Origin of the sequence: Fannyhessea vaginae DSM 15829, from assembly GCF_000159235.2 — a bacterium.
GTDB classification, from domain to species: domain Bacteria; phylum Actinomycetota; class Coriobacteriia; order Coriobacteriales; family Atopobiaceae; genus Fannyhessea; species Fannyhessea vaginae.
The window spans coordinates 1-57,671 of sequence record NZ_ACGK02000005.1 but is presented as its reverse complement, the minus strand read 5'-3'; the positions used below and the strand labels follow the sequence as shown (position 1 = coordinate 57,671).

Below are 57,671 nucleotides of genomic sequence, written 5' to 3'. Positions count from 1 at the left end.
AAGAAAGATAATAGTGATACAAGGTTTTCAAAATCTATATCACAACTATATCAGCTTAGTAAGCGTGAACGAATTAAGATGTTTTATCAAGAACGATTTAATTCGTCTAAAGATAATGTCATTAGTGCCTTCACAAAATTAGCTGATCGTATAGATTTTGCCCCGTTAGAAAATGTAAAGGAAGGCCTTTTGAAACAAGCTGCTAAAACTGATGTTTTGCCTACGAGGGCGGAAGCCAAGATATTAGGTCAAATGTATGCGGAGTTTATGGCAAGCTAATTATCATATTTCTATAGTCAGAAGGAGTTCATAGCATTTTAATGCTGTGAACTCCTTCTTATTTCGAGTTACTTATTGCGGAGTATTAAAATCAACAACTAAAATTAGGAAGGAAAAGAAAGCAAATAATAAGGAGAAGGCAATTATTAGCAGTGTGAAAATGACTGCTACTACTTTTAATGAGATAAGTATGACCTTTATATATATTGGCTTGTTAGTTTGAGGCAGTTTCTTTGTTGATGTAGCGGTAACGATTTTAAGAACTAGTGATATGCCTAAAAGAAGATAGCCTATACAGCAAATGGATAACGTTAGCGTATTGGATAGGTTAATTTGCTCTGTAGTTGTAGGCTTATGGACTAAGTATATGGGAAGAAAATGCGTAATGTTACTTTCTTCTAAAATCACTAAAAGTAATGAGAAAACACCTAATGCCCAAAGGATATTTGCTACGGTTTTACATTTTTTCATTACATCTACTCCATGAACTGTTTTGTCCTACTAATTATATAATACGCGCAAGCTTGCTGAAAGGAGGATGAGTCTTGCCAAGAAAACCTAAAAGACCGTGTTCTTATCAAGGCTGTCCGAACCTAACTGACGGCAGGTTTTGCGAGGAACATTTAAAACAAGAGAACAGACGATACGAAAAATACGAGCGTCCTTATGATGCTCACAAGCGTTACGGCAGAGCATGGCAGAAAGTCAGAGATTCTTATGTGAGAGAGCATCCTTTCTGTGAGCTTTGCTTTAAGAACCATATGCTTGTTCCTGTTGAGCAGGTTCATCATATTAAACCGATTGCTGAAGGCGGAACGCACGCTAGAGAGAATCTTATTTCTCTATGCAAATCCTGTCACTCTAAAATTCACGCTAAGCGTGGAGATCGCTGGCATAACAAAAATGACCACCTCAAGTTAGATGGTCATTTACAGGTTGAACAGGTCTGCGTTGCTTCTTGTGCGGGAAGCAATAAGAATAAGCTCATCTTCGCTGACAGTGTAGATTAAAAGCCAGTCTGGCTGAATGTGACATTCTCTAAATCCTTAGTAGAATCCACTAAGAGCGTGGTCTTTGTATGTGAGCTCTAACGCAGAGTTCATATCTGACACATGTGTCAGAAGAATTCATTGACTTCTCTCGGATGCCGTAATAAAGTAAGGAGTCATACATGCTATGAAATAAATGGTACAAAGCGTCAAAATAATTCAATAGGATACTAAATATGGACATTAAAAGAGAACACTACTTACAGCAGCTCATCAATAAAAAAGATGATGGAATGATTAAAGTGATAACCGGTATCCGCAGATGCGGAAAATCATATCTCTTGGATCCTTTATACCGCAACCATCTATTGGCTGAAGGCGTACCTGCAAATCACATAATCAAAATAGAATTAGACCGCGCTATCAACAGAAAATATCATAATAATCCAGAACAATTGGAACAAGATATTTTGACTATGATTAAAGATAGTGACCCTTATTATCTTATTTTGGATGAAATCCAGTTAGTAGAAGGATTTGAGTTAGTTGTAAACGGGCTCTTACATGAGCAAAATCTTGATATTTATATTACGGGAAGCAACTCAAAATTCCTTTCATCAGATATTATTACTGAGTTCAGAGGGCGCGGAGAACAAATACATGTTCACCCTCTTTCGTTTTCTGAATTTTATGCAGCTTCGAATTTTGATAAAACTGAAGCGTGGAATGAATATATTACTTACGGTGGCATGCCACTTAATATGTTTAAAAAGAGTGATAAAGAGAAGGCTACATACTTAAAAAATTTGTTCGAGCAGACTTACGTTCGCGATATTACAGAGCGCCACGGCATCAAACGCGTGGACGTTATGGATACCCTTATCAATATTCTTGCATCTTCTATCGGTTCATTAACAAACCCTAAAAGAATATTTGAAACTTTTAAAAGTAAAGGCGAAAAGGAGCTGTCATTAAACACCATTATTTCCTATCTTTCTTATGCAGAAGATGCTTTCATTGTCAAAAAAGCATCGCGGTATGACATCAAAGGAAGAAAATATATCGGTGCTCTTCAGAAATATTATTTTTCTGATTTAGGGCTTAGAAATGCACGCCTAAATTTTAGACAGCAAGAAGAATCGCACCTCATGGAAAACGCTATTTATAATGAGCTCATTATGAGAGGCTATAACGTTGATGTTGGCATCGTTGAAATTCGCAACGGAAATAAAAAAATCCAAACAGAAGTAGATTTTGTATGCAACTTTGCCGACAATAAATGCTACATCCAATCTTCTCTTAACTTGGCCACCCACGAGAAAACGCTGCAGGAAACGCGTCCTTTTATGCATATAGCAGACAATTTTAAGAAGATTATTATTGTAAAAGATCGTACTAAACCTTGGGTGACGGAAGATGGAATTCAGGTTATAGATATTATTGATTTCCTTCTTGATGAAAAATTTCTGGAACGATAATAGCTAAACATTTGAATGATAGCTTTTCCTATCTTTAAAAGGTGCGCTCAAAATCCATGCTGTGCACTCAAAAATGTAGAAACACTACTCGTGTTATCAACCTACGTCGAAACTATAGTATTGATGCCAAAGACTGATTAGGTGGGTGCATTTAAGCTTTGTGCTTTTGATTTCTTCTTCGTAAAAACTCTTTAACAATGATTGGAATTATAGTTGGAATACATTCAAGAGTAACAAAAAATGTAATGTATGTGCAAGTCCAGCTATTACCCAATTGCCGAGGAGACTCTTGTAATATCAATAAATCAATAGCAGGTGCGATGAGCGCGATAACGATGGTTTTACAAACTCCTAAGTTTTCGAGTGTTTTTTGATTGACAACGATTGAGTAAAGAACAAGTCTTGTTAAACCAAATACGTGAGCTATGAAAACTAATAAAACAGGTGAGTCATAAGCAATTTCTGGGTTAAACAATCTAAGTGAGTTAAGGATTAGTCCTAAAAGAGGTAATAATAATGAAAAAAGGAATAATCGTATAGCTTGATACATAGATTTCTTCATTACAACCTCCTTAAATTTATATAGCAAAGCAGATGACTACTGTCGTAGACGGACCATTTTTCACTCATTTTACGTTAATTTATCTTACTTGGAAAGGGAGGATAAGTCTTGCCAAGAAAACCTAAAAGACCGTGTTCTTATCAAGGCTGTCCGAGATGTATCTACAGGAAATGATACGAAGTTTGGCGGTTGTTGCTTAGAAGAACACTGTAAATAAGGGTTTATTGTAGGCTGACGAAACAGAAAAACGTGAATGAAAATCCAGCGTGAACTGACGCTGGATTTTTTCTTTTATAGGGGTGTCTTTTTGCTTTTAGGGGTGTGTGCTATTTAGACAAGGGTGTGTGTTTTTGATTTAGGGGGTGTGTGCTTTTAAGAATTGACATGTAAAGACTATTTCTTTTGTTAGTTCATTGATGATATTACCTTTGTGATAAGGAAGTCCTCCGATAAAGTAAATTCAGGAATATGATTCTACCATATCGGGACATTTCATTTGTGTTATACCAAGACATTATCATTTGTGGCTTATAACTGTTTCCCACAAGTCTGGCAAACACCTTGACAGTTAGAATAAGTTAACTTATAATCCTCTTATAGACGCAACGGTCGGTAGTGAGGGTTTATGGGCAGGAATAAGAGATTATCAGCCGAAGAAAGAAAAAAATCTATCAAAGAAGCAGCCGCGCGAGTTTTTGTGGCCAAAGGCTTCGCGCATACAACTATGGAAGATTTGATCCGCGAAAGCGGCTTATCTAAGGGCGGTTTTTACCATTATTACAAAAGTACGACTGATGTTATCTACGACATGATGCTCGACGGTATCGCTTATCGTAACACTGTGATAAAAAGCTCGTTACCTCTGGGCAAGACAGCGGAAACTGATTTTATTGCCGAAGAACTTACTAAGAAAGTAAGCGACACCACTATCTTGTCAAGTGTTTACGTCGAATTCCTGTTGGCCAAAAAAAGGAATGCCAAACTGGAGGAAATTTATGGGCAATTGGAGCGTATAACCATAGATTCATTTGAGGCAATGGATGTTAATCTGCCTGAACTCAAAGTACCAGCGGAACGGACGGAATTCCTCGGCTTTTTTATTAATTCCATGATTCTGGGAGTGAACATCTTGAGCGGGTCTAAAACGGTACATGAACATCATGACTTGATTAGAACTATGTTTCGAATGATTCTGCTGCAGTAGGATAACTGTCTGGACTTACAACGGTCGATACTCAGAATTGCCGAGATTTAGAACGGCCGAGGTCAGAGGTCGAAGAAAAAGCATTGAACATAAAAGAGTAATAACGGGCAAGAACAGAGGAGGCAATATGAAAGTCTATAAAAAATTATTGGCTTATGTGCCGGCGATGATGCCGTTGGTATACATAGCTATTTTGGGATCGGTCTTATCCTGTTTACTGATTAATTACGGGTACTATTTAATTTACGGCTTCCTCAGGGAATTGGTACTCGAAGCGAATATGGCTGCGGCAGCAACGTTTGCCGTCAAGATTGCGGCATTTATTCTAGCTGGAAACATACTATACTCCTTTGCCATTTTGTTGGCCCACCGTGTCGGATTTCGCTTGGAAACCGTTCTCAAGAAACGTGGGGTAGAGGGTTTGAGTAAGGCTGGTTTCCGTTTTTTCGACACTCACCCGTCGGGTACGGTTCGCAAAGTTATTGATGACAACACCGCTTTGACACACAAAATTGTGGCCCATATGATACCGGACAATACCAAAGCTATGTTAACGCCTGTCATTATACTTGCTTTAGGTTTTAGCATCAACGTTCGTGTGGGAGTGTGTATCCTCGTTTTGACGCTGGTGGCGGTTGCAATTTTAATGTCGATGATGGGCGGCAGCGATTTCATGAAAGTTTATCAGGAAGCGTTGGATAAATTATCCGGGGAAACGGTAGAATACATCCGCGGCATTTCTGTTATTAAAATTTTCGGCGTTTCAGTCAGTTCAATGAAAAAACTTTTTAAGCTGGTACACGAATACTCGGACTACGCTTACAAATATTCGCAGAAATGCAAAAAGCCGTATGTGATTTATCAGTGCATATTTTTCGGGTTGTTGGCCATATTGACCATTCCGACGGTTTTTTGTCTATCGGCCTTGGGTGACCCACGGCTTCTTGCACTGGATTTGGTGATGACCTTGTTCTTGTCCGGCCTGATGTTCGCCGCCATGATGCAGGTTATGTACGTAAATATGGATATGTTTCAGGGGAATTATGCCGTCGACACCCTGGAAAAATTGTACGCGCAAATGGCCGAAGATGAAATTTCATTCGGGCACGTTACGACTTTTGCCGACCATTCCATTGAATTTAAAAATGTAACCTTTGCTTATGCCGACAAAAATGTTCTGGAAAATCTTTCGTTCAAACTGGATCAAGGCAAAATTTATGCCTTGGTTGGGGCTTCCGGTTCCGGTAAATCGACTATCGCTAAGCTTATTTGTGCCTACTACAACATTAAAGATGGCGAAATTTTGATTGGCGGCAAAAGAGTAGAAGAATACACACAGGAAGCTTTAATCAGGGAAATTTCCTTTGTTTTCCAAGACAGTAAGCTATTCAGCGACACTATTTATAATAATGTCGCCATGGCGCGGGAAAATGCTACACACGATGAAATCATGCGGGCCATGTCATTGGCTGGACTGGACAGCCTTTTGGCTAGTTTGGAACAGCATGAACAAACCCGCGTCGGCAGCGACGGGATTCGGCTTTCCGGCGGTGAGTCGCAACGGGTGGCGATTGCCAGAGCAATTTTGAAAGATTCACCGATTGTCATTATGGATGAGGCTTCGGCCTCGGTAGATCCGGATAATGAACATGAGTTGCAAAAGGCCTTTAAGCATTTGATGCACGGCAAAACGGTGGTTATGATTGCACATCGTCTGTCTGCCATCAAAGGCGTAGACGAGATTTTACTGGTCGAAGACGGCAAAATTGCCGGAAGAGGGTCACATGACGAATTAATGGCACGCGAAGGGAAATATAAGCAACTTTACAATATGTATACTGCGGCGAATGAATGGAGGGTCAGTGATGAAACAATTTCTCATGCGTAATTTTGCCCTTACAGATCAAGGCGCAAAAGGGGTTCTTAAAGCCGGGATAGCCAGCTTCTTTGTTTTTGTTATTAACCTTTTCCCGGCATTTATACTCATGCTTTGGCTGGATCAGCTGCTTTTGCATCATGTTAGATCAACTGGTTTCTATCTTTGTGCTGCAGCTCTGACCTTGGTCGTCATGTTCTTTCTTTTGAACCGGGAGTACGACTTGCAATATAACGAAACCTATAAAGAGTCAGCCAATTTACGGATAGGTATAGCGAAGAAATTATCCGAATTGGATATGTCTTACTTCTCCACCCATGATTTGTCCGATCTGTCGCAGAGTATCATGGCTGATGTGGCGGCTATCGAGCATGCTTGCAGCCATGCGGTGCCAGCTGCCATCGGCTTTGCCTTTTTTATGCCGTTGATGACGATTTTGATGCTGCTGGGAAGCTGGAAGATGACGTTGGCAGCCGTAGGTCCGACTTTGCTGTCATTTTTGCTGATTCTATTGGCCAAAAACACCTCAAAACGTTTGTTTGATAAGTTCTATGTCCGCCTGCGACGCAATTCCGAGGCCTTTCAGGAGCGTATCGAGCTAGCAAAAGAAATAACGGCTTTCAACATATCGGAAAAAATCAAGGCTAAGCTCTATACCCGTCTGGATGATTCAGAGAAGATTCGATGGCAAACGGAAAGTGGTAATGGACTGATAATGTTGTTTTCAAGCATATTTTCTTACTTTTCTTTGGCTCTGACTATTCTTGTCGGCGTGCTTCTTTTACAGCGCGGGGAAATTTCTTTGTTGTACCTGCTTGGCTACCTTTTAGCCACAATAAAAATAAAGGATGTTGTCGATGCGAATATGGACTTTTTCATGGAAATATATTATGTCGATTCAGCAGTCAAACGGATCAATGAAATTCGCCAAGCTAAGGTGATGCCCGGCCGGGATACACAATTTTCGCGGTTCGACATTGATGTGAAAAGTTTGGATTTTTCCTACGATGGACGGAAGAAAGTCTTGGACGGGGTAAGTTTCTCGGCACCGCAAGGCAAGGTGACGGCTCTGGTTGGTGAGTCCGGCTGCGGAAAAACGACGCTGCTGCGCCTTATTTCACGCTTGTATGATTTTGATAAGGGTGAGGTTTTGATCGGTGGGGAAAACATAAAGCAAGTATCGACCGAAAGTCTTTATCGCAATATATCAATCGTTTTTCAGGATGTAAAACTGTTCAATACCACGATTATGGAAAACATCCGCATCGGTCGCCAAACCGCCACGGATGAAGAGGTTAAGGAAGCGGCTCGCCTCGCCAACTGCGACTTTATCAATGAGCTGAAGGACGGATTTGCCACGACCATTGGCGAAAACGGTGAACAGCTTTCCGGCGGAGAAAGGCAAAGAATATCCATTGCTAGGGCCTTTTTAAAGGATGCGCCCATTCTGATCCTCGACGAAATCGCTTCAAGTTTGGATGTGGACAACGAAAGAAAGATTCAGTGCTCATTGAATAAATTGATTGCCGAAAAGACGGTAATCATTATTTCCCACCGCATGAAGTCCATTGAAAATGCGGATGAGATTGTGGTTTTGCATAACGGAAGGGTAGAGCAAATCGGTCGCCATCATGAACTTTTAAAAACGTCCCCAAGCTATGCCCGACTTATTGAAAAAACGAAGGCTGCGGAAGATTTTGTGTACTAAACGTTAGCACTCGAAAAAATATGTAATAGGAGGCATTATGAATAATCAAAAAATCAGCAATAAGCTGGAATTAAAAGATCTCGTCCTGATCGGGGTATATGCTGTCATATACCTTGTCATGATGTTTGCTGTCGGTATGATGGGGGTAGTACCGATACTCTTTCTCATCTACCCTGCCGTAGCTGCCATTATCTGCGGCCCCTTGGTGCTCCTTTTCATGGCCAAAGTGCCGAAACCAATGGCTTTGGCTATTTTTGGCCTCATTATGCCCGTAATTATGCTGCTTGGGGGGCACACGTATGTTGTTATTGTCGTAGCGGCGATAATACTTGTGATTGCGGAACTGATCCGCAAATTGGGAAACTACCGCAGCCTAAAATACAACATGTTATCTTACGCCGTTTTTTCCATGTGGATCGGCGGTAGCCTAAGTCAAATGGTCTTGGCGCGTGAAAAATATCTTCAAATGTGTAAAATGATGGGCGATAGTTATGGGCCAGCCTTGGCAGAATTGATAACCTATCCGAACTTGGCTCTCGTCTTTCTTGGCGCCTTTGTCGGTGGCCTGATAGGAGCTTTATTGGGCAAAAAAATTCTTAAAAAGCACTTTATTCGGGCAGGTCTTATCTAATGTTCGTTTATCGGGAATCAGCCCTTAACCCTAACCCTATCAGCAAATTTCTCGTGTTGATCCTCATGAGCTTCACTGTCTTTCATGTGGTTCATACCGAGATTTTGCTGGCGGCTTTTTTGAGCTTGCTTTTCTTTATCAACGGGTATCGCATGTACGCCATAAAGGTTTTTTTCATATATACGGTACTGACACTTGTGCCGAGCTTTCCCGACTTGGAAAAGCTGCCCGCCCTGCTAAAAATGAGCCTTGGTCTGGCCTTGCTCGTCCGCATTTTCTTTTTGCCTTATTTGGCTGGGAATCTTCTGATTAAAACATCAGATGTGAGCTCGATTATCAGCTCTTTGGGTTTGTTAAAAATTCCTCAGCAGGTGTCAATTCCACTAGCAGTCATGTTCCGCTTTTTTCCATCTTTCCAGGAAGAAAAGGCCAACATAAAAATGGCGATGAAAATAAGGGGCGTTTCTCGGAAAAATTTTCTGAAATATGCTGAATATGTTTTCGTTCCGTTGTTGATTTTGTCGACGAATATCGCCGATGATATTGCAAAAGCAGCAGAGTGCAAAGCCATCGAGGCTCCGGGCAAAAAAACTAGGTATTTTGCAATTAAGTTCCGGCTGATCGATTTTATCTATCCCGCCTTGGCCCTGCTTCTGCTTGCGGGAGGCGTGCTTCTATGATCAAAATTGAAGACTTAACCGTTTCCTACAGTGACACGCCGGTGCTGAAACACCTTAATTTACAAATTGAGGACGGGGAGTGCGTCGTGCTGACCGGTGAAAGTGGGAGCGGTAAATCGACACTTTTAAATGCCATTAACGGTTTGGGCGAGAAATACGCCAACACAAGGACAAAAGGTTGTGTGACCGTTGATGACGCTGATGTAGGAACCCTGGAGACGTATCAAATTTCTGAGCTGGTGGCCTGTGTTTTTCAAAATCCTAAGACCCATTTCTTTAATGTTAATACTACCCAGGAGCTGCTGTTCTTTTTGGAAAATATCGGCTTGGAGCGGGCAGAAATGGATCGCCGTCTTGACAAATTGCTCAAGCTTTTCCCGATTAAGGCTTTGCTCAACCGCAGCATTTTTGAACTATCCGGCGGGGAAAAACAGGTTCTGTGTCTGGCCAGCGCTTATATCTCTGGCTGTAAATTCATTTTGCTTGATGAGCCAACCTCCAACTTGGATCACCGATATATCGACGTGCTCCGGCAAATGCTCGAGACTCTTCGCGCGGAAAAAATCGCGTTAGTAATTGCCGAACATCGTCTTTATTATTTGAACGGACTTTTCGACCGTTTAGTCCTTCTTAAGGGGGGAGAGATTGCCAAAATCTACACTAAAGAGGAGTTTAGCCGCCTTGCTTCAAACGACTTGCATGCGGCTGGGCTACGCGACAAAAAACCGGAAAGTATTAAGCTGCAGCCTTGCCCCGCAACTGGCGAACTATATATTAAAGAAATGAATATTGCCTTCACTCCGACTTCAGGGCTGGAGCTTGAAGATCTGTATTTTAAAAATAATTGTATTTACGGCATTATCGGCCGTAATGGCTCTGGCAAAACAACGTTTTTGAAAGCTCTGATCGGGGTGCTTAAAAAATCGCGGGAATCTGTATATTACGCAGGGCAGATTTTGAACAAGCGGGCCAGACTGCGCCGCTCTTATCTGGTTATGCAGGATGTCAATGCGCAATTGTTTACCGAGGCAGTGGAAACAGAACTGCGGCTAAAAAATGCCCGCGTACCTGAGACAGAAATCGATTCTGCGCTGAGCAGTCTGAACTTGTTGCCATATAAGACGGTGCATCCGATGAGCTTATCCGGCGGTCAAAAGCAGCGGGTGGCGGTTGCAGTTGGCATTATCGATGAGGCTGATTTTATGTTTTTCGACGAGCCGACAAGCGGCATGGATTACAAAAATATGCTCGCCGTTTCTGGCTGCATCAGAGGGTTGAGAAATGAACAGCGAATAATTTTTATCGCTTCGCATGATTTTGAATTTTTAAATGTTACTTGTGATTATGTTCTGGATATGGAAAGGGCGAATGGGCTTTTGGGCAGGGAACAAGTGTTATAGTAAAGTGAGTACAAAAGTGATCTTTACGCTGAAAAGATGCATAATATAAAGGTATCTATGCGTGATTTCCGCATGTACTGGGGTGATCCACGAAAAAAGCGAGCCCGAGTGCTTGCGCGAAGGAAATTCCCGCATGCGCGGGGGTGATTCTCAAGTGTATTTCTATTGTGCGCACAAATGTGTATCATAGAGTTAGAAAAATTTCTCCTGCAGCGTATGGTGTTCTTTTTGCTTTGCACATGCATGCGCTCTTTTTTTTGACGCAGGCGTTTCTCTTAGTTTAGCGCAGCTATTTGCCTATATTTGTCTTAGTGGTATTGCAGCATTGGTGGTGTGTTTTGGCGGCGCGTTTGCGGCGCGTGTACCAGAATTGCGCATGTTTTTGAAGCGTGCCCACGTTTAGCTAAGGCAGTAGCATGATTCTACCATTTCGGGACATTATCATTTCTGACGTATAACTGTTTCCCACAAGCCTGGCAAACAATCCTGGCAAATAGCTTGACAGTTAGATGATCTAAACTTATTTTATTAATTCCATGATTCTGGGAGTGGACATCTTGAACGGGGCTAAGTACTAAACATATGATGGGGCTAGTACCGATACTTTTTCTCATCTACCCAGCCGTAGCTGCCATTTGTTGTTATTGTCGCAGCGGCGATACGTGGCACTGATCGGCACGACTTTGGTGCCGCTGCTTTCTGGACTTTTTGGTTAAACTGAAGCACTCTGAAACTGAAAGGAAACGGCATTCGGCACAATTCGAAAAAGTCAGTAGAAATCAATAGAAGCTGCGGTTTATAATCGCAAAACCTATTGATTTTTCATGCGCTTGCGGTATCATAACACCATGGAGGTGGTTCTTATGATAAACAGACCGCTCTACGTCAATAAGATTGTGGCATACACCGACGCACCTTTTGTAAAAGTGTTGACGGGTGTTCGCCGCTGTGGAAAATCCACAGTTCTTAAAATGATTATGGAGAAGCTGCAACAGGAGTATGGCATTCCGTCTGAGCGAATTGTCAGTATGCGTTTCGATTCCATGGATTATGAGGATATGACAGCGAAGGAGATGTTCAAGGCTGTCAAAGAAAAGCTAAATCCAACTGGGAGAACGTATCTCTTTTTGGATGAGATTCAGGAGATTGAAGGCTGGGAGAAAGCAGTAAACTCCCTGGCAACGGATTATGATGTTGACCTTTATGTGACAGGCTCCAATTCTAGAATGATGTCTTCAGAAATTGCGACTTACCTGACCGGACGATATGTTTCCTTCCGTATCTATACGCTTTCGTTTCAGGAATATCTGGAATTCAAAAAGCAGTATACACAGGTAAAGGATATCCATGCTGAACTGGCGGACTATATCCGCTTGGGTGGCTTCCCTGCAACACACCTGCAAGAGTATTCACAGGATGAGGTTTATACGATTGTCCGGGACATCTATAATTCCACGATTTTTTCGGATATCGTAAAGAGAAATCAGATTCGTAAGATCGACCAGCTGGAAAGGGTGGTTCGGTACACATTTGCGAATGTGGGAAATTCTTTCTCAGCAAAATCAATTTCGGATTATCTGAAATCGGAGCATCGTTCTATCGACAATGAAACGGTGTACAGTTATCTGGAAAAGTTGGAGAAAGCGTATCTTCTTCATCGTTGCTCTCGCTACGACCTGCGCGGAAAGGAGATTCTGAAAACGCAGGAGAAGTTTTATCTTGCTGATACCGCTTTGCGTTACAGCGTGCTGGGCTATACACCGGACAGCGTCGCATCCAGTCTGGAAAATGTGGTGTATCTGGAGCTTTGCAGACGAGGATATACCGTGACGATTGGGAAAACACCGGATGGTGAAGTCGATTTTGTGGCGAAGAAGCAGAATGACCGGTTGTATGTACAGGTAACACAGGAGATCAAATCCAAAAAAACAGAAAAGCGTGAATATGAACGACTGCTGGAAATCCGGGATAACTATCCGAAGTATGTTTTGAGAACCGATGAATTTGCCGGAGGCAATTACCAAGGCATCAAGAGTATGCACATTGCAGATTTTCTATTGAGCACAGAATATTAACGATGAGGGCGGCGGTGAGCCGCCCTTTTTAGAGCTATAGGACAAAAAGTGTGTAAATTTACAACATATCAGCAGGTAAAACCATCTAAATTAGAGAAAAAATTGCTAATTTTAGGTTGTGGAGTATGAGTGCAAATATTTGTTCTATTTGTAGGAGTAAAATGGTAAAAACGGTAAGGGAAATGCTTCGCAACCATAGAGGATTGAGTGAGCTAAGGCGTATTAAAGCTGTATTTTGGTGGTGCTATATGCATACAGAAGCCCCTCTAGAGCCTGCAGAGATGCTTAGAAGCATGCCTAGGAATAAAGACCTGCAAACACTAGTAAATGCATTCAGACCTCATAGAGGAGAAAGTATATATATCCCGATACATATGGAAACGCTGTGGTGTACTCAGAGCTACATCACAGCGATTCCTATCTCTATACAACAGAATAACTTATTTACGCACTTTTTGTAGCCCTGAATTGACGCTAGGCCTTAATTTACTTGATGACTTTTGCTGAAATATGTAATAGAATAAATAAAACATGTGTGGAAATTCTGATCATAAGTTTCTAAATTAGAGTCTACTTTTTGGACAGTTATTTTACTCATTGTAGAGATTGATAATTAGAGGTTGATCATGGAGAGTAGTAAGAAGAAACGTAATTCAGTTTTGCCGATTATTGTTAGCGTTGGGATTGCAACTTCAATGGGTGTTGTTGCAAGTAGTGCGCCTGAGGTAGCATACGCGAGTAGCAATGCTTCTTCTGCTTCTACTGCTACGTACACAGATCGAAGCAGTTCCGAGAATGTAGAGAATCAAGTTATTACATTCAAAGATTCAGTTTTAAAAAGCAAACTGCTTGCAGTTATGAAAGAACAAAATATTATTGCTAATGATGCGAAAGATATTACAATTGCTGATGCTGAGAAGTTGACTCGTGCAAACTTACGCAATTGGAGTGTTGATAGTCTGGACGATAGTAATACTATTCATAATTTGACAGGGCTTGAACACTTTAATAACCTAGTATACCTTAATTTCTCTAATAATAAGGTTTCTAATTTGACTCCGTTGGAGAATTTAACGAGCCTAGAAGAACTTTATTTCTCTGGTAATAATGTTTCTGATTTGACTCCGTTGGAGAATTTGTTCCTAATATCCCTTGATTTCTCTGGTAATCAGGTTTCTGATTTGACTCCGTTGGGGGTTTTGGATAGCCTAGAAGACCTTTTTTTCACTGATAATAAGGTTTCTAAGTTGGATACGCTGCAGTATTTGCATAGCCTAAAAACCCTTGATTTCTCTAAAAATAAGGTTTCTGATTTGACTCCGTTGGGGGGTTTGGATAGCCTCACAAAACTTGTTTTCGATGGTAATAAGGTTTCTGATTTGACTCCGTTGGAGAATTTGACGAGCCTAGAAAACCTTCTTTTCTCTGATAATAAGGTTTCTGATTTGACTCCGTTGGAGAATTTGACGAGCCTAAAAGAACTTATTTTCATTGGTAATCAGGTTTCTGATTTGAGTCCGTTGGAGAATTTAAAGAGCCTAAAAGAACTTAATTTCATTGGTAATCAGGTTTCTGATTTGACTCCGTTGGAGAATTTAACGAGCCTAGAAAGACTTGAAATAGGGAATCAAACTATTGCTATTGACTCTAATGATAAGGAAACTACGCTACCTGTTTCTGATGTTACTTTTACTATTCAAGGTGATGGTAACAGTATTGGCAGCATTACTAATGGTGTATTTACTCTTAGCAAGGATCTACCGTATTCCGGTACTATATCTATTGATTTTAAGCACGACAATATTAAAATCGGCAGCGTTACCGCTAGCTACACTGGAACTATAACATTAAACCTTAATGTTCCTAAGATTGATGGTGGTGTTACGACTTGGGCTATTAAAGCCAAGATGAAGTATGAGGCGGATTCAAGCCTTAATTATCAAGAAAAGAAGGTAGAAAAAGCAGCCATAGATGGTACGCGTACAACGTATGCAGATGGGCGCAATACAGTAGAAGTTCCTGCTCAAGACGGTTTAACTAAGGTCGGTAATGTTGAGGTTACTCATGACGGTAATAAGACTATTACTACAACGTATACTGTTGATCCTAATACTGGTGAGTTGAGTAATCCTCAGAAGCATACTTCTATGCCTATTGGTAATTTGACTGGTTCTACTAAGACTGAGATTCTTAAAGGCAAGATGAAGTATGAGGCGGATTCAAGCCTTAATTATCAAGAAAAGAAGGTAGAAAAAGCAGCCAAAGATGGTAAGAAGGTTACTACTAGTGTTATAAACGGTGAGCCGAAAGTTGAGATAACGCAACCACAAGACGGTTTAACCAAGGTTGGTAATGTTGAGGTTACTCATGATGGTAATAAGACTATTACTACAACGTATACTGTTGATCCTGATACTGGTAAGTTAAGCAATCCTCAGAAGCATACTTCTATGCCTATTGGTAACTTGACTGGTTCTACTAAGACTGAGATTCTTCATGGTGCGATGAAGTATGAGGCTGATTCAAAACTTCCTTATAATACGCAGAAGAAGATTAGTAATCCTGTTGATGGTAAGAAGGTTACTACTAGTGTTATAAACGGTGATTCGAAAGTTGAAATAACACCAGCCAAGAATGGTTTAACTAAAGTCGGTAATAAGCAGGTTACTCATGATGGTAATAAGACTATTACTACAACGTATACTGTTGATCCTGATACTGGTAAGTTGAGTAATCCTCAGAAGCATACTTCTATGCCTATTGGTAATTTGACTGGTTCTACTAAGACTGAGATTCTTAAAGGCAAGATGAAGTATGAGGCGGATTCAAGCCTTGATTATAATACGCAGAAGAAGATTAGTGATCCTGTTGATGGTAAGAAGGTTACTACTAGTGTTATAAACGGTGATTCGAAAGTTGAAATAACACCAGCCAAGAATGGTTTAACTAAAGTCGGTAATAAGCAGGTTACTCATGATGGTAATAAGACTATTACTACAACGTATACTGTTGATCCTGATACTGGTAAGTTGACTGATCCTAAGACTTCTACAACTACAGAAACTGTACCTCCAACTCCAGATCCTGTGGTACCGCCGACTCCTGTGGTACCGACTCCAACTCCAAATCCTGTAACACCGGGAACTGAAACTGTAACACCAGGAACTGAAACGCCAGGACATGGTGGAGCTGTTGAACCTGGGCAAGGCGGAAGTGAACAAGGAGGTACTGAAAATGGCGTAGGCTCCAAAAACTCTCCATCAGCTCAGCGCAAGAACGGTCAAACGCATAAAACGCACGCTAAGAATGGTGCTAATGCTAATGCTAATGCTAATGCTAAGGAAAACTCCAAGGCAAACTCCAAGGCAAACTCCAAGGCAAACTCCAAGGCAAACTCTAACTCCAAGTCTTCTGAATCTACTAATAATTCCAGCAAGACTACCGAGTCGAGCAAGTCGTCAGCTTCTAACAGATTTGTTGCTATTATGTCCGCGTTGGGTGTGTTTATAATTGCGGTGCTTGCTGCTTTCGGAGCATTCTTTGCAAAAAAACATCGTGATAATTCTCGACGTGACGGCGAGTAATTCAGGTGCTAATTAATGTTGATCAGGTTTAATAATTGAATAATTAAATGCTGGATAGTAAAAAGTCTCACTTCGTGATAGTTCCTCGCGGAGTGAGGCTTTCTGCTATTGTGATTGAAATATGTAAAGATTATTATGGTAATCAAAGCGATGGTAGATCTTATTTACTTAAATATTCTGTTTTATACGTATTTGATACAAAGTAGTGTTACAAAAAAGGAGGCTAGTAGTGTTATGAGGAGTAAAACTATTTTTTGTAAAAACATTTTTCAATGTTGTCTTGTTATGCTTTTGCTACTAGGTACTCTCTTTTCTCTTGCTGGATGCGCTGACGATAATGAGAAGGCGGAGCTTGCGTCGTACCATTGGGAAACAGTAGCGGTGTCTCAGGAAGAGTTTCGTATACCAGAAAACTATATGAATAAAGATGAGTTGTATCTCTTTGTATCACGAGATATTCTTGATTCCCATTATGATTTGTCTAAAGTCACTCTTGGAGATAAGCCCATTAAATTAGTTGACTCATCGTTCAATTTACCTGGTGCAGGACTTAAAGCTTTATTTTTGGTTGGGAAATTTGATTTAAAAGACAAGTCAAGTTCTGTTGTTCTTAAAGTACCAGGACTTAATAAAACAGGTAATGTTGCTATAGGCTATAAGGAAAACTAGTAATATTTTGCACTCAAGAATCAAGCTTTCAAGCCAATCTTAAACCTTTTAACGATAGCTTTTTCTATCATTAAAAGGTGCACCTCTTTTTTTGTTTGTATATTTGGTTGTATCATACATTATTTTTCTACTAGAAGTTGTGCTTTATGGAAAAGAAAAATTTTATGAATGCGAAAAGCTCACACTAATTGATAAAAGTTAAAAAAATTCTTTAACAAAGCTTGAATGGGGGTGCGGGCAATTGGGAACAGCTCGCTTGTGATGCCTACTTTATCTGCTGGTTCTACCCGTTAAAAGCCATATTACAAATATACTGCCAGGTACGATTTGGTAAAATTTTCAAGGAAAAATTCAAAGAAGAAGCCGTATGTCCAGTTACAATCTGTACCCGTGATCGTACACCGTTCTATAAAAACGCAGCACACACACCGCATAGTGTTGCGGATTCGTGCATGCTGCGCTTCGCCGTTCTCTGTTTATGAATACCACGCGCCGCTTCCTCTCATCATGCATGTGCTGGTATAGCATACCCACACCTACACAAGATGCCCACATCAGCGGCACATGGCGCTCCTCGATTTCCTGCGTGTTGTGCGCGGTTGCGCGCTTACGCGGGCGTTTTGCGCGACTGGCGAGCTTTAGTGCTCGGGATAAAACCCGCTGGGCGCATCGTTCAGGTTGATGATGATGTTCTTCACCTGCGTATATGCTTCCAAAATCGACAGGTCGGTTTCACGGCCGATGCCCGACTTCTTCACGCCGCCAAACGGCGCCCCGCCAGGCACTTGGTTGTAGGTGTTTACCCACATGCGGCCGGTTTCAATGACACGCGACACACGCAGCGCGCGCGTAATATCGCGCGTCCAAACCGCACCGCCCAAGCCATAGTCTGAATCGTTGGCAAGCTTTACCACTTCGTCCTCGGTCTTGAACTTCATAATCGCAGCTACAGGGCCAAAAATCTCCTCACGCGCGACACACATATCGTTCGTTACATTGGTAAGCAGCGTTGGCTTGAAGAAGCAGCCCTTCGCTAAATCGCCCTCGGTATTACGCTCGCCACCTGCGGCAATCGTAGCTCCCTCTTCGCGCGCGATGTTCATGTACGACGCAATTTTCTTCATTTGCGCTTCATTGATTTGCGCGCCAATTTGCGTTTTCGGATCAAGCGGGTTGCCCTGTATTACGCGGTTGAACTGCTCCGTTGCGCGTTTCACGAACTCGTCGTAGATACCTTCCTGCACAAACACACGCGAGCCAGCACAGCACACTTGCCCTTGGTTGAACAAAATTCCCAGCATTAAGCCGTCGATGGCTTGGTCCATATTGCAATCGTCGAAGAAAATGTTCGCGCTCTTGCCACCCAGCTCAAGCGTTGCCGGAATAAGCTTGTCGGCTGCCGCGCGCGCTACGTTGTAGCCAACACTGGTTGAACCCGTGAACGCAAGTTTGCGCAGGCCAGGGTGGTCAAGTAGGAACTGACCGCTGCTCGAGCCCTTCCCCGAAATGATGTTGATAACACCAGCAGGAACAATGTCTTGGATAAGCTCCATCAGCACAATCACGCTCAGCGGCGTGCTGGACGAGGTTTTGAACACGGTGCAGTCGCCTGCCGCCAGGACGGGCGCCAGTTTCCACGCGGCCATCAAAAACGGGAAGTTCCACGGCACAATTTGGCCGACAACGCCGATTGGTTCGCGCATGACGATACTCAATAAATTGCCATCGAGCAACCTATTTGAGCCTTGCTGCGTTTGAACGGCGCTGGCAAACAAGCGAAAATGCTCGGACGAAAGCGGAATATCAATGTTCATAGTTTCGCGAATGGGCTTGCCGTTGTCGAGCGTTTCGATGGTTGCAAGACGCTCCTTGTTAGCGTCAATAACATCGGCAATTTTGTTCAGGATGGCGCTGCGCTGGGTAACGGAAGTGTTTTTCCACGCGGGGAACGCACACCACGCAGCTTTCACAGCGCTGTCAACGTCTTCTTTGGTGGCTTCAGCAACGTAAGCCAGGTGCTCGCCGGTGGCGGGGTTTGTGGTTTCAAAGGTTGCTCCGTCGGACGCAGGAACAAATTTTCCGCCGATAAACAGGTTATATGTATCTTTCAGTTGTACATTCATGGTAAACTCCTTACAATTAAAGTACGCGTGAAGCGGTGTGCCTCGATGTGCGGTTGCAAGCTTGCGGTATGCGAGTTGCACGTTGCACAGTTGCAGCCTTGCGATGGTGCACGTTGTGCGCGTGCGGTGTGCGCGTTGATCCTTGCGAAGTACCTCGGTGCGATGCCTCAAAAGGTTGCGCGGCTTGCAATGTTTCTTGTAGGTGAAGCGCTCTGCTTCTTCATTACGTTTACACCGTATCGCAAATCTGATATGGAATAAAGCTCCAGAATTGTTTTATTTTTAGGAAAATCTAATGAACATAAAGAAAACTAGGATGGATAAGTCCAGTTCCATACAGGCTTAGACTCTTGGCTGCATAAAAATAACATAGCAGTCATATAAAATGCTACGCTAAAAAAGTTCCCTACATTATTTGCTTTCTCACGGTGGGGGCTTGCTGGTTATTCCGGAAAATAAGGTTCCTGAGTCTAATAAGTTGCTTGCTGGGGTTTGTATCGAATATGCAAACTATAGAATAGTGAATGTCCAAATACAAGAATGCAAACCGGACAAATACTGGAATAAAATGTTGCCAAATTATCCGTAGCAAGCAAAAAACGGTTGACAGTTGCCTTAAAGATGGTACTATAAATAGCACCATAGTACTATAAATGTAACCAAAAGGCGTTCATATGGAAGTTGTCATCACAAATAGGATAGCGGTATTCCGCAAAGAAAAAGGGCTGTCGCAACACCGCCTGGCAAAAGCTGTCGGTCTAAAGCGCAGGTCAATTATGGCGTACGAGAACAACATTATCAGCCCCACCTTAGAAACAGCGTACAAAATTTCTCTCGTGTTAGGAAAAGACATCAAAGAAGTATTCATACTCAGTGATTGGAGTGAATCATGAGCCTTTTTATGTATGACATGGACGAACTTAGATCGCAGGTACAAGAGGCTTTTGGCGACACGGAACATTATTTGGTGGTCGTGAAGCACAACAACTGGCAAAGCGACATCATCAAACTTTTCATCAATTCGCTGTACTACGCAACAGATAGCAGCCGCCAATTCATTGTGTATTTTAGCCCCAAAGGCATTTACGAAAAAGAACTGGGCACACCGCTAAAGAGCGATTTTGTTCTAATGCCGTGGCATGAAATTGAAGAATTGAGCCTTAAACCATGGTGGGCGCATAAAGTTATTCGTTTCTTGCATCTTGGTAAAAACATGGGATATGAAGTTAACTTCTGGGGAAGAGTCAACAAAGACAATAAAGCTAATTTGGCGAATTTGGTGGCGAATAACTGGAGAAGAGATCTCTAACAACCTACGCACAGCAAACGGGAACAATAACACGACGTGAGCATCACAAGAGAATAGCGAACGTAGTATCAAAACGACCGTGCTACGAGGTGGTTTCACACACGCCACGGTATGTATCCTCGTTTGGGCGTTAAATTCAAGTTGGAGTTGGAATTTACGCCCAAAATGGTTAACTGGCACTTTTTCGCAGAAAAGGCACACAGCAAAAAATTGCTTCACGTACACTAAATATTTTGTTGTCCTTTGTGCCTTGGTAACACGTATTTCACGTTATGACGGACGCAGTTGGGGTGAAGATTCGATTGCGCCCGCTTTGCAATTATGTCTGGAAGCTGTTCTGAAAATTTGAATTGGCGGTCGGTTGCGCTCATTTGTCGGCAGAAATTGCGCTTTCAACGGCAATTGCCAACCGCACTTGCTAGTATGCAACTGCTGTTTCATCTATAATTTCGCCATAATCATCATGATGAATTCGAGTTTGAAATGGAGATATTTTTATGATTTTAGCAGATAAAATATTGGAACTGCGTAAACAAAACGGTTGGTCGCAGGAGGAATTGGCGGACAAATTGGGCGTCAGTCGCCAATCTGTTTCCAAATGGGAAGGCGCACAAAGTATCCCGGATATGGAGCGGATAATTGCATTGAGCCGTTTGTTCGGTGTTAGTACTGATCTTCTGGTAAAAGATGAAATTGATGTTATGGGGAACAACGTCGACGCAGATGAAAATGCCTGCCAGGAAGAAGCCGGTGTTCGCATGCGGGTAATTAAGCTGGAAGAAGCCACCGCTTATATTACTCACAGAATATCATTTGCCGCCTATGTTGCTCTAGGTGTTCTTCTTTGTATTCTGGCGGCAATCCCCATGATCGGCAGCGAGCTTTTGCTTTCTCCCACCGTACATGCGCAAGTCGGTAAAACTTTGGGCTTAGCCTTTAGCGTTGCGATTGTTACCGTAGCTGTAGTTATTTTTATTATTCAGAGTTTCCACGGAAAGCGTTATCAATATTTGGAAAAAGAGGACTTTGAAACAGCTTACGGCGTTGACAGTGTGCTCAAAGAACGCTTGGAGAGGTTCATGCCGTCGTATGTGCTGCGGACGGTCAGCGGTGTCGTTTTATGTATGGTTGCCTTTATTTTTCTTATAATTTCGGATATAGCGCCGGAATTTTATCAACTTTCATCCGGCTTTTTTGTAGTTATTGCTATTGTTCTGGTGGCAGCAGCTGTTTATTTATTCGTACAGGCGAATATTGTCCGCTCGTCCTATTACCGTTTGCTGCAACCAAAGAAAAAGACTGTCTATCCTGAAAAGATTAGGGTATTGCTCGAAGCTTACTGGATTATAATTATCTTCATTTATTTAGCCTATAGTTTCATCACGTCCGATTGGAGAAAAGGCTGGATCGTTTGGCCGTTAGCCGCATTGACTTACAGAGTAATAAAAGCGGTGCTCAAAGCGTGGAGGCTCGGAAAGAAATAAATGACTTGTTTCGTTTATAATAGAAATAAATGTAAGAATCAATAGGTTTATCGACTATAATCGATAGCGTAAGCAAAAAACTGTAATCGAAAGGTACGATGTTATGTCATACATAGTACGTAACAAATATCTTAATAAGATCAAACCTTTTATTGACAAGCCTATTGTGAAGGTGATTACAGGTATGAGGCGCGTGGGAAAATCCACTTTGTTAAACATGATTCAATCTGAGTTACTTACAGACGTTCCCACAAGTCATATTATTTATATTAATTTAGAATCAGCTCAATACTTATCGGTCAAAAACGATCTTGACCTGCAAAAGTTAATTGCAACACGTAGTCAACAAATCGAAGGTAAAATATATTTTTTCTTCGATGAAATTCAGTTAGTCACTCACTGGGAGCGTGTCATAAATGCACTTAGAGTTGATTATGATTGCGATATCTATTTGACCGGCTCTAACTCAAAATTATTGTCCGGCGAGCTTGCTACCTTGCTTGCAGGGCGTTACGTGAGTTTTGAGGTGTTGCCTTTTACTTTTAGCGAATTTGTAAATTTGTATCAAACTTTGAATTTAAGCATACAGGAATTATTTCAGCTATATATCAAGATTGGCGGCATGCCCCCTCTTCATTATTTTAATGGAGAAGAAGAGCCGAGTTTTAAGTATTTAACCGATATCTACAATACTGTTGTTGTCAAGGATATACTTGAATACAATTCAATCCGAGATGTCGACGTGTTTAATCGCATTTTACTTTTTTGTTTAGATAATATTGGACAAAGTTTTTCGGCCAATAGCTTACGTAAATATTTTATGAGCGAAGGTCGTAAAGTGTCAGTGGACACCATTTTGAATTACTTGAATTTTTGCCAAGCCGCATATCTTCTAAAAAAAGCTCCACGCTATGACAGTGTCGGAAAAAAGTTATTGACGGTTGAGGAAAAATACTATGTAACGGATCATGGCTTTAGGCAAGCAGTAGGTTTTTCAAATGTTGCATCAATTGAACGTATTCTGGAAAATATCGTCTATATTGAGCTTTTGTCTCGTGGCTTTCAAGTTCAAGTTGGTCGTATTAACAATCAAGAAATCGACTTCATTGCTACGAGGCAAGATAAAACTGAGTATTATCAAGTCTCTTATTTAATGGGTAATGAAGAGACTCGTAGTAGAGAATTTGGTGTTTATCGATTGGTTAAGGATAATTATCCTAAATTCGTTTTGTCGATGGACACAATAGATTTTTCGCAAGAAGGCATTATACACAAATATTTACCAGATTTTCTACTGGAGAAAGACGCGTAAGGTGCCTGATTTTGCTCTTATGTAGATTAAGTTTCGCGATGACATTATGAAAGCTCAAAAGACTAGTATGGTTCTAATTTTAAAGACTTGCATATTAGGAATAAGGAGCACGTATGAGATTAATTAGACCAGATAAGAAATATATCCAAAGTTATATAGAAGCAAATGAAGAAGATGAACGCTTTAGACCGCATGCTGAAAGACGTTTTAGAGACTATGAAACAATTATAGAGCGTTCTTATAATTTTGAGCATGGTATAAATTTACCTGCAAATTATGTGAGAGCTACTACATTTTGGCTGATAGATAATGAAAAATTTATTGGTGAAATTGGTATTAGGCACGAATTAAATTCTTTTTTAATTAACTATGGCGGTCACATAGGGTACGAAATTAGGCAATCTGAATGTATGAAGGGCTATGGAACAAAAATGCTTTCTATGGCACTTACATATTGCAAAGAGACTTTGAATCTGCATAAGGTTTTGATTACATGCGATGATGACAATATCGGGTCAATAAAGGTTATAGAAAATAATGGTGGAATTTTGGAAAACAAAGTGAAAAATAGCTTATCAAGGGGAAATGTTACAACAAGAAGGTATTGGATTACTCTATAGAAGTAGATGTACTACCCGCGCTCTCGACCCGCGCTGAGAACGCCTGCTTGATGTCAAAAGCTGATTAGGTTGGTGCATGTTAGGCTTCCATCCTTGCTACATATTAAATAAATCAGCATGACTGCCTGTGCGAGACGCAACGAGTATAAGCTCGTCTTCGTGAATGGCATAAATCAAAAGCCAGTCTGGTTGGATGTGGCATTCTCTAAACCCTTGGTAAGATCCAGTAAGAGCGTGGTCTTTGTGCTTTAGGTCTAGTGTTTCCCCAGCACAGAGTTTGTCAAGCACCTCTTGAAGTGAAGATATATCAAGGCCTCGCTTTTTAATCCGCTTGTAGTCCTTGCGAAACTTAGAAGTTGCTTGAAGTTTAAGCATATAACCTAATCCTCTGCGTTGAGAGCTTTCAAAAGCTCATCTGTGGTGTTATAGGATGTTGCTTGAATTTTACCTGATATGATATCGCGTGCTTCTTGCATAGCAGCCAGTGTTTCGGCATTATACTTTGGGACTTCTACTTTAAATGGAAGGCCGCCGCGCAAAATGCACTGGCGCAAGAAAATGTTTACGGCACTTGACATATCGATGCCGAGTTCGCTAAACAGTTCATTTGCGTCTTTTTTGACAGTACTATCAATACGAATTTGAGTAGGACTTGTTGCCATAGTATCAGCTCCTTTTAATACGATTATGATACGAACGGTATACGTTGTCAAGCGATAAACAGATGAAATTTCTATTTCTTGTGCTACATACGAGATATGTGCCGAGTGCCAAACTATCCTGCTTTTTGTCCGCGCCGCCCTGTAATGTTCGGCTAAGTTTTGGAATCAACAGCAAACCAAATCTTTATCCATGCTGACCACTCAATCCGTATTGTATAGCGTGCAGGTGTTTTCCCAAACGATATACAAGCTATCCTATAACAGCTATACTATACAAACGAGTTAATTGGCTGCATGAAAGCCAATAGGTAGACATACCAAGAATGTGGGAACTCTATGGCAAAGAAATTGCGTCTTAAAGATATTGCCGAGCAAGCAGGCGTTTCTATTACGGTGGTTTCACTGCTCCTTAACGGCCGTGATGTTCGAGTAAGCGACGAAAAACGTCGTCTTATTTTAGACATTGCGCGGCAAAATCACTACAAACCCAATCAAATTGCACGGAGTTTGGTTACTCAACGTTCGCATACTTTGGGTTTGATCGTTCCTAATATCGAAAGCCGATTTTTTTCGTCGTTTGCTAAACATCTTGAACTTAAGTGCCGCGAAAACGGCTATGCCTTATTTATCACCAATTCAGACGAAAGTTCCACGCATGATAGCGAGCTTGTTTCGCTTTTGATTCAGCGCGGAGTAGATGGCATTTTTATTATTTCTTCTGATGAGCTATCTGCTACCGAAGAGTTTAAGCAAACGCTTTTGCACTTAAGCGTTCCTTACGTTATGGTTGACCGTACCATTGCTGGTCTTGCGTGCGATAAAGTGTATTTCAATAATGAATTAGGCGGCTATCTTGCCACGCATTACCTGCTTGCTCATAATCACCGCCGCATTGCAGCGCTTATTAACGCAGATTCCCTAACGGGTCAAAGGCGTCTTAATGGCTATAAGCGCGCGCTGCAAGAATATGGCGTTGCTTTTGATGATTCTTTGATTTTACCAAGTAGATATTATATTGAAGATGCGTACAATGCTTCTCATGCGCTGGCACATCTTGGCGCAACGGCTGTTTTTGCAAGTAGTGATAACATTGCTTTAGGGCTTCTTCGTTACTTATATCAAACAAACTTGCGAGTTCCGCGCGATTATTCGGTTGTGAGCTACGATAACTCTGCAGCTGACGCGCTGTTTGAGCCTGCCTTAACTTCTGTTGAGCAAAACGTTTCTGAACTAGCTCAAGCGTCGTTTGATACCATGCTTAAACGGGTGTGTGTTGACAAACACGATAAGAGCAACGCATGCGATGAAGCCGACGCATGCGATGAGGACCCCGCACGTGCTCCTTTTGATATTATGCTTAATCCCGTGTTGGTAGAAAAGGCAAGTGTTCAAAATTTGTAGCGGGCACCCTTGTTATGAGGCGTATGTGAGAACTTCTCATCTTGGTCTGCTAATACGTATAATATTTCTTATATGTGCATACGCTGCACAGCGCTGCTGTTTTGATGTCTAACATTTGCTGTTTTGTGTATGGGTAGCGCTCGTTGATGCTGAGTATCGGCGCCTTTACACGCGGCGTTTGTTGCAAGGTGTCTATTTTTGTGGGTAGTATCGTAAGTTTTTGCTTAAAAGTGTATGGCACTTAAAAGTGTATGTTTTGTAAAAGGAGGGGAAAGATTTGGCTCAGCCCGTGCTTGGAACACCTTGGTATAAGCCGCTCGGCATACGTAAACAGGAGTGTTCGTCGGCGCAAACCTTAGCGTCACTTGACGCGTATTGGCGATGTGCAAATTATATAAGCGCAGGTCAAATCTATCTTTTCAGCAATCCTTTGATGAAGGGCGGCTTAAGCCCACGCGACATAAAGCATAGGCTTATGGGGCATTGGGGAACCATTCCCGGGCTTAATTTCTTATATGCGCACATCAATCGGTTTATTCGTGATCATGGTCAAAACACGGTTGTACTTATGGGACCAGGTCATGGTGGACCTGCAGGAAATGCAGAGGCTTTTATCGATGGTAGCCTGTCGGAAGTGTATCCCGATATCCCTCAAAACGAGCAAGGTTTGGAGCGGCTTTGTCGCGCGTATTCATTTCCTTTGGGCTTTCCTTCTAATCATGGTCCGCATACGCCAGGTTCAATTCACGAAGGGGGAGAGCTCGGCTATGTTCTTTCCCACGCCTTTGGTGCCGTTTTGGATAATCCTTCGCTGTTGGCAATTCCTATTATTGGCGATGGAGAGTGCGAAACAGGCCCTTTAGCTGCAAGTTGGCAAACCAATAAATTTATAAATCCACAAACTGATGGCCTCGTATTGCCAATTGTGCACCTCAATGGTTACAAAATTTCAAATCCGTCCATTTTGGCGCGTGTTTCACTGCAGGAACGCGATGATTATTTTAAAGGTATGGGGTATCGCCCATATACGTTTGTTGCGGGTTTTGATGAAGAAGACGCACTGTCAATTCATAAACGCTTTGTAGCGTTATTTGAAGAAATTTTTGCTGAGCTCTGTTCAATAAAAGAGCATGCAAAGCAGGGGTTTCACGAGAGACCATCATATCCGGTGCTTATTTTTAAAACCCCAAAGGGATGGACGTGTCCAACATATATTGATGGTCAAAAGTTTGAAGATTCTTGGCGTTCTCATCAAGTGCCCTTTGCCGCGGCAGATGAAACGCTTACGCATTTTGATGATTTTTGTGCATGGATGGCTTCGTATCGTCCACAAGAGATTTTTGAAAAAGATGGTACCTTATCTAAGCAAGTTACTCGTATTTTGCCACAAGGTGACCTGCGGATAGGTTCCAACCCTTGCGCAGACGCAGGACGTGTTCGGTGTGCGCTTACGCTGCCATCGCTTGATTTGTATAAGCTAGCGCCTGATACATCGCAGCGTGGAGCGCTCTGCGCTTCGCCAACGTATGTACTTGGTTTGTATACCGCCAAGCTTTTGCAAAACAATCCACAGATGTTTCGCGTATTTGGCCCCGATGAGATTGCTTCTAATCGTTTTCAGTCAATTTATCGTGCAACTCATAAACAATGGTACGTGGATATAGATAAAGACCTCGAAAACGACGGAGAACTTTCGCAAACAGGTAGTGTTATTGAGCAACTTTCCGAGCACCAGTGCGAAGGTTTATTGGAAGGCTATGTGCTTACAGGTCGTCATGGAATTTGGGTGAGCTATGAGGCGTTTGCGCAGATTACAGCCTCTATGATCAGCCAACATATTAAATGGCTTGAAGCACTAAGGCGTGAGGTTTCTTGGCGAAAGCCCATTTCTTCGCTCAATATTTTGCTTACCTCTCACGTTTGGCGTCAGGAACATAACGGCTTTACACATCAAGATCCAGGTATTGTGGACACGCTTCTCAATAAATCTTGTAATAACGAGCATGTTATACATATATATTACCCATGTGACGCCAATCTTTTGTTGGCGGTGGCGCAACAAGCCTATACTGCCACCGATTGCGTCAATGTGATATTTGCAGGAAAGCAGCAAATTCCTGTTTGGCTTACGCTTGACGAAGCGCGTTTGGAACTTGCACGCGGTGTGCTTGAATGGACGTGGGCATCGCATACAGACGCGCATGGCAACTTTGATTTGGTACTTGCAACCTGCGGTGATGTTCCTACTATCGAAACTTTAGCAGCTGCAGATATACTTCGCCGTCAAGGTGTTCATTTTAAGTTTGTGAATGTGCTTAATTTATGCGCACTTCAAAGACATGAAGAAAATGACACTGCGCTTACCGATGAGGAATTCACCGAGCTTTTTTCAGCTGATAAACCCGTTTTGTTTGCGTTTCACGCGTATGTAGGCACCATATATCGCCTCATATGGGGTCGTCCTCATAGTAGTAATTTTTACGTACACGGCTATCAAGACCTAGGTTCAACAACAACGTTTTTTGACATGCTTCATATGAACCAGATGGATAGATTTGCGCTTGCAGCTCATGCGTTACAAATTCTTAATGCACAAAGAGCGTTGGTTCACAGCTGTGCAAAACCGTTGTGGAAAACTGCGCGCCAAGAAATTCTTGCATATCGAGAACAACTGTATCGTTTTACCCTTGAACATGGTTACGATGATCCTGCAGCTACGTCTTATCCAAGCGTGGCTAAAGATTAGAGCGCGCTGCTTGTTGCTGTTTTAGCTGGCGGTGTTAATCGTGATTGATAGCGTTATTCAAACTCGTGCGATAGCACCCATATACCATACAAGCAAGCGGCAATAACACAAGCATAGCAGGGAAAAATAGTGCGTGAGGAACACACGTTGCCAATACACCGCCAATCATTGGTGCTGTAGCCATGCCAATATCAAGACCAATATAAAATGTTGAACTTGCAAGACCTTGTTCGCTTCGAGGAGCGAGCATCATGGCAGTTGATTGGTTTACCGAATAAATAACGCCGTATCCAATTGATAACAGAATCGCGGCAATACTCATAAGAATGTCGTTAGACATGAACGACATCATAAGCAAATATCCTGCCATAGCAATGGTGCTTATCCAAAACCATATGCCAAACCTTACTAAATCAAAGTATTTTTTGAAGACAACACGTATGATGAGCAGCGCAATTGCGTATATTATAAAGAATAGACCGCTTGATACTTCAAGTGACGCGTCCGCCACGTATTCAACCAAATCGGCTTGCGTTGCAAAGTAGGGTATAGAAAAACAAATCATAAATAACGTAATAGGAAACGCGTCTTTTTGAAGGATCTTAACGTTTCTCCACGGCACTTTTGATTCAATAGAACATGTGTTTGTAGAGGTCGCGCAGCTTGTGTGTTGTGCAACAGGGTATGCGTGATTGCTTACAAATTGGATAACAATTAGCATGATGAATGCGGCACCAGCTGCTAACATAAGGGCTTCTCGGTAGCCGATAATTTTATAAAAATAAATTCCAACTGCAGGAGCGATTGCCATAGCAAGAGCATTCATAAGCCCGTAAAAGCCCATAGCCTCGCCCACGTGATTGCGCGGAACAAGAAAACCTAACCACGTAGTCATACATACTGTTGCAAGCACAAAGCCCGTACCGTTAATAAGTCTAAAGATAATAAGCCAAAATCCGTTAGGAGCAATACAATAGCCAACAACACCTATAAAAATAAGTACGCCTGCAATACAAGATAGCCGATATTTAGAAAAACGGTCGGTAATGTTTCCGGCTATAGGACGCAAGAAAAGAGAAACTACGCTCATTGATCCGGTAATGATTCCGGCAATAACTGCGCTTACGCCAAGCGTAAGGGCGTAGCCATTAATGAGCGGCGTTACCAGCATAGTAGAAAACATAAAGAAAAATGATGCTGCCATAACCAAAATTACATCGCGCGTATAAATGGATTGATGAGTATGGTTTGTGTTTATAGGCTGTGTAGGTTCTTGGCGAGATATTACGTTCATAGCCACCGCGGGTTCTTGCTTAGAGTGTTCGTTCAGTTCCTCTGCAGGTTCTTGATGAGAGTTTGCGGTGGTGTCATGTACATGTGTGTGAGCTTGATTGAGCCTATGCGGAAACGTACTCGAAGAGATTTCTTGTGACAAGCGAGTGTCCTTTCGTTAACAAGTCCTTTACACGGTAAAGGTGCATAGTTAAGAATGCTCTAGTTTGGCGGGTTTAATGCGCACATCATAGATATAACAAAAAAATGCTAGAAAATATGCGCGGTTATCTTTGTTTGTGGTATGCATGATTGAACGAACAAACACGTTCTTAAGAGTTATGGTGCATAGAGTTTCTGCGGTGATGGATACATGGGTATGATAGAGAAGATTCCTGCGCTTTGAATATCGTTTGTATAAAAATCCACCCCTTGACTATCAAAGGGTGGATAAAAATTTACATATCGCATTAACCAAAAAGCTGTACGTGCGCGATTGTTGCGTTACAAGTTGCGCATAGTGTGTACGCAAGCAATTTGATTACTTTTTGCGTTTTTTCATAAGACCCAAGCTTATTGCACTCATACCGAGCGAAAGAAGGCCAAAACCAAGCGAAATAGAAGTTGAATCCGCTGTTTTGGGAGAGCTGCTCATGTGTTTAGGTTGAGACGACTTGTTAGTTGTGTGTTTGTCGTTATTGCCATCATGCTTTCCATCTGCTGCGCCTTGACCTTGTTTGTCGTTCTGGTCTGGTTGGGGCTGTTGGTTTTGCTGAGCTTGTGCTTGTTGTTTAATTTGCTCAAAAGCGGTTTGTGCTTGCGTTGCAGCCTGTTTTGCAGTCTCGAGTTCCGCAGTTTTAGCTGTTATTGTTTGATTCAGCGTATCAAGTGTTGTTTGAGCTTCTACAGCATCCTTTTTGGCAAAATCTTCTTTCTTTTGAGCAGCAGCTTTAGTGTTAAACCTCTCCTGCATTTCATCAACGGTGCTCTTTTTATCTTTGTATGCTTGCGTTTTTTCCTCAAGCGTTGTTTGAGCAGTCTGCGCATTTGTTTTAGCTTCTTCGAGCTGGCGTGCAGCGTTTGCCTCTTGGGTGCTTGCTTCATTTGCACTTGCAAGTTGTTGAGCCGCAAGACGCGTATTTTCCTCTACTTTTTGAGTAAGGTCTGCAAGTTGAGCATCTGCTTGATTCTTTGCTGCTTCAAGTGGTTGCTTTTCTTGATTTGCTTTTTCTTTTGCTTGGGTGAGTTCGGTCTCTTTTTGTTGTTTCACTGCCTTTTTGAAGTTGAAATTAAAATTAGTGGTATGAAGTCCTTTTTTCAGATCTTCAATAGGTTGTTTAAGAGCGGCTACTTGTGCATCTGCCTGACGCTTTGCCTCTTCAGCAGCTGTTTTCTTTCGTGTTTGTGCCTGAATGGCGTTCTGATTTTCTGTTAAAGCTTGTGCAGCTCGCGCAGCTTCAGTTTGTGCTGTTTGTAAATTGCCAACTTTTGTACCGTTTTCGATATCTTTAACATCTTGTTCTTTTGTTTTTTTTGTTGGCTTCTAATCCAGCCGTTTTACCGTTCAATGTTTGCAGTTGAGCTTCTGCTTGTTTTGCTTCTGTATCTTTTGCTTTTGAAATGTCTTCTTGTTTTTTCAGCTCAGCTTCTTTTGCTTTGAGTTCGGTTTCTTTAGAAGTTTTGTCTTGTTCAAGACCATTGAACTCGTTTGTTTTTTGTTCAAGTTCTTTTTGAATGTTATTCAGCTTAGTTTCGTGCTCTTTAACTTTTGCTTCTAAGGCTTTTGTAGCTTGAGTTACTTTTTCCTGTGCGTCGTTCTTATCGCTTGCAAGCTTTTTACCAGCTTCTACGGTTGTCTCGTGGTCTTTTTGGGTTTTATCTTTTTTCTCTGCGAGTGCTGTGTGGGCTTCCTCTTTTGTTTTCACATCATTATCGGCGGCATCTTTGTCATTTTTCGCCTGCTCTTGTGCTGCTTTGAGCGTGTCTAATTCGCCTTGTTCTTTTTTCAACTCAGCTTCATCAACCGCAGGAAGTTGTTTATTTTCTTCCTCGGCAGTTTGAGCAAGCTTTTGCTTTTCTGCTAAATCTTTTTGAGCGCCATCAAGTTTGCCTTGTGCATCTTTAAGCTCTTTTTGTGTTTGCAGGACTTTATTATTGGCGTCTTCAAGCTTTTTTTGTGCCTCGTTAACATCATCTTGTGTAACAACTCGTGCTGGCTGTGTTGCAGCGATAGTTTGTGCTTGATTGCTTGCTGTGTTTTGAGTAACTGCCATAGCAAGCGGTGCCGGATATGCAAGAGCTAAACCTGCGATAACTGCTCCAATGCGGTGTATATTTTTCATGTTCATCCTTATCTGGATCGTTTGCTTTACACTAGGAAAAATAGTTTACATGAGCAACTAAATATTTCCTAAAGGATTTTTTGTGTGTGTTCAACATGTGAATAATATGGGCACATCGTCATGTTCTCGATGTGCCCATATACAAAGATCAGAAAAGAATGAAGATATCCTGTTAGGATGTCACGCTTATGCAAGTGCTGCGTATACATGAATAGGACCGCAAACTATCGTGCAAGCTATCGCGCAAGTAGGCGCGCACAAGCTATCATACAAGCTATCGTGCAAGTGAACCCATAGGATCCCACGGTTCAAGTACGCGCGCTTCTTCTTGCTCAAATACAGCTCGTTGTTCGGCGGTTAAATACTTTATGTCTACAACAACCTGATACACATATTCATCAAACCATGCATCCGACAAGGTATCAAAGCCGTCACGACCGTGGTCTTTACCCCAGCTGTTTTCAACTTTCCACATAACGGGCTTTTTGTTTTCGTCTAAACGAACACCTTCAAGCACCATAGCGTGAGTCATCAGTGATTCTGCGTAATCAAGGCGTGTAGCTTTATCCATGCAGCCTTCAACCTCAAAGCCAAATAACGCGTCTACATCAAGCGCACCAAGATCCATCATACCCTCATCGCGCAAGTACGATTGCGCTACATCGCAACCAAACCACACAGGCAAGTTATCGCTGAGCTGGGCAATAGCTACGCGCTTAAGCTCGGACGGCTCCAAATTGAGATAGCGCACGCCGTGATCTTCCCAAACATTGCCCAAACGAGAAACCGTGTAGGTATGACCAAACGGTTTATCTGCAGTTGGTGCCGAAATAAGAGAAATATAATCATCAAGGTTCATGTCAACAGCACGCTTGAAAAATTCTTGCGGTGTAAATGTTCCTGAAAGTACGAGCTTGTGATCTTTATCGCGCATACGAACGTCAAAGGATACAGGAGGCTCGCCCAAACAGATAGAAAGCAAATGATAAATGTTGTTCATCATCTCTTTTTTCATCTCGTAGAGATCTTCCTCTGCCGCTCCTGCTTCGTGCGTTTCACGTAAATTATGCGCACAACCGCGCAAATAACGAGTTAAATAGCGATCCATGTCTGATGTGTTGCACGAATTTGCTGTTTCGGGCATGGCTTCCTTGGGGCACACGCCATATTTTTTTACCAGGCTCTTAAACATATCCCATTGACCACCATCGCCAATAGGATCGGTGAGTAAAAACGAAACAAGGCGACCGTGTAAATCTTCGTCAACGGTGTCGATGATGTTCTCCAAAAACCAGTTACTTTTTTCCATTTTGTCCCAAAAGAGGGGATATGCTTGCGAAAGCTCAAAGGTATCAAGATTATATTTTTTGATAATGCGGTAGCGCATGGTATTAAGTGACGCAAACATCCAGCAACGCCCAGAACGCTGCTGATTGCAGCGCTTTCCTTGCGTTACTTCGATATCAAAATCAAGCGTATTTTGCGCAACGCCCTCGGGTACACGTGCTGCTTTTCGTACACCGTTAGAACTTGCTGCATTTTTTGCAACTTGATTTGCGCGTTCATCAACAAAGCTGTGATGAGCGCGAAAAATATCTTCAGAAGAAATGCTGTGCATAAAATTCATGAAAACCTCCCTAAAGTACGCAGCGTTAGTAATCACTGCCATGTTAGGTAAGCATATCATGCAATGTGGAGGTACCTTATACGAGTGAATATTTAAGACGTAAAGCACATGACTTGTGATAAACTCGCAATACGAATACATGTTTGCTTACCGTTTGCATGTACAACAATCCTTTTATTGCAATGGGTTGTGTCAAAAATGTTTGTTACGTAGTTGTCGTACGTAGCAATTTTTTGATAGTACAAGCCAATGGACATTTCATTGTTTGAACGGTAAATCAGCATGTATACCTATACAGTTCGCTTAAGCAGTAAAAGCATGTTGTGGATGCTTGTCTGCGGAAAGGCAGAGTATGAAGATTCTCTATAACGATGGACGCGTGGAAGAATGTCCTAAAGACATGGAAGAGCACGTTATTCGTCATTCATGTGCACATATGTTGGCACAGGCAGTTAAACGTTTATATCCCCAGGCTCACTTTGCATATGGTCCTGCAACCGAGACAGGATTTTATTATGATATGGAATTCCCCGAGGGCGTAAAAATCAGCGAAGATGATTTACCTGCTCTTGAGGCAGAAATGAAAAAAATCTCAAAAGAGAATCTCAAAGTTGAAACTTTTGAATTGCCACGCGCCCAAGCAATTGCTTTTCTTGAAGAGCGTGGCGAGAAATTTAAGGTAGAACATATTGGCGATTTTCCTGAGGACACACGTCTTACCTTCTATAAGCAAGGTGAATACGTTGATATGTGCACCGGCCCGCATGTGTGCTACACCAAGATGGCAAAAGCTTTTAAGCTTACGGGAGTTTCGGGTGCATATTGGAAAGCTAATAGTGATAACGAAATGCTTACCCGTATATCCGGTGTTGCATTTGTAACAAAAGAAGAGCTTGCCGAGCATGAACGCCTTATGGCAGAAGCAGAAAAACGTGACCACAGAAAGATTGGTCGCGAAATGGATCTGTTTATGGTCAACGAAGCAGGCCCTGGTTTTCCGTTTTGGTTGCCCAATGGTATGCGTATCCGCAATGCACTCATGAACTATTGGCAAGAAATGCAAGAAAAATTTGGTTACGAGCAAATTCAAACGCCTGTTATCCTTTCGCGTAAATTGTGGGAAACATCTGGTCATTGGGATCACTACAAAGAAAATATGTACACCACAAAAATTGACGAAGAAGATTTTGCCATTAAGCCTATGAACTGTCCTGGTGCTTGTTTGGTATATATGAACAAACCTCGTTCGTATCGTGATTTGCCGCTTAAATTGGCAGAGGCAGGTCTTGATCACCGTCACGAGCTTAAAGGTACGCTTCACGGCTTGTTCCGCGTTCGTGAGTTTACGCAGGATGATGCGCACCTCTTTATTCGTCCCGATCAAATTTGTGATGAAGTTGCAGAGGTTACGCACCTTATTACCGCATACTACAAGCAATTTGGATTTCCGTATAAAGTTGAGCTGTCTACACGCCCCGAAAATTCCATGGGCTCAGACGAAGATTGGAAAACTGCAGAAGACGGCTTGCGCAACGCTTTGGAAACTATGGGTCTTGAGTATACGATTAACGAGGGCGACGGCGCTTTTTATGGGCCAAAAATCGACTTCCATCTTAAAGACTGCTTAGGCCGTACGTGGCAATGTGGAACTATTCAGCTTGACTTCCAATTCCCACACAACTTTAACCTTGAATATGTTGACAAAGACGGTCAAAAGAAGCGCCCGATTATGATTCACCGCGCAGGCTTTGGTTCGTTTGAGCGCTTTATTGGCATGCTTATTGAGCAGTACGAAGGCAAATTCCCTGTATGGCTGGCACCTTTGCAAGTAAAGGTTTTGCCAGTTTCCGAAAAAACACGCGCATATGCACGCGAACTTACGCAGAAACTACGCGACCTTAAGATTAGAGTAAAGCTGGACGATCGCGACGAAAAAATTGGCTATAAAATCCGTGAGGCGCGCTCAATTGACCGCGTTCCCTATATGCTTATCGTAGGCGAACAAGAAGCTCAAGCAGGCAATATTTCGGTACGAGATCGTACCAACACCACCAAGCAATATGCGTTTGATGATTTTGTTGCACTGCTTCAAGCTCAAATTTCTTCTCGTCAAGACAATCAAGAAGACTAGAGCAGTATAAAAGTCTAGGTCACAACGTAAAGACGAGCAGTACAAAAACAACTCAGATACGTAGCTTTGTGTTCTGTGCTTTGTGTGAACATAAAGCTACGTAAAGCTGTACTAGGCTCTTGGTGGCATGTCAGATGTTTTTCATGACGTGTGCATGCTAGTCACTAACACAATTCGTGTGAATCGAAGTTATTATGACATCTAACACTTATACAACTACCTCAGTATTACCTACAAAATCGCAGATAAAAGCCAGTGCTTCGCTAGTATTAAGCGGGCTTGATCAAACAAGGGACGCGCGCGTTGCCTTATATAAAGAGTTTCATCAACATCCCGAACCAGCGTTTCAAGAAGTGTGGACATCACAGCGAATATATGACGAGTTACGAGCCTCGCATATAGAGGTAACTCGTATTGGTAAAACAGGACTTGTAGCGCGTATCCAAAATGGTGATGGTGCGTGTGTTGCTATGCGTGCCGATATTGATGGTCTGCCTGTTAAAGAAGCGTCACAAAAGCCTTATGCATCTACGTATACTGTGCAAGACAGCACAACTGGCGCCAGTGTTCCCACCATGCATGCGTGCGGTCACGACTTTCATATTATGAGTCTGCTTTCTGCACTTAAAGCGCTGAGTGTGCATAAAGACGCTTGGAAGGGAACCTATCTTGGTATATTTCAACCTGCCGAAGAAGTGGGCCAAGGTGCGCTGTCTATGATTTGCGAGGGCTTATGTACACAGTTTACCAAGCCCGATGTGTATTTAGGCCAGCACGTTATGCCCACGCTCCCAGGAGGCTGTGTAGCAACAAAAGTAGGTGCATTTTTCTCGGCAGCATATTCTATTCGCATTACCTTACATGGTAAGGGCTCTCATGGTAGTATGCCCGAACTAGGAACCGATCCAATTGTTTTAGCGGCAAGTGTGATTATGCGTTTGCAAACTATTGTGTCGCGCGAGATGCCCTCAGATGAGCGGGTCGTGCTCACTATTGGCTCTGTATCGGCAGGGAATAAAGCGAATATCATACCTGACGATGCCGTGTTATTGCTTAATACCAGAACCTATAATGCCGAGCTTGAAAAGCGCCTTTTTGCAGCAATTGAGCGCATTGTTCGTGCAGAATGTGACGCAGCAGGTTGCACGATTGCGCCCGATATTGAATATTTTGATAGAGGACCTCTTACAAGCAATGACAAAGACACCACCGAGCGCGTTCAAGAAGCCTTTACCTCGTATTTTGCTAAGCAATCATTGCAAGGCGAGCCTCAAAGTGTATCGGAAGACTTTTCTTATATCCCTGATGAATGGGGTTGTCCCTATACATTTTGGACGCTGGGAGGCTTTGTGGATATGAATAATGCTCCTGCAAACCATAGCCCACATTTTGCACCCGATTTGCAGCCAACGCTTGACCGCGGTTTTGAAGCCGCAGTTGTAGCTGCGCTTGCATGGCTTGCGCGCTAGTTTGTACTTGATATCTATAACACGTATACACCCTTGTGGCAAATTTGCTGCAAGGGTGTGTTATACATTTGTGTCACTTAAGGAGAGGGTAGTATGAAAATCCATCCACCAACAGATCCTGCGATTATTAAAGAGTTGCTTGATAAGGCACATACCGTTTATTACGATGATGATCCTGATTGCTTTGTTGACATCTATGATTCACCAAGCTTAGCCGATGCGAATACAGATAATAAGCCTCAACGCGTCCTTGTTATTGTGCATGGCGGTTATTGGCGACAAAATATAGATTGTCACCGTCGCTTAGATGTTGCTAAATGGCTTATAGATAGACAAGAAACAGTTGTATGTGTGGAATATCGTCGTGGTGAGCGCGGAGCTTGGCCACAGCCACTTGTAGATGTACAGCATGCCATTGCTTTACTTCGTAAACGCTACCCTCACTCACAGCTTGTGGCGCTTGGCCATTCAGTAGGCGGAGAGCTTGTTCTTCTGGCGTCTCATCTGTTTGATGTGGTGGTTGCACTTGCACCAGTTACCGATGCTGCACGAATCTATGCAGAAGGAAAAGGGGATAGGGCTGCGGAGAAGTATTTTGGTTCAAATGCAACGCAGGAGTTGCTTAAAAGTGCATCTCCTCGTTATCAATTGTGTCCGTCTGTTCCTACACTTATTGTTCATGGTGCACAAGATCCCGAAATATCTCTTACGCACACGCTTGATTATATTTCGGCATCTGAGTTTTTTGGACATGTAGATGCACATATTGTTGCAGATGTCGATCATATGGACTTAGTTGATCCGCGAACATCTGCATGGCTGCCTACATGGGCTTGGATAAACAATCATCAAAAAGATGAATAGGCGTAAGGCGAATAGGCATATATCGTTTTTTAGTGTTGTCTGCGCTGCGCGCGCTTGTATGCATGCCGCTTAATGTGTAGCTGTAACGTTTTGTGCAATTACATACAAATTTGAATGGTTGTCTTTTCCATCAGCATACCAATGCGTAAGAAGCTTAAGTGTCTTTGTGCTGGCTATAAGGCCAAATACCTCTTGTTCAGAAAAGCTATGAGCATAGCGCATAACGCCTTGCGTATGCTTCCATCCAAGCAGGTAATCGTTGTTTTCTAGCTCACGTGCGTCAAGCATATATCTTTGTTGTGCCGCCAGCGCGCATAATGCCTCTTCTGTTTGCGCTTGCGCTTTGGCGCGTCCTTGCTCGGTGTTGCCAAAACACCAAAACGAAAGCACGATAATGCCACCCCTACATACATGTTCACAAAGTGCTGATAGGAATGTTTGTCTGAGCTTAAAGCTGGGAATATGATGCATAAAGCCAAAGCATACCATGAGGCCTGTGGTATGTGTAAGCTCTGCTAAGGGGTCATGTTCGTCCATGAGCTTAGATAACACATCTGTGGTATGAATAGTTACGCATGCATGTTGCGTAAGCGTATGCGAAAGTTTTTGCATACCAAGACGGGTGAGTGTAGATTGTTTGTCAATGCCAATGTAAGATAGCGCACCCTTGGTGCCTGCATTGGGGTAACCTTTATTGTTGTGCAGGTAGTTGATGAGAAAATCTAGAAATCTAAGGTTTCCGCATGCCACATCAATACAGTCACAAAGATGTGTTTGTGTTAACGGTGTTTGTTCAAATAGTGTTGGCACAGCCGCTACCTTGTTGTTACCAAACGTTAGCAAACCGTGTTTGAGCAGGTAATCCATTGCATATACCCATCCATCCCATGGACGGTTGCGCGTATCAGAAAACGACTGAGCTTCCTTGTTGTAAAAGTCATTGGTAAGTCTGACCAATGTTTGTATGGTTTGTTTGTTCAACGCTCTTTCTTTCCGTTCTTTCTGTTCGTCCCATCTTTTGTATGCACATGACCTTACACGTTATCAAGCTTGTTGGTGCTTGGTGTTTTTTCTCGCAGGCACATCTGTTGCACTCATATGCTAAGCATATGCGCTACACTAATACTATGACTACTGCACCAGAATACATATATCATAACACGCCACAAATTGACGATGTTCTTCTTAAGCTTATCAAGCGCATTGAGAAAACAGGCGCGCTTACGTCTGTTCAGCTCAATGCATTTCTTAACGAATGCAACCGTGGAATTACCACTCACGAAGAACAAACTTCAAAAAAGCAGCTTATTCCTCGGTATATGGAAGTTAAGCATTATGAACATCAGCTCTGGAAATCTTGGGGCGTAACCGATGAAACAGAACAAAAACTTATTCAAACGTTGCGCATAAAGCCTAGACGCTCTGCTTCGGGCGTGGCTACCATTACGCTTCTTACCAAACCATGGCCGTGCAGCTCAAATTGTATTTTTTGTCCAAGCGATATTCGTATGCCAAAAAGTTATATGAGCCGAGAACCGGCTTGCCAGCGCGCGGAGCAGTGTTTATTTGATCCATTTTTACAAACAACCTTGCGCCTACAAGCGCTGGTGAATATGGGTCATCCAACCGACAAAATAGAAATCATTATTTTGGGCGGAACATGGAGCGAATATCCCACGGCGTATCAGTGCTGGTTTATTCGCGAAGTTTTTCGCGCGCTCAATATGGGCTACGCTTCACACCAAGAGAGAAACGCCATTGTTGCACGGTACGAGCGCTGTGGCTTGCGCTTTGATCCGCACGCTCGTGAAATTCATTATGAGCAAACTCAACACGATATTGACGCAGGAAAACTTACCTATAATGAGGCATTTACTACAGCGTATACAGCTCGCGCAACTTGGGTTAAAGCATCCGCATTTCAGCGCGCTTCTATGGATGAAGTTCGCGAACAGCAGCGTATCAACGAAAGTGCACATCACCGTGTAGTTGGCCTTGTTATCGAAACGCGACCCGATACCATAAGCGTTGAGCACCTCTACCTTATGCGCGCGCTTGGTTGTACGAAAGTCCAAATGGGCATTCAGGTGCTCAACGAAGAAATTCGTCAACGTAATTTACGCAAAGGGTCACTTGATGATATAAAACAAGCATTTGAGCTGCTGCGTTTATTTGGATTTAAGATTCATGTGCATGCCATGGTTAATCTGTTGGGTTCAACGCCGGATATCGATAAAAAAGACTTCAAAATGTTGGTGCATGACAGTTTGTATTTGCCCGATGAAGTAAAACTCTATCCGTGTGTGTTGGTAGATTCTGCTCGGCTCAAAGCATGTTATGAACGTGGCCTTTGGCAGGCATACACCGAAGAAGAGCTGGTAGATGTGCTTGTGAGCGATGTGCTGGCAACGCCATGTTTTACGCGTATTTCGCGTATGATCAGAGACATTTCGTCTACCGATATTATTTCGGGCAATAAAAAGGGTAATTTGCGCCAGTTAGTAGAACAAAAAATTGCACAAAGCGCTATACTTCCTCGCGAAATTCGTATGCGCGAAATTGCAACAAGTATGCTTGATCCGCGCACGCTTCATATGGAAGTTGTTCCGTATGCCACAAACGTTTCTACGGAGTATTTTTTGCAGTGGGTCGATGACCATAACCGTATAGCAGGCTTTTTGAGGCTTTCTCTTCCGCATAGATCTGCGATCGACAAATATTGTGCATGCGAGCATTTTCCTATTTTGCCTCATGAAGCAATGATTAGAGAGGTTCATGTATACGGCACAACGGCTCAAATTGAAGGTCATGCAGGAACAGCTCAGCATCATGGCTTGGGTAAGCAACTTATTAGTCGTGCAAAATCTATTGCACGCGAAGCAGGCTATACCTCGATAAATGTTATTTCTTCTATTGGAACACGCAAGTATTATCGCTCACAAGGATTTATGGACGCGGGGCTATATCAACGTGCAAATCTCGCGTGCCTAAAAGACTAGTTCGTGGTGTGCGCAGGAGTATGTACAGGATTACTCTCAACAATTCGCACAGTCCACTATGAGTTTTACTGTTGTGAAGACAATAAGAAAATCTAAGTGTACTTATTAAGATTTTGTTATTCCTCTTGTATAAGAAAAAAAATATGGGTATGCTTTCTAATAGTTGATGAGCAAGTTGCAATACTTCATTTGTTCATCCTCAAATTTGTATTAGGTTCCTTGCACGTATGTTGTGCATACAAAAGGAGGTTCATATCATGACACTTAAGCCTTTGGCTGACCGAGTTTTAGTTAAGCCCGCTCCAAAAGAAGAAAAAACATCTTCGGGATTGTATATTTCAAGCGGTGCACAAGAAAAGCCTCAACGTGGCGAAGTTGTTGCAGTTGGCGCTGGAAAATTAAATGACAAAGGCGAGCGCATTGCTTTAGACGTTAAAGTGGGAGATCAAGTTTATTACGGCAAATTTGGCGGTAATGAAGTTAAGATCGATGGTGAAACATATCTGTTGCTTCGCAGTGATGACATCTATGCAATTTTGTGCGAGTAAGTAAATTCTCTATAAATACATGCAGGCACATATCTGCTCAAGTAGCAAAAACACATGATGTACCTGCGCAAAGTAGTATCTTAAATTGAAAGGAAAAGCTCAATGGCTAAAGATATTGTTTTTGGTACCGATGCTCGTGCCAAACTTGCTCACGGTGTAAATACACTTGCTGACGCTGTAACCACCACCCTTGGACCTAAGGGTCGCTACGTTGCACTTCAACGTTCTTACGGTGCTCCTACCATTACCAACGATGGTGTAACCGTTGCAAAAGAAGTAGAACTTAAAGATCCTATCGAGAACATGGGTGCACAGCTTGTTAAAGAAGTTGCTACAAAAACCAATGATACCGTAGGTGACGGTACTACCACAGCAACGCTTCTTGCTCAAGTTATTGTAAACGAAGGCTTGCGCAACGTTGCCGCAGGTGCAAACCCCATTGCCATTCGTCGCGGTATTGTAAAAGCTGTTAATGCTGCGGTAGAAGAAATGAAGAGTGCTTCTAAGGCAGTTTCTACTAAAGAGCAAATTGCTTCCGTTGGAACAATTTCTGCAGTAGACGCCGAAATTGGTAACAAAATTGCTGACGCCATGGAAGTTGTTGGTAAAGACGGCGTTATTACCGTAGAAGATTCTCAAACCTTTGGTATTGATATTGATACCGTTGAGGGTATGCAATTTGACAAGGGATACATTTCACCTTACTTTGCAACCAACAATGACACCATGACTGCCGAGCTCAAGAATCCTTACATCTTGATGACCGATCAAAAGATCTCTAACATTCAAGATATTCTTCCTGTTCTTGAGGGTATCCAAAAGAGCGGTTCACCTCTTCTTATCATTGCAGAAGATGTAGATGGCGAAGCATTGGCAACGCTCATTCTTAACAAGCTCCGTGGTACGCTTACCGTATGCGCTGTTAAGGCTCCTGGTTATGGTGACCGTCGTAAGCGTATGCTCGAAGATATTGCTGTTCTTACTGGTGGTCAGGCAGCTATGAAAGAGCTTGGCGTAGAGCTTACCGATGTAACAGCTGAGATGCTTGGTCGCGCTAAGTCAGTTAAGATCACGAAAGACAATACAACCATTGTTGATGGCGCAGGTTCTAAAGATGCTATCAATGAGCGTGTTGCACAAATCAATAATGAGCTTGAAAATACTACTTCTGACTTTGACAAAGAAAAGCTCCAAGAGCGCAAGGCAAAACTTGCAGGTGGTGTAGCTGTTATTAAAGTTGGTGCAGCTACCGAAGCCGAGCTTAAAGAAATCAAGAGCCGTATTGAAGACGCTCTTCAAGCAACTCGCGCAGCTGTAGAAGAAGGTATTGTAGCTGGTGGTGGTGTTGCATTCTTGCAAGCTGCAGCAGCTCTTGATAACGTTAAAACTTCAGAAGCCGATGAACAACTTGGTGTTGACATCATCCGCAAAGCTTTGATGGCTCCTGTTAAAAAGATTGCTACCAACGCTGGTTATGAAGGCTCAGTTGTAGTTGAGAAGATTTCTAATCTTCCTGCAGGTGAAGGTCTTAACTCTGCTAATGGCGAGTGGGGCGACATGATTAAGATGGGCGTTCTTGACCCAGTTAAGGTTACCCGTACTACCTTACAAAATGCATCTTCAGTTGCTTCGTTGATTCTTATTACCGAGGCTACTATCTCAGACGAGCCAAAAGATACTTCTATTGAAGAAGCTATCTCTCGCGCAGCTGCTTCAGGTCAACAAGGTGGCGGAATGTACTAATCGCATGATGGATACAAAGTTGCATAGATAACGTTTGTATACTTAAACGTTAATGGTAATGCGTATCTGAATGTGATGTACATAAAGATTGTTATTAAACGTGCATGTCTCGAAAGAGCGTGCACGTTTTTTAGTTGTAAGCTTTTGGAAAGCTTATATATTTTAAGCTCTGTTGCGCATAAACTATAGAAACGAGCTTTTATTCTTGCACACGATCGTGATTAATAGGTGTATAAAACAGGCGTTTGATTTCGCCTTGCGTGTGAGCTTGTCCTAATACCCACATGGTTTTGGCAAGCAGCGCCTCAGTGGTCATATCGGCACCACGCAGAACACCTTCGTTATGAGCAAATGCTTGTCCAACTTCGTATACGCCTAAATCTAAACCTTCTTCGGCAACTTGTGTGGTAAGTACAAGCGTTTTGCCCTGTTGTATCCAGCGTTGTAGTGCGCATGCAAAATTATGCTGAGCAGAATTAGGAATGCCGCCTATACCAAACGTTTCTAGAATAAGTGCATCATAATCTTTAGTGAGTGCGTCAAAAATGTTGGGTTTAAGCCCTGGAGTAAGCCTTAGACACATAACGCGATTGTTAAGACGCTCATAAAAGCGTACATATGAGTGCTCACTTTCTTGTGCTGTTTTGTGATTGTTACATTCCGACGCCATTGGTGCATGCGGTATAGATAAGCCTGATTGCAAAGCACTTCTGTGTTCTTGAGGTTTTTGATCGAAACAGCCATGTCGTACAATTTTATTTGCTCGAATCATAGCAATCAAGGGATAATTTATGCTGGTAAACGCATTATAGCTCATGGTTTTTTGCTTATACGCGCGTGTTCCGCACATAACAGATCCGCCAAATACCACATTAACATCGTAGGAATTATCATCGCACGCAAAAAGTGCCGCCTGATAAAGATTAAGTTTTGCATCGGTAAAAGCACCTGTCATAGGCTGCTGCGAACCGGTAAGTACAATAGGCTTGGGACTGTTTTGAATAAGGTAGGATAGCGCGGCTGCGGTATATGCCATGGTATCGGTGCCATGCAGCACAATGAACGCATCAAAATCATCGTAGGCATCTTTAATGCAGCGTGCAATTTGTAACCAGTGCTTGGGCAGCATATTAGTTGAATCAATATTCATAAGCTGCGTAGTCTTAAACGTGCAAATATCTTTAAGCTGTGGTACATAGCGCGCAAGTTCTTCTCCCGAAAGTGTGGGAGTAAGGCCTTCTGCCATGGGTTGCGAGGCTATTGTGCCGCCTGTAGCTATAAGCAAGATATGCTTCATGTTTGTACTCTTTGTCTTGTGTGTGTTCAATATAGTATGCGCTGTGTACGCGATAAGTGCTGTGTACGCGAACCATAAGCATTACGTATTGTAACAATAATATGTGCACAAAAACGTAGCGCCTTATAAGCTCATACAGTCAAAAGCACTCTCACAATACCTACATAATAGGCGGCTGGTAGCCGCGCGCGTATGAAACAGCTAAGCTAACAGCCAAAACACGAGGGGATTACCTTATTGGTAGGTTTACAAATAAGCCCGAATTGTATGATATAGAAGCTGAAAGTTAACTGAATATAACTTTGTTGTACAATAACATCGATTCAAAAAGTTAGCAGTGGTTAACACGTATTTACAGAGCTACAAAGCGTGTTTGAAATCGTTTTCTCTATAACCACTCGTTGTCTGGAGGTTTGCATGAACAAGTTTGGTACTATTGCAGCTTCGGCTCTTTCCGTGGGCTTAGCATTTTCTATTTTTGGTTGCGCAGGACAACAAAGCGCTCCTAAATCACAATCTCAAAACGCTGAGGCCGAGCAATCTCAAAGCGCATCTGCTGATAAAAAAGAGGCAGTAAAGGATCTCAAGGGCTGGGAAGGCACTTGGAATGACTTTAGCAAGTATCTTGATGATAAAGAGCTTGATTCCGCTTATGCCGAGAAGGCAAAAGAAGCAGGTAAGTCACCTGAGGACATTAAGAAAGAGCTTAAAGAGCGTCGTCATTCAGACTTTGGTGGTCTTGAGATCAAGGGCGACACCATTACCTTCCTTGATGGCTTTAAAGATAAGGGTGGAAAAGAAATCGGTAAAGTTACCTATAAGTATAAAGACTCCAAGAAGGTTCAACACGGTGGTAAAGAGCTTGAATGGGATGTTTTTGAAGCAGAAGATAAAGATGCTAAATATCCTGTACTTCTCATGATGCCAGTTCACGGTGAGGAAGAGCTTGTTCACTTCCACATGCGTTATGGTAAGAATGCTGATGAACTCTTTAAGAAAGACGGTTGGTTCCCAACATTTGTTAAACCAAACAGCACTATGGATCAAATTGCCGACGAGGTTAAAGAGTAAATTTGATTTAATAATTTCTAAAAGTCCTCGCACGTGCGGGGACTTTTTGCTTACCTATATGGAGTATCAAATCGTATGAGATATTCAAGAAGAGAATTTTTGGGCCTTTGTGCTGGTGGGTGTGCCGCTACGCTTGGCGCAAGCATGTTGGGCGCATGTCGCAGAAGATCGCATGCTAAACCCGTTATTTATGCATCTTTTTATCCCGTATTTGACTTAGTTCGCGAAGTTGCTCAAGATACGGTTGAACTACATTCATTTATGCCACCTAATAAAGACCCCCATGTTTGGGAGCCAACGCCAAAGGGTCTGCGCGATTTAAGCGAAGCCGATCTCTTAGTGGTAAATGGTGCCAATATGGAACACTGGATTGATCAGGTTCGTGACAACTTGCCTAATCTACCTGTATTAACGCTTTCGGATGGCATTGATTTAATTACCTATCGTGGTGCGGCTGCAATGGGAGAATTTCAGTACATAGCGCGTCTTGGTGTAAGAAGCGGTACGTACGGCTTTGAATTTGGCCACACGCACCAAGACATTATGCGTGTTGCGTTCTTTAAGGCAGACGAATCCACACCACTTGCAGATTTGGTAAAGCGTGGTCGCCAGATTATGCAGCAAAAAGGTGAGGTTATTGCCCAGCATAAAACAATTGATGTTGAAGACGGTAAAGTGTATGCACTTGAGATGGGTCACGAGAGTGGATATATTGGATTTACCCTGCCCGAAGACGCAAGTTGGATTGTGCTTTCTGATAGAGCGAGCGCCGATTTGTTATCGTATCGTTTAGTTGAATCAGAAAATGGTGACGAAATTAAAGTAACGCCGCTGATGGAAGGTTCTTCATCGGGTACCGATAAAATTACCTATGATCCTCACTCATGGATTTCATTTATGAATGCTAAACAGTATTGTGCAGCTATTCATGACAAACTCTGTGATATGTATCCTGCCAATAAAGAGGAATACCGTAAGAATAAGCTTGATGTTGTTTCTCGTCTTACCGAATTGGGTGCGCAGTATAAGGAGAAATTTAAGCCTTTAACACGACGCGAATTTGTGGTAACTCATAATGCATATTCGTATCTGTGCCGAGATCTTGGCATTAAGCATTTTCCGTTGCAAGGACTTACCTCTACTGAAGCACCAGCGCTTAAAACTGTTCGTAAGGCAGTTGATTTTTGCCATCGACATAATGTCACAACTGTATTTTACGAGCTTGGAGCATCGTCTAAAGGTGCCGATACTGTTGCCGAAGAAATTGGCGGTCAAGCGGTGCCACTGGCTTCGATGGAGTACGTAAGCGAAGAGCAAGGTGCCGAGATGAACGGCTACGTTGAAATCATGAAAGACAACGTTGAAAAGATATATCAATCACTTGTTTAACGTATTTATTTGCACGTTTGGTACACAATTGTTTGAAGCCTAAGGAGGGTTCATGCACATAATAGATGTTTCGAACCTCAATTTTGGATATACATCCGAGTTGGTGCTCAAAGATGTCAATCTTTGTGTTGACGAGGGACAATTTATTTGTATAACCGGAGAAAATGGTTCGGGTAAATCGACGCTTTTGAAAGTTTTGCTTGGTGAACTTAAGCACTTTGAAGGCAGCATTAAATTATTTGGAAATCCAATTAACTCAATTAAAGACTTTAAGGATATTGGCTACGTTCCTCAAAACAGCGTTATGAATAAAGTTGCTTTCCCTACTACCTGTAGAGAAATGGTAGCTATCAATTTATATCGTTCGTTTGGTCCTGTTAAATTCCCCGGAAAAAAGCATTTTGAGCGCGCGGAAAAGGCCTTAGTTGACATGGGTTTGGAAAAATATGTTCGCACGCCATTTAACGAGCTTTCTGGTGGATTGCAGCAGCGCGTTATGATTACACGTGCGCTCATCAATGATCCACGTCTTTTGATTTTGGACGAGCCAACGGCAGGCGTTGATAACGAAAGTAAAGTTCGCTTTTTGGATCTTTTGGAAACAGTTACGCAAGAGCGCAATATTACTGCTGTTTTGGTTTCTCACGAACTTGAACTTGTATCACGTCATATTAACTTTGATGCAACCTACCGTATTAATTCAGGAAGGATAGCTCATGTTTGATCTTCTTTCAATTTTTCAATTTGAATTTATGCGCCGAACGCTTGCTGCGGGTCTTATGCTTGCTATTGCATTGCCGCTTATAGGTATCGTGATGATTAACCGCAAAACGTCAATGGTTTCAGACGCACTGTCGCATGTTTCGCTTATGGGTGTTGGATTAGGTTTGATTTTTGGATTTGACCCCGTTATTGGTGCAGTGTGCACGTGTATTGTTGCAGGATTCTTTATAGAAGGGATTCGCGCAAAAATGCCTCAGTTTGGCGATATGTCGGTTGCGGTAATTATGAGCGCTGGCCTTGGTATGGCAGTTGTACTTGCCGACTTTGCACCTGGTGGAAATACGTTTGAATCGTATTTGTTTGGTTCGGTTTCTGCGGTAACGGTTGTAGATCTTATAAGCACCGCCGTGGTTTTTGTAGCCACGCTTTTGGTGAGCATTATTTGTTATGCAGGTCTTTTAGACTTGGCAATTGATGTAACGCTTGCTCGTCTTGCTGGTGTAAAAGTTGCGCTGGTAAATGGTGTATTTACGCTGCTTGCAGCTATCATGATTGGTTTAGCTTGTAAAGTTGTAGGCGCTCTTTTGGTTGTATCCCTTGTTGCACTTCCCGTTGCAACTGCGCTTATCATCAGCCGTTCGTACTTCCAAACTTGTGTGTTGTCCGTAATTTTGGGTATCATTTACACAATGGTAGGACTTATTTTCTCGTACTTTGAAGATGTTCGTCCTGGTGGCGCAATTGTTGTAGCTGCTGTTATTGGGATTGTGATATTCCTTATTGTTTCTTCGATTAAAAATAGGTTTAATCCTACTAAAGGACGTGGCATATCTAATGCTGCTGCCGCAAGCGCACAATAAGTCATTTTTTAGAGTTGCTCTATAGTACGTTGCTATAGAATATATGGCTACGTAATAATAAGGCTTTGGATTACTCCAAAGCCTTATTTTGTTTATGCTTCATCATGCTTCAAACGGTCTATTATGTGGACGTGCCTTCGTCCGTTATCTGGCTGTTGTCTAACTCACGACTGTGAGGAGGCCATCGTTTTGCACGTTTAAGGCTGTCACATAATATCCATTCAATTTGTCCGTTAACACTTCTCATTTCATCACGCGACCAAATTTCGAGCGCATTCCAGATATCTGGATGTATGCGTAAGGGATATTGCTTTCTTATTGCCATATGCCTTGAGCTTTCGTGTTTGTAGCAGTTAATACAGTAGGAAATCTTGTACGTGCACGTGTGCATATCCGTTTATTACTAGTTTTTACTCATATAGTATCAAGCAATCAATTTTTTAAGCGGTATACACCAGATTCACTATTGATACAGCGACCCTGTATTAAGCACCGGTTGAGTTTCTGATTCGCCACAAAGAACCACCATAAGATTGCTTGCCATAGCTGCTTTTTTATCATCGTCAAAAGCTACTACACCTTCTTGCGCAAGAGAGGTAAGCGCCATGTTAACCATAGATACCGCGCCTTCTACAATTTTCTTGCGGGCGGCAATAACAGCCTCTGCTTGCTGACGACGAAGCATTGCCTGTGCAATTTCTGGTGCGTATGCAAGGTGTGTGAGTCGAGCGTCTTCAACCGTTACACCTGCTGGAGCAAGTTTAGCGCTTAGCTCTTGGCGAAGCCTTTGCGATACGTCTTCGATATTGGAGCGAAGCGTAATAGCGGTGTTGGTGGCATCATCATCTTCCATGTGGTCATAGGCATATAAACTCGCAACGTGACGGACTGCTGTTTCGGTTTGCATGTCTACATATGCCTCGTAGTTATCCACATCAAATACGGCTTTAGCCGTATCAACAACGCGCCAAACAATAACGGTTGCAATTTCTATGGGGTTTCCCATCTTGTCATTTACTTTAAGACGATCGCCCGTAAGCGTGCGTGCTCTGAGCGAAATAGTTGTTTTGCGAACTTTTACTTGTTCGTTAGATGACGAGGAATTGCTATTTGATTCAGATAGATTGTATGCTTTGTATTCCACTGACGAGTTTAAGGTGCGCGCAAAGAACGGATTTGCAAAATGCAAGCCATCCGTTTTTACCGTTCCTTTATAGTTTCCAAAAAGAATGCATATACGGGCTTGTCCAGGTTGGAGTGCAAAAAGTCCCATGTTTACTATAAATGTAGCAACTAAAAGCACAAGTGCAATACACAAGGATGTGAATGAAGGTATTTGTTGAAGCTTATCTGCCTGTATGGCCTCCAATATAAACTGTATAAGGGCATAAGCTGCAAGTGCATAACCTGCAATTACAAAAGGTACAACTATCCATCCGTTGAGCGTTTTTATCTCTTTTTCTTGCGTCATATCAGATCCTTTCTCGCAAAGTTATCAATGACGTTGTTATATCGTTTATAGCGCTGTCTAACCGATATGAATATGATATCACATTTATATCAAAAAACGAACTTTTTGCATATGTGCGCAAAAAGTTCGTAAAATGAGGCGGTGCTTAAGCACGCGCGTTACAAAATGAGCACGCGTATTTCTTGCCTAAAAAAGCGTGTCTAGAACCTCAAGAACGCCATCATCATTATTTGAAGGTGCTTGTTTTTGAGCATAATCAGCTATTCCGTCCATAGCGTTTGCCATAGCATATCCGCAGCCTACATACGAAAGCATTTCTATATCGTTTGCAGCATCACCAAATGCAATACATTCCTTGGGTGTAATATTCCAGCGTTTGACAAGTAAATCTATTCCAAACGCTTTATTGATGCCTGTCAAAATAAGATCAATGGAGCCGTGACCACTTGTGGTAGGAATAATGTGCGAGGGGAGTTGCGCGCGCAACATCTGATAATACGAGTCGGTATCATCGGGTTGCATAACTTCGCACGCTTTAAGAATGTTATCGTTGATCTCTAAAAGATTATCAACAATTTCTAGAGATGGAAAATAATATTTTACCAACCCTATAAATTCTGGCGTTGCATGGCGTTTTTCTATATACGACGCGTGTTCTCCACAAAAAATAGTGTACAAATTGGGGTCGGGCATAACGGTATTGTAAATGGCACGTAGATCTTTTTCGTCCAAATGAGCGGTATAAATAAGCTTGCCCGAATCAACAACATATCCGCCATTTTCGGCTACATATGAAAGTGTATCTGCATAGCCAGGGAAAGACTGTTTAAGCTGAATATACTGGTTGCCACTTGCCAAAACAAAGCGTGCACCTTGTTGTGTCATGCGATGAAGAATGCGCTTAAAACGAGGCTCATCAAACTCTTTGTTATCTCGTAAAAATGTGCCGTCCATATCACTTGCTACAAGCTTAATGGTAGAACTCATGGGTAATCCTTTCTTGAGCGCCTGTAATGCTCAAAAGCGTGCCTTGTTGTTTTACCCAACCTTTCAGTGGTAGATAGTTCAAAATTCAAGACAGCTCAACTAGACGCGTTTGATCAACGCGCTTGATTAACGAATCTGCGCAAAAAGCGCTTGTTGATTACATACCGCGAACAAGGTGTTTTGCGTAACATGTCTTAGCTAGGAGCGCATAAGCTCAAGCATGGCATCGATATCTTTTCGACCAAACGCAACATCATCACGATCATTTACTACAATGCACGGTACGCTCATAACGTTATAGCGTGCTTTAAGTTCAGGGTAGTGAGCAATGTCGTATACGTCAACCGAAACAGAAGAATTACATGCAGCAATATGCTGGGCAGCAACTACGGTATCTGGACACATGGTGCAGCTAAGACTTGCAAGAATTTTTACGTTGGTGGCACCTAATGCAGCAATAGAGCGTTTTTGCTCGTCAGTAAGTTTTTGACCAGGGCCTGCAACGTTATACAAGCCAAGCATAAATGAGGTAAATTCGTGACCTCCAGGAACTCCGTGAAACGCCAGTCCGCTATCTTGGCCCTTATCATTGCATACGCGTACACAGGGAAGATATGCTTCTTTACTTGCCTGCTCTTGAGCAAGAATTTCAACTTGTATTTTGGACGAGATCTTATGCAATTGCGTGCAATAAGCACGTAGTTCTTGAGAGAGGTTTGTTTCATCAAGCGCAAGACGCAGAATTACCGAGCGCTCCATGCGCGCACACAAACCTTTGAGCTGCTCAACCATATCAGCGTCAAAGAGAGCGTTTGCTTTTGGTGCAGATGTATCGGTGGCGTCTGTGTCATGTTGTTGCGTATCATTTACACGCGTTGATGGACGACGAGGGATAAGCCCTGTTTTCTTTTGTTGGTGTACAATGGTGCGCTCCATTTCGGTAGCCGCAATAGCGGCTTCACCTGTTGCGGTTACCACTTGGCGCAAATCTTTAACGCATACATCACCTGCAGCATAGATACCTGCAGCGCTTGTTTGCTTTTGGGCATTGGTGATGATGTTTCCTCGTGCGTCTAAGTTCACAATATCGCGCACAAGCTGTGTTTCGGGCGCATACCCTGCAAGAACAAAAACACCAAAGGTATCGTTTGGCGCAGCTTCATAGGTATGAAGCTCACCAGTTTTATTATTTTTAGTTACCAATTTAGAAGGCATGGTATCACCAGTGAGTTCGGCCACTTCGGTATTAGTATGGATGGTAATTTTTTCGTTTGCCCGTGCCGCATCGGTAGAGGCTGCAGCGCAGGTAAAATCGTCCTCGCGAATAAGAATATGTACATGCTTTGCATATTTGGTAAGAAATACGCTTTCTTCGGCAGCAGCAAAGCCTCCGCCTACAACAAAGACGTCTTTGCCCGTAAAGAATTCACCATCGCAGGTTGCACAATATGCAACGCCATGACCTTGGAACTTCTCTTCACCAGGGAATCCAATTTTTCGAGGTGCAGAACCTATTGCCAAAAGAATGCTCAAGGTTGAGAAATCTCCTTTGGTGGTATGTACAATTTTTATATCGCCATCTGATTCGATGCGAGTTACCTCTGCAAGCATAAGCTCGGCACCAAAAGATTCTGCTTGACGACGCATAGTATCGGTGAGCGCCTTTCCGCTTATGCGCTCAACGCCAGGATAATTAACAACTTCGTTGGTAATGGTGATTTGCCCACCAAATTGCTTTTTCTCAACAATTAAGACGCGATAACGAGCACGCGCGAGATAAATACCTGCAGTTAATCCAGCAGGTCCTCCACCTACAATAATTGCGTCGTAGAGTGAGTCAAGCTGTGGCGTATGGGGTTGTGGTGTATTGGTTGGTAGAGCGTCGTTTGGAGCATGATTATTTTGATCCATGACTATCCTTTCAGTGCAAAATATGGTCGTTACGCGTGTTAAGAGGTAATACTTGAGGAAGCGTAGTTTGAAATCGTGCAGTTTGAAATCAAACGGTTAATATCAAGTGGTTTGCAATTCGGCAGTTGAAAATCAAGCTATTCTCAAAACTACGATAAAAGCCCGCGCAACTGCAACGGGCTTTTACTGAGCATCGAGCGAATATAAGCTCTCTACGCGCGATTAAAGCTGCCCAACTAAGTCAAGGCTTGGCTTAAGTGTATCTTCGCCGGGTTGCCATTTTGCAGGACATACTTGGTCACCATGAGCGCGTACAAATTGTGCAGCCTCCAGCAAGCGGAGTAATTCTTTTGCCTCGCGTCCAATGCTTCCCGAAGTCACTTCGTATACCTGAATTTTACCGTCAGGATCTACAATAAATGCTCCACGCTCTGCTAAACCGCTTTCTTCAATTAACACGTCAAAGTCGCGTGCAAGAACACAGGCAGGGTCTGCAAGCATAGGATATTGCACTTTGCTTACACGATCTGAGTGATCGTGCCATGCTTTGTGCACAAAGTGAGAATCGCACGAAACGGAATAAATTTCGCAGTGAGCTTTTTTGAAATTATCATATTCTTCGGCAAGCTCTTCAAGCTCGGTAGGGCATACAAATGAAAAGTCTGCAGGATAGAAGAAGAACAATGACCATTTTTCATTGCCGTCTTTGTCTTTGCCGATAACATCATTTTTGGTAACTACCGAAAATGTATCGTTCTGATAAGCCTGTACTGAAAAATCGCCAATTTCTTTTCCGATAAGAGACATGTGTTCCTCCTAAAAACATGACTTACGTTACCTTTCCTTAGGTACATGATTTCTATTTCCCTATTTGATTGTTCTATACACTTCTTCTATACGCATACATTAAAAATTCGTAAATGTGGGAGCCTGCGTCATAACAAACACGTGTTCTTGTGTGATACGCGCAATTTAGGCATGCTCTGAACTTGTATTTTGTTCGTCTTCCAAAAGGTCATCAATGGTACCTGCGCAATAGCGCGTGCACACAAGATCTGCTGTGTCGAGCGTTTGTGCTATATCGATATCTGCACAAATTCCAAAGTCACAATCGCCGTCGCTATCCAAAAACATTTGGCGCACATGCCATATGCCCTGCTTCTCATCTGTGGTGTCAAAGGTGCAAAAGGTGTTTGATCGAGCGTCTGCAGTAAGCTCTATTTGGTCGTGAGCCTCATAAAATTCATCCAATACACGCGTCCATTGTCGCGCGTGCCAGCCCCATGCACCGTCGAGTTCGCCTAAAGCCGAAGTATCATGTTGAGCGGCTTTAACAACGCGCTGGAACAAAGCATTGTGAATAAAGATCATAAGTCCGCGTCTATCGGGGACGAGATCTTGCGTTTGCGAAATACGTGGTGGCTCAGCTGCGTGTATAAGGTTGTTACCTTGCCATTCATCAAGTAATGACGAGTCGGTTGTACTGATGAGTACGTGAAGCCATGAAATAATATCGTGGAGTTTATCATCAAGCTTGGACTCAGGAATTGTTTTTGCCAAAAATCGCCATGCGTCTGATAGGTATCTAAGCAGCGTTCCTTCATTTTTAATGATACCTACAACTTGCACATAGGTTTTAAAATCGCATGCTGTTTCAAGCATATTTCTTACGATAGATTTTGGCATAGGCGCAAAATCCCGCGCCCAGGGTACTTGGGCACTATAATTTTCATAGGCAGTTTTGATAAGCGATTCTAAAGGCTTTTCGTAGCTTACGTCTTCGAGGCGCTCCAGCCGCTCTTCGTATTCGATACCTTCTGCCTTCATACGGCTCATAGCCTCGTTTTTTGCCTTTTTAAGCAATGCTTTCATAATTTGCGGTGGATTATCAAGCGCTGACTCAGCAAGAGAAACAACATCAAGTGCATAACTTGGACTTTGAGGATCTAATAATTCAAGCGCCGCAAGAACAAATGGCGCAAGTGGCTGATTAAGAGCAAAATCCTCGGGGATTTCAATGGTGGGCTTATAGGTAGCCTGTATCCAGCGTTTGGGCTCGGCTACGCGCGCAAAAAGCGGGTTTGTGTCAAGGTCATCTTCTTTATATGCTGCTTCTGTTGCGCTTAGTGCGCCTGCCACATCCGTTACGTCTGTTGCGTCCGTCACGCCTGTCGCGTCTGCTTTATCTGTCACTTCTGTTACATTAGAATCAAAATCCTGACAAACCTGTTCAATAACGCCCGAATCGAGTAGCGTTGCAAAAATTTCCTGCGTTCTTCCCAAAAGCTGAGTTTTTTCTTCATCGGGAATAAACGAATTCATAATGAGAAATACAATGCGTCGAAAAGCGTGGCCTTGCTGCATAACTTCTGCAAGTACAAGCGCATGCGATATTTTAAGATGAGCGCGCAGCTCTTCTGGAGAACTTTCAATAAGCTTGTGAAACGTTTTTTCGCTCCACCCTAAAAAGCCTGCTGGTTGCGAAGGTGCTTTTATGCGTTTAAGCTTTTTAGGATCGCCTTGTGCCTTTGCCTGTGCTTTAAGACGTTCGATTTCGTACACCGTTGCCTGTGCTTGTACCACGCCTTCGGTATCAAAACCGCACCTGCCTGCTCTACCTGCAATTTGATGGAATTCTCGTGCATTCAGATGGCGCATGTGCCGTCCGTCAAATTTAGTGAGCGAGTTAAAAATCACGGTATGGATCGGAACATTGATCCCAACGCCTAGAGTATCTGTTCCGCAGATAACTGGCAAGAGTCCTTGTTGAGCAAGCTTTTCTACCAAAAGCCTGTAGCGTGGTAACATTCCTGCATGGTGTATGCCAACCCCACATGTTAGCAAGTGTTTAAGCGATTTACCATATGACGTGGTAAAACGAACGTTTTGCAAAAATGTTTTGATTTTTTCGCGCTCCTCTTTGGTAGAAATACCAAAATTGGCAAGCGCACGCGCACTTTTTTCGGCTTCGCTTTGCGCAAAATGCACAATATACAAAGGAGCTTCTTGTGCTTGCAAAGCTACCTTAACACTTGCTTCTAAGGATGTAGTAGCGTAGGCAAAGCGCAGAGGTACAGGACGAGGGGCATTGAGCACCGCGTCAACGTGTCTTTTGGTCATGCGCTCCAAACGTGCTGACAAGGCACTCATATTGCCTAGTGTGGCGCTCATAAGGAGAAACTGTGTATGTGGAAGCGTAAGCAGAGGTACTTGCCACGCCCAGCCACGGTCTTTATCGGCATAGTAGTGGAACTCATCCATGCACACTGCCGAAATATCAGAGTTTGATCCAAAACGCAAAGCGTCATACGCAAGAATTTCTGCCGTGCAACAAATAAGAGGAGCTTCGCTATTGATAACAACGTCACCGGTAATCATGCCTACTAAATCTTTGCCAAATAAGGCAGTAAGTTCAAAAAACTTTTCGCTTACCAGCGCTTTTATAGGAGCGGTATAGTACATGACGCCATTTTGAACTAAGGTAAAATAACACATTCCAAGGGCAACCATCGATTTTCCCGAGCCAGTAGGCGTCCCTAAAATAACGTGGTTACCGCTTGCAAGGTCTAAAAGTGCCTCTTCTTGATGATCCCATAGTGCTTTGCCCGAATCTTCTGCCCAGTTTATAAAACGCTCAAGCGCTGTTTCTGGGTCAAGGTGTTCAAGATTTCCCTGTTCATCAAGGGGTAAGAGCTTATATAACGAAGGAAGTTCATCCGTATGGGCACAAGATTCGCCTGAGTTGGTGTCATCGTTTGGCTCATCTAGGGGTGTTGATGTGGTAGTAGGTACAATGGCGTTTGTTGGCGTATTCATGTGTGCTCGATTTCTGTCACATTTGCTTTATATGTATATTTCTTTTCTCTTGAGTCACTTATTATAATATAGTCAACTGTGTTGTTTAACTAATATTGAATGGATTTTAGCTCGTGGAATTCTACTCTTTAATGTTTGTGTGCTTTTGTGCACTTCTGTGCATAACCTACTACGCAGTAGGATATATCTTCAAACGCTTCCAATGGGTAGTTATCCTTATCTTTTCGCTTATCTTTTATGCACTTGTTACCAATATAGATACTATTGTTTATGTTGCGTTTACCCTCGTGCTTACCTATGTCACCACCTTATCATTCCACAAAATTGATTCCTCAAGTAAAAAGCGCTTACATACCATC

Annotated in this window: 47 protein-coding genes and 3 pseudogenes (1 of these 50 running past the window's edge); 32 read left to right on the top strand and 18 right to left on the bottom strand. The window is 42.6% G+C overall.

Translation table 11 applies throughout. From position 1 onward, the window contains the following. Positions 1 to 279 carry the 3' portion of a hypothetical protein gene (locus tag HMPREF0091_RS06015; protein ID WP_006303440.1) on the top strand. 315 nt of this gene lie to the left of the window's left edge, so the window shows 279 of its 594 coding nt (coding positions 316-594); the start codon falls outside the window, past its left edge; the stop codon is at positions 277 to 279. Positions 280 to 351: 72 nt separating this feature from the next. On the opposite strand, the gene HMPREF0091_RS06010 is transcribed toward HMPREF0091_RS06015, so the two are convergent. Continuing rightward, the gene (locus HMPREF0091_RS06010) at positions 352 to 750 is read right to left on the bottom strand and encodes a hypothetical protein (protein ID WP_006303439.1); all 399 of its coding nucleotides are present in this window, start codon (positions 748 to 750) and stop codon (positions 352 to 354) included. A 248-nt stretch (positions 751 to 998) separates the two neighbouring features. On the opposite strand from HMPREF0091_RS06010, the pseudogene HMPREF0091_RS06330 reads away from it, so the two are divergent. Next, a pseudogene (locus tag HMPREF0091_RS06330) lies at positions 999 to 1,145 on the top strand (HNH endonuclease); the annotation flags it as partial. A 63-nt stretch (positions 1,146 to 1,208) separates the two neighbouring features. Here HMPREF0091_RS06330 and HMPREF0091_RS06325 read toward each other — a convergent pair. Continuing rightward, on the bottom strand, positions 1,209 to 1,286 hold the full coding sequence (locus HMPREF0091_RS06325) for a hypothetical protein (RefSeq protein ID WP_315971655.1): 78 nt from the start codon (positions 1,284 to 1,286) through the stop codon (positions 1,209 to 1,211). A 218-nt stretch (positions 1,287 to 1,504) separates the two neighbouring features. Between HMPREF0091_RS06325 and HMPREF0091_RS06000 the strand changes: the two genes are divergently transcribed. Beyond that, positions 1,505 to 2,746, top strand: a complete 1,242-nt coding sequence (locus HMPREF0091_RS06000; RefSeq protein ID WP_006303437.1) for an ATP-binding protein — start codon at positions 1,505 to 1,507, stop codon at positions 2,744 to 2,746. Between the two features lie 151 nt (positions 2,747 to 2,897). Here HMPREF0091_RS06000 and HMPREF0091_RS05995 read toward each other — a convergent pair whose 3' ends face one another. Next, entirely contained in the window at positions 2,898 to 3,308 is a 411-nt protein-coding gene (locus HMPREF0091_RS05995) for a hypothetical protein (protein ID WP_006303436.1), read from the bottom strand. 625 nt (positions 3,309 to 3,933) lie between these two features. On the opposite strand from HMPREF0091_RS05995, the gene HMPREF0091_RS05990 reads away from it, so the two are divergent. The 10 genes and pseudogenes from HMPREF0091_RS05990 (at position 3,934) to HMPREF0091_RS05945 (ending at position 17,135) form a co-directional block, all read left to right on the top strand. Continuing rightward, complete coding sequence (locus HMPREF0091_RS05990) at positions 3,934 to 4,512, top strand: TetR/AcrR family transcriptional regulator (protein ID WP_006303435.1); 579 nt, start codon at positions 3,934 to 3,936, stop codon at positions 4,510 to 4,512. Between the two features lie 127 nt (positions 4,513 to 4,639). Further along, positions 4,640 to 6,400 carry an ABC transporter ATP-binding protein gene (locus HMPREF0091_RS05985; RefSeq protein WP_006303434.1) on the top strand — a complete coding sequence of 587 codons (1,761 nt, stop codon included), beginning with the start codon at positions 4,640 to 4,642 and terminating at the stop codon, positions 6,398 to 6,400. Further along, positions 6,378 to 8,096: an ABC transporter ATP-binding protein gene (locus tag HMPREF0091_RS05980; RefSeq protein ID WP_006303433.1), complete on the top strand. Its 1,719-nt coding sequence runs from the start codon at positions 6,378 to 6,380 to the stop codon at positions 8,094 to 8,096. Before HMPREF0091_RS05985 ends, HMPREF0091_RS05980 begins: the two co-directional genes overlap by 23 nt. Positions 8,097 to 8,133: 37 nt before the next feature. Beyond that, complete coding sequence (locus tag HMPREF0091_RS05975) at positions 8,134 to 8,727, top strand: MptD family putative ECF transporter S component (protein ID WP_006303432.1); 594 nt, start codon at positions 8,134 to 8,136, stop codon at positions 8,725 to 8,727. Next, positions 8,727 to 9,407 (top strand): energy-coupling factor transporter transmembrane component T, encoded by a 681-nt coding sequence (locus HMPREF0091_RS05970; RefSeq protein WP_006303431.1) that lies wholly within the window; start codon positions 8,727 to 8,729, stop codon positions 9,405 to 9,407. The genes HMPREF0091_RS05975 and HMPREF0091_RS05970 overlap by 1 nt, the downstream gene beginning before the upstream one ends. Then, positions 9,404 to 10,807, top strand: a complete 1,404-nt coding sequence (locus tag HMPREF0091_RS05965) for an ABC transporter ATP-binding protein (RefSeq protein WP_006303430.1) — start codon at positions 9,404 to 9,406, stop codon at positions 10,805 to 10,807. The genes HMPREF0091_RS05970 and HMPREF0091_RS05965 overlap by 4 nt, the downstream gene beginning before the upstream one ends. 863 nt (positions 10,808 to 11,670) lie before the next feature. Further along, positions 11,671 to 12,882: an ATP-binding protein gene (locus HMPREF0091_RS05960; RefSeq protein WP_010241067.1), complete on the top strand. Its 1,212-nt coding sequence runs from the start codon at positions 11,671 to 11,673 to the stop codon at positions 12,880 to 12,882. Positions 12,883 to 13,055: 173 nt separating this feature from the next. Then, a pseudogene (locus HMPREF0091_RS06345) lies at positions 13,056 to 13,182 on the top strand (IS256 family transposase); the annotation flags it as partial. A gap of 326 nt (positions 13,183 to 13,508) precedes the next feature. Further along, positions 13,509 to 16,466: a leucine-rich repeat protein gene (locus tag HMPREF0091_RS06140; protein WP_006303426.1), complete on the top strand. Its 2,958-nt coding sequence runs from the start codon at positions 13,509 to 13,511 to the stop codon at positions 16,464 to 16,466. 234 nt (positions 16,467 to 16,700) lie between these two features. Next, on the top strand, positions 16,701 to 17,135 hold the full coding sequence (locus HMPREF0091_RS05945) for a hypothetical protein (protein ID WP_010241226.1): 435 nt from the start codon (positions 16,701 to 16,703) through the stop codon (positions 17,133 to 17,135). A 638-nt stretch (positions 17,136 to 17,773) separates the two neighbouring features. On the opposite strand, the gene HMPREF0091_RS05940 is transcribed toward HMPREF0091_RS05945, so the two are convergent. After that, on the bottom strand, positions 17,774 to 19,258 hold the full coding sequence (locus tag HMPREF0091_RS05940; protein ID WP_006303423.1) for an aldehyde dehydrogenase family protein: 1,485 nt from the start codon (positions 19,256 to 19,258) through the stop codon (positions 17,774 to 17,776). 45 nt (positions 19,259 to 19,303) lie between these two features. On the opposite strand from HMPREF0091_RS05940, the gene HMPREF0091_RS05935 reads away from it, so the two are divergent. From HMPREF0091_RS05935 to HMPREF0091_RS05910, 6 genes are all read left to right on the top strand, one after another. Further along, on the top strand, positions 19,304 to 19,519 hold the full coding sequence (locus HMPREF0091_RS05935) for a hypothetical protein (RefSeq protein ID WP_006303422.1): 216 nt from the start codon (positions 19,304 to 19,306) through the stop codon (positions 19,517 to 19,519). Between the two features lie 413 nt (positions 19,520 to 19,932). Then, positions 19,933 to 20,151 (top strand): helix-turn-helix transcriptional regulator, encoded by a 219-nt coding sequence (locus tag HMPREF0091_RS05930; protein ID WP_006303421.1) that lies wholly within the window; start codon positions 19,933 to 19,935, stop codon positions 20,149 to 20,151. After that, positions 20,148 to 20,567 carry a hypothetical protein gene (locus HMPREF0091_RS05925; RefSeq protein WP_006303420.1) on the top strand — a complete coding sequence of 140 codons (420 nt, stop codon included), beginning with the start codon at positions 20,148 to 20,150 and terminating at the stop codon, positions 20,565 to 20,567. Before HMPREF0091_RS05930 ends, HMPREF0091_RS05925 begins: the two co-directional genes overlap by 4 nt. A gap of 497 nt (positions 20,568 to 21,064) precedes the next feature. Further along, on the top strand, positions 21,065 to 22,051 hold the full coding sequence (locus tag HMPREF0091_RS05920; protein ID WP_006303419.1) for a helix-turn-helix domain-containing protein: 987 nt from the start codon (positions 21,065 to 21,067) through the stop codon (positions 22,049 to 22,051). Positions 22,052 to 22,154: 103 nt separating this feature from the next. Then, on the top strand, positions 22,155 to 23,363 hold the full coding sequence (locus tag HMPREF0091_RS05915; RefSeq protein ID WP_006303418.1) for an ATP-binding protein: 1,209 nt from the start codon (positions 22,155 to 22,157) through the stop codon (positions 23,361 to 23,363). Between the two features lie 113 nt (positions 23,364 to 23,476). After that, positions 23,477 to 23,983, top strand: coding sequence for a GNAT family N-acetyltransferase (locus tag HMPREF0091_RS05910; protein ID WP_006303417.1), 507 nt, complete (start codon positions 23,477 to 23,479; stop codon positions 23,981 to 23,983). Positions 23,984 to 24,079: 96 nt separating this feature from the next. Here the strand turns inward: HMPREF0091_RS05910 and HMPREF0091_RS05905 are convergent, their stop codons facing one another. Continuing rightward, the gene (locus HMPREF0091_RS05905; protein ID WP_006303416.1) at positions 24,080 to 24,358 is read right to left on the bottom strand and encodes a type II toxin-antitoxin system YafQ family toxin; all 279 of its coding nucleotides are present in this window, start codon (positions 24,356 to 24,358) and stop codon (positions 24,080 to 24,082) included. 5 nt (positions 24,359 to 24,363) lie between these two features. Continuing rightward, on the bottom strand, positions 24,364 to 24,645 hold the full coding sequence (locus HMPREF0091_RS05900; protein ID WP_006303415.1) for a type II toxin-antitoxin system RelB/DinJ family antitoxin: 282 nt from the start codon (positions 24,643 to 24,645) through the stop codon (positions 24,364 to 24,366). A 336-nt stretch (positions 24,646 to 24,981) separates the two neighbouring features. Here HMPREF0091_RS05900 and HMPREF0091_RS05895 point away from each other — a divergent pair, with 336 nt between their 5' ends. After that, a complete protein-coding gene (locus HMPREF0091_RS05895; protein WP_006303414.1) occupies positions 24,982 to 26,046 on the top strand; it encodes a LacI family DNA-binding transcriptional regulator in 1,065 nt (354 codons plus the stop codon). Positions 26,047 to 26,323: 277 nt separating this feature from the next. Beyond that, positions 26,324 to 28,792, top strand: coding sequence for a phosphoketolase (locus HMPREF0091_RS05890; RefSeq protein ID WP_006303412.1), 2,469 nt, complete (start codon positions 26,324 to 26,326; stop codon positions 28,790 to 28,792). 34 nt (positions 28,793 to 28,826) lie between these two features. On the opposite strand, the gene HMPREF0091_RS05885 is transcribed toward HMPREF0091_RS05890, so the two are convergent. The 4 genes from HMPREF0091_RS05885 to HMPREF0091_RS05870 form a co-directional block, all read right to left on the bottom strand. Next, on the bottom strand, positions 28,827 to 30,227 hold the full coding sequence (locus HMPREF0091_RS05885; RefSeq protein WP_006303411.1) for an MFS transporter: 1,401 nt from the start codon (positions 30,225 to 30,227) through the stop codon (positions 28,827 to 28,829). Positions 30,228 to 30,605: 378 nt separating this feature from the next. Next, complete coding sequence (locus tag HMPREF0091_RS05880; protein WP_006303410.1) at positions 30,606 to 31,334, bottom strand: hypothetical protein; 729 nt, start codon at positions 31,332 to 31,334, stop codon at positions 30,606 to 30,608. Positions 31,335 to 31,572: 238 nt separating this feature from the next. Further along, complete coding sequence (locus HMPREF0091_RS05875; RefSeq protein ID WP_035434667.1) at positions 31,573 to 32,406, bottom strand: coiled-coil domain-containing protein; 834 nt, start codon at positions 32,404 to 32,406, stop codon at positions 31,573 to 31,575. 274 nt (positions 32,407 to 32,680) lie between these two features. Further along, complete coding sequence (locus tag HMPREF0091_RS05870) at positions 32,681 to 34,033, bottom strand: C1 family peptidase (protein ID WP_035434664.1); 1,353 nt, start codon at positions 34,031 to 34,033, stop codon at positions 32,681 to 32,683. A gap of 352 nt (positions 34,034 to 34,385) precedes the next feature. On the opposite strand from HMPREF0091_RS05870, the gene thrS reads away from it, so the two are divergent. The 3 genes from thrS (at position 34,386) to HMPREF0091_RS05850 (ending at position 38,497) form a co-directional block, all read left to right on the top strand. After that, positions 34,386 to 36,164, top strand: coding sequence for a threonine--tRNA ligase (gene thrS, locus HMPREF0091_RS05860; protein ID WP_006303405.1), 1,779 nt, complete (start codon positions 34,386 to 34,388; stop codon positions 36,162 to 36,164). A gap of 194 nt (positions 36,165 to 36,358) precedes the next feature. Then, positions 36,359 to 37,633 (top strand): amidohydrolase, encoded by a 1,275-nt coding sequence (locus HMPREF0091_RS05855; protein ID WP_006303404.1) that lies wholly within the window; start codon positions 36,359 to 36,361, stop codon positions 37,631 to 37,633. A gap of 93 nt (positions 37,634 to 37,726) precedes the next feature. Beyond that, entirely contained in the window at positions 37,727 to 38,497 is a 771-nt protein-coding gene (locus HMPREF0091_RS05850) for an alpha/beta hydrolase (protein ID WP_006303403.1), read from the top strand. Positions 38,498 to 38,566: 69 nt separating this feature from the next. Here the strand turns inward: HMPREF0091_RS05850 and HMPREF0091_RS05845 are convergent, their stop codons facing one another. Continuing rightward, positions 38,567 to 39,478: a hypothetical protein gene (locus HMPREF0091_RS05845; RefSeq protein WP_006303402.1), complete on the bottom strand. Its 912-nt coding sequence runs from the start codon at positions 39,476 to 39,478 to the stop codon at positions 38,567 to 38,569. Between the two features lie 41 nt (positions 39,479 to 39,519). Between HMPREF0091_RS05845 and HMPREF0091_RS05840 the strand changes: the two genes are divergently transcribed. The 3 genes from HMPREF0091_RS05840 (at position 39,520) to groL (ending at position 43,787) form a co-directional block, all read left to right on the top strand. Next, positions 39,520 to 41,496: an elongator complex protein 3 gene (locus tag HMPREF0091_RS05840; RefSeq protein WP_006303401.1), complete on the top strand. Its 1,977-nt coding sequence runs from the start codon at positions 39,520 to 39,522 to the stop codon at positions 41,494 to 41,496. 257 nt (positions 41,497 to 41,753) lie between these two features. After that, positions 41,754 to 42,044 (top strand): co-chaperone GroES, encoded by a 291-nt coding sequence (locus tag HMPREF0091_RS05835; protein ID WP_035434662.1) that lies wholly within the window; start codon positions 41,754 to 41,756, stop codon positions 42,042 to 42,044. A 102-nt stretch (positions 42,045 to 42,146) separates the two neighbouring features. After that, positions 42,147 to 43,787: a chaperonin GroEL gene (gene groL / locus HMPREF0091_RS05830; RefSeq protein ID WP_006303399.1), complete on the top strand. Its 1,641-nt coding sequence runs from the start codon at positions 42,147 to 42,149 to the stop codon at positions 43,785 to 43,787. 199 nt (positions 43,788 to 43,986) lie between these two features. Here the strand turns inward: groL and HMPREF0091_RS05825 are convergent, their stop codons facing one another. Further along, a complete protein-coding gene (locus HMPREF0091_RS05825; RefSeq protein ID WP_006303398.1) occupies positions 43,987 to 45,084 on the bottom strand; it encodes an asparaginase in 1,098 nt (365 codons plus the stop codon). Between the two features lie 417 nt (positions 45,085 to 45,501). Here HMPREF0091_RS05825 and HMPREF0091_RS05820 point away from each other — a divergent pair, with 417 nt between their 5' ends. From HMPREF0091_RS05820 to HMPREF0091_RS05805, 4 genes are all read left to right on the top strand, one after another. Further along, complete coding sequence (locus HMPREF0091_RS05820) at positions 45,502 to 46,155, top strand: ZinT/AdcA family metal-binding protein (RefSeq protein WP_006303397.1); 654 nt, start codon at positions 45,502 to 45,504, stop codon at positions 46,153 to 46,155. 75 nt (positions 46,156 to 46,230) lie between these two features. Continuing rightward, entirely contained in the window at positions 46,231 to 47,544 is a 1,314-nt protein-coding gene (locus HMPREF0091_RS05815; protein WP_006303396.1) for a metal ABC transporter solute-binding protein, Zn/Mn family, read from the top strand. A gap of 52 nt (positions 47,545 to 47,596) precedes the next feature. Beyond that, positions 47,597 to 48,268 (top strand): metal ABC transporter ATP-binding protein, encoded by a 672-nt coding sequence (locus tag HMPREF0091_RS05810; protein ID WP_006303395.1) that lies wholly within the window; start codon positions 47,597 to 47,599, stop codon positions 48,266 to 48,268. Then, positions 48,261 to 49,127, top strand: coding sequence for a metal ABC transporter permease (locus tag HMPREF0091_RS05805; protein ID WP_006303394.1), 867 nt, complete (start codon positions 48,261 to 48,263; stop codon positions 49,125 to 49,127). The genes HMPREF0091_RS05810 and HMPREF0091_RS05805 overlap by 8 nt, the downstream gene beginning before the upstream one ends. A gap of 121 nt (positions 49,128 to 49,248) precedes the next feature. Here HMPREF0091_RS05805 and HMPREF0091_RS06200 read toward each other — a convergent pair whose 3' ends face one another. From HMPREF0091_RS06200 to HMPREF0091_RS05780, 6 genes are all read right to left on the bottom strand, one after another. Continuing rightward, on the bottom strand, positions 49,249 to 49,452 hold the full coding sequence (locus HMPREF0091_RS06200) for a hypothetical protein (protein WP_006303393.1): 204 nt from the start codon (positions 49,450 to 49,452) through the stop codon (positions 49,249 to 49,251). A gap of 138 nt (positions 49,453 to 49,590) precedes the next feature. After that, positions 49,591 to 50,598 (bottom strand): SPFH domain-containing protein, encoded by a 1,008-nt coding sequence (locus HMPREF0091_RS05800; RefSeq protein ID WP_006303392.1) that lies wholly within the window; start codon positions 50,596 to 50,598, stop codon positions 49,591 to 49,593. Positions 50,599 to 50,784: 186 nt separating this feature from the next. Further along, a complete protein-coding gene (locus HMPREF0091_RS05795) occupies positions 50,785 to 51,585 on the bottom strand; it encodes a Cof-type HAD-IIB family hydrolase (RefSeq protein WP_006303391.1) in 801 nt (266 codons plus the stop codon). Between the two features lie 198 nt (positions 51,586 to 51,783). Next, the gene (locus HMPREF0091_RS05790) at positions 51,784 to 53,496 is read right to left on the bottom strand and encodes an FAD-dependent oxidoreductase (protein WP_006303390.1); all 1,713 of its coding nucleotides are present in this window, start codon (positions 53,494 to 53,496) and stop codon (positions 51,784 to 51,786) included. Between the two features lie 222 nt (positions 53,497 to 53,718). Next, a complete protein-coding gene (gene ahpC, locus HMPREF0091_RS05785) occupies positions 53,719 to 54,303 on the bottom strand; it encodes an alkyl hydroperoxide reductase subunit C (protein ID WP_006303389.1) in 585 nt (194 codons plus the stop codon). A 165-nt stretch (positions 54,304 to 54,468) separates the two neighbouring features. Further along, positions 54,469 to 57,312 (bottom strand): DEAD/DEAH box helicase, encoded by a 2,844-nt coding sequence (locus HMPREF0091_RS05780; protein WP_006303388.1) that lies wholly within the window; start codon positions 57,310 to 57,312, stop codon positions 54,469 to 54,471. A 113-nt stretch (positions 57,313 to 57,425) separates the two neighbouring features. On the opposite strand from HMPREF0091_RS05780, the pseudogene HMPREF0091_RS06295 reads away from it, so the two are divergent. Beyond that, positions 57,426 to 57,671: pseudogene (locus tag HMPREF0091_RS06295) on the top strand (MBOAT family O-acyltransferase); the annotation flags it as partial.

Bases quoted from the DNA above. Each gene is read 5' to 3' on its own strand.
- HMPREF0091_RS06010 (WP_006303439.1), bottom strand. From the start codon at position 750: ATGAAAAAATGTAAAACCGTAGCAAATATCCTTTGGGCATTAGGTGTT.
- HMPREF0091_RS06000 (WP_006303437.1), top strand. From the start codon at position 1,505: ATGGACATTAAAAGAGAACACTACTTACAGCAGCTCATCAATAAAAAA.
- HMPREF0091_RS05995 (WP_006303436.1), bottom strand. From the start codon at position 3,308: ATGAAGAAATCTATGTATCAAGCTATACGATTATTCCTTTTTTCATTA.
- HMPREF0091_RS05990 (WP_006303435.1), top strand. From the start codon at position 3,934: ATGGGCAGGAATAAGAGATTATCAGCCGAAGAAAGAAAAAAATCTATC.
- HMPREF0091_RS05985 (WP_006303434.1), top strand. From the start codon at position 4,640: ATGAAAGTCTATAAAAAATTATTGGCTTATGTGCCGGCGATGATGCCG.
- HMPREF0091_RS05980 (WP_006303433.1), top strand. From the start codon at position 6,378: ATGAAACAATTTCTCATGCGTAATTTTGCCCTTACAGATCAAGGCGCA.
- HMPREF0091_RS05975 (WP_006303432.1), top strand. From the start codon at position 8,134: ATGAATAATCAAAAAATCAGCAATAAGCTGGAATTAAAAGATCTCGTC.
- HMPREF0091_RS05970 (WP_006303431.1), top strand. From the start codon at position 8,727: ATGTTCGTTTATCGGGAATCAGCCCTTAACCCTAACCCTATCAGCAAA.
- HMPREF0091_RS05965 (WP_006303430.1), top strand. From the start codon at position 9,404: ATGATCAAAATTGAAGACTTAACCGTTTCCTACAGTGACACGCCGGTG.
- HMPREF0091_RS05960 (WP_010241067.1), top strand. From the start codon at position 11,671: ATGATAAACAGACCGCTCTACGTCAATAAGATTGTGGCATACACCGAC.
- HMPREF0091_RS06140 (WP_006303426.1), top strand. From the start codon at position 13,509: ATGGAGAGTAGTAAGAAGAAACGTAATTCAGTTTTGCCGATTATTGTT.
- HMPREF0091_RS05945 (WP_010241226.1), top strand. From the start codon at position 16,701: ATGAGGAGTAAAACTATTTTTTGTAAAAACATTTTTCAATGTTGTCTT.
- HMPREF0091_RS05940 (WP_006303423.1), bottom strand. From the start codon at position 19,258: ATGAATGTACAACTGAAAGATACATATAACCTGTTTATCGGCGGAAAA.
- HMPREF0091_RS05935 (WP_006303422.1), top strand. From the start codon at position 19,304: ATGTGCGGTTGCAAGCTTGCGGTATGCGAGTTGCACGTTGCACAGTTG.
- HMPREF0091_RS05930 (WP_006303421.1), top strand. From the start codon at position 19,933: ATGGAAGTTGTCATCACAAATAGGATAGCGGTATTCCGCAAAGAAAAA.
- HMPREF0091_RS05925 (WP_006303420.1), top strand. From the start codon at position 20,148: ATGAGCCTTTTTATGTATGACATGGACGAACTTAGATCGCAGGTACAA.
- HMPREF0091_RS05920 (WP_006303419.1), top strand. From the start codon at position 21,065: ATGATTTTAGCAGATAAAATATTGGAACTGCGTAAACAAAACGGTTGG.
- HMPREF0091_RS05915 (WP_006303418.1), top strand. From the start codon at position 22,155: ATGTCATACATAGTACGTAACAAATATCTTAATAAGATCAAACCTTTT.
- HMPREF0091_RS05910 (WP_006303417.1), top strand. From the start codon at position 23,477: ATGAGATTAATTAGACCAGATAAGAAATATATCCAAAGTTATATAGAA.
- HMPREF0091_RS05905 (WP_006303416.1), bottom strand. From the start codon at position 24,358: ATGCTTAAACTTCAAGCAACTTCTAAGTTTCGCAAGGACTACAAGCGG.
- HMPREF0091_RS05900 (WP_006303415.1), bottom strand. From the start codon at position 24,645: ATGGCAACAAGTCCTACTCAAATTCGTATTGATAGTACTGTCAAAAAA.
- HMPREF0091_RS05895 (WP_006303414.1), top strand. From the start codon at position 24,982: ATGGCAAAGAAATTGCGTCTTAAAGATATTGCCGAGCAAGCAGGCGTT.
- HMPREF0091_RS05875 (WP_035434667.1), bottom strand. From the start codon at position 32,406: ATGAAAAATATACACCGCATTGGAGCAGTTATCGCAGGTTTAGCTCTT.
- HMPREF0091_RS05870 (WP_035434664.1), bottom strand. From the start codon at position 34,033: ATGAATTTTATGCACAGCATTTCTTCTGAAGATATTTTTCGCGCTCAT.
- thrS (WP_006303405.1), top strand. From the start codon at position 34,386: ATGAAGATTCTCTATAACGATGGACGCGTGGAAGAATGTCCTAAAGAC.
- HMPREF0091_RS05855 (WP_006303404.1), top strand. From the start codon at position 36,359: ATGACATCTAACACTTATACAACTACCTCAGTATTACCTACAAAATCG.
- HMPREF0091_RS05850 (WP_006303403.1), top strand. From the start codon at position 37,727: ATGAAAATCCATCCACCAACAGATCCTGCGATTATTAAAGAGTTGCTT.
- HMPREF0091_RS05840 (WP_006303401.1), top strand. From the start codon at position 39,520: ATGCACATGACCTTACACGTTATCAAGCTTGTTGGTGCTTGGTGTTTT.
- HMPREF0091_RS05835 (WP_035434662.1), top strand. From the start codon at position 41,754: ATGACACTTAAGCCTTTGGCTGACCGAGTTTTAGTTAAGCCCGCTCCA.
- groL (WP_006303399.1), top strand. From the start codon at position 42,147: ATGGCTAAAGATATTGTTTTTGGTACCGATGCTCGTGCCAAACTTGCT.
- HMPREF0091_RS05825 (WP_006303398.1), bottom strand. From the start codon at position 45,084: ATGAAGCATATCTTGCTTATAGCTACAGGCGGCACAATAGCCTCGCAA.
- HMPREF0091_RS05820 (WP_006303397.1), top strand. From the start codon at position 45,502: ATGAACAAGTTTGGTACTATTGCAGCTTCGGCTCTTTCCGTGGGCTTA.
- HMPREF0091_RS05815 (WP_006303396.1), top strand. From the start codon at position 46,231: ATGAGATATTCAAGAAGAGAATTTTTGGGCCTTTGTGCTGGTGGGTGT.
- HMPREF0091_RS05810 (WP_006303395.1), top strand. From the start codon at position 47,597: ATGCACATAATAGATGTTTCGAACCTCAATTTTGGATATACATCCGAG.
- HMPREF0091_RS05805 (WP_006303394.1), top strand. From the start codon at position 48,261: ATGTTTGATCTTCTTTCAATTTTTCAATTTGAATTTATGCGCCGAACG.
- HMPREF0091_RS06200 (WP_006303393.1), bottom strand. From the start codon at position 49,452: ATGGCAATAAGAAAGCAATATCCCTTACGCATACATCCAGATATCTGG.
- HMPREF0091_RS05800 (WP_006303392.1), bottom strand. From the start codon at position 50,598: ATGACGCAAGAAAAAGAGATAAAAACGCTCAACGGATGGATAGTTGTA.
- HMPREF0091_RS05795 (WP_006303391.1), bottom strand. From the start codon at position 51,585: ATGAGTTCTACCATTAAGCTTGTAGCAAGTGATATGGACGGCACATTT.
- HMPREF0091_RS05790 (WP_006303390.1), bottom strand. From the start codon at position 53,496: ATGGATCAAAATAATCATGCTCCAAACGACGCTCTACCAACCAATACA.
- ahpC (WP_006303389.1), bottom strand. From the start codon at position 54,303: ATGTCTCTTATCGGAAAAGAAATTGGCGATTTTTCAGTACAGGCTTAT.
- HMPREF0091_RS05780 (WP_006303388.1), bottom strand. From the start codon at position 57,312: ATGAATACGCCAACAAACGCCATTGTACCTACTACCACATCAACACCC.